Source organism: Natranaeroarchaeum sulfidigenes (genome assembly GCF_017094485.1).
Lineage (GTDB): Archaea > Halobacteriota > Halobacteria > Halobacteriales > Natronoarchaeaceae > Natranaeroarchaeum > Natranaeroarchaeum sulfidigenes.
In genome coordinates this window covers 897225-952945 of record NZ_CP064786.1, presented here as the reverse complement: position 1 = coordinate 952945, position 55721 = coordinate 897225, and the positions used below count along the sequence as shown (strand labels likewise).

The 55721-nt window shown below is 63.0% G+C and carries 56 protein-coding genes (2 of these 56 cut by a window edge); 33 read left to right on the top strand and 23 right to left on the bottom strand.

Annotated elements, in window-relative coordinates; all coding sequences use genetic code 11:
* The 6 genes from nrfD to AArcS_RS04920 all read right to left on the bottom strand — a co-directional run.
* A protein-coding gene (gene nrfD, locus AArcS_RS04945) for an NrfD/PsrC family molybdoenzyme membrane anchor subunit (RefSeq protein WP_238479372.1) crosses the window boundary here: on the bottom strand, window positions 1–804 show its 5' portion. 222 nt of this gene lie to the left of the window's left edge; only the first 804 of its 1026 coding nucleotides appear in the window; its start codon is at window positions 802–804; its stop codon lies off the left edge, out of view.
* Between the two features lie 4 nt (window positions 805–808).
* The gene (locus AArcS_RS04940; RefSeq protein WP_238479370.1) at window positions 809–1417 is read right to left on the bottom strand and encodes a 4Fe-4S dicluster domain-containing protein; all 609 of its coding nucleotides are present in this window, start codon (window positions 1415–1417) and stop codon (window positions 809–811) included.
* 2 nt (window positions 1418–1419) lie between these two features.
* On the bottom strand, window positions 1420–3750 hold the full coding sequence (locus AArcS_RS04935) for a molybdopterin-containing oxidoreductase family protein (RefSeq protein ID WP_238479368.1): 2331 nt from the start codon (window positions 3748–3750) through the stop codon (window positions 1420–1422).
* Window positions 3743–3970 (bottom strand): 4Fe-4S ferredoxin N-terminal domain-containing protein, encoded by a 228-nt coding sequence (locus AArcS_RS04930; RefSeq protein WP_238479366.1) that lies wholly within the window; start codon window positions 3968–3970, stop codon window positions 3743–3745. Before AArcS_RS04930 ends, AArcS_RS04935 begins: the two co-directional genes overlap by 8 nt.
* Window positions 3971–4150: 180 nt before the next feature.
* Window positions 4151–5440, bottom strand: coding sequence for a selenite/tellurite reduction operon rhodanese-like protein ExtH (gene extH / locus AArcS_RS04925; RefSeq protein WP_238479364.1), 1290 nt, complete (start codon window positions 5438–5440; stop codon window positions 4151–4153).
* A 97-nt stretch (window positions 5441–5537) separates the two neighbouring features.
* Window positions 5538–6188 (bottom strand): helix-turn-helix domain-containing protein, encoded by a 651-nt coding sequence (locus AArcS_RS04920; RefSeq protein WP_238479363.1) that lies wholly within the window; start codon window positions 6186–6188, stop codon window positions 5538–5540.
* A gap of 124 nt (window positions 6189–6312) precedes the next feature.
* Here AArcS_RS04920 and AArcS_RS04915 point away from each other — a divergent pair, with 124 nt between their 5' ends.
* Window positions 6313–6624 (top strand): DUF5822 domain-containing protein, encoded by a 312-nt coding sequence (locus AArcS_RS04915; protein ID WP_238479362.1) that lies wholly within the window; start codon window positions 6313–6315, stop codon window positions 6622–6624.
* Here AArcS_RS04915 and AArcS_RS04910 read toward each other — a convergent pair.
* Both AArcS_RS04910 and AArcS_RS04905 read right to left on the bottom strand, forming a co-directional pair.
* Window positions 6556–7965: a J domain-containing protein gene (locus AArcS_RS04910; protein WP_238479361.1), complete on the bottom strand. Its 1410-nt coding sequence runs from the start codon at window positions 7963–7965 to the stop codon at window positions 6556–6558. The genes AArcS_RS04915 and AArcS_RS04910 overlap by 69 nt on opposite strands.
* A gap of 61 nt (window positions 7966–8026) precedes the next feature.
* Window positions 8027–9289, bottom strand: a complete 1263-nt coding sequence (locus AArcS_RS04905) for a DNA polymerase Y family protein (RefSeq protein WP_238479360.1) — start codon at window positions 9287–9289, stop codon at window positions 8027–8029.
* Window positions 9290–9432: 143 nt separating this feature from the next.
* Here AArcS_RS04905 and ggt point away from each other — a divergent pair, with 143 nt between their 5' ends.
* The 4 genes from ggt to AArcS_RS04885 all read left to right on the top strand — a co-directional run bounded on the left by ggt (window position 9433) and on the right by AArcS_RS04885 (window position 12599).
* A complete protein-coding gene (gene ggt / locus AArcS_RS04900) occupies window positions 9433–11058 on the top strand; it encodes a gamma-glutamyltransferase (protein ID WP_238479359.1) in 1626 nt (541 codons plus the stop codon).
* Between the two features lie 172 nt (window positions 11059–11230).
* Window positions 11231–11758, top strand: coding sequence for a DUF7342 family protein (locus AArcS_RS04895; protein WP_238479357.1), 528 nt, complete (start codon window positions 11231–11233; stop codon window positions 11756–11758).
* A complete protein-coding gene (locus AArcS_RS04890) occupies window positions 11759–12208 on the top strand; it encodes a toxin-antitoxin system TumE family protein (protein ID WP_238479355.1) in 450 nt (149 codons plus the stop codon). It begins immediately after the preceding gene.
* Between the two features lie 73 nt (window positions 12209–12281).
* Window positions 12282–12599: an RPA12/RPB9/RPC11 RNA polymerase family protein gene (locus tag AArcS_RS04885; protein ID WP_238479353.1), complete on the top strand. Its 318-nt coding sequence runs from the start codon at window positions 12282–12284 to the stop codon at window positions 12597–12599.
* 81 nt (window positions 12600–12680) lie between these two features.
* On the opposite strand, the gene AArcS_RS04880 is transcribed toward AArcS_RS04885, so the two are convergent.
* Complete coding sequence (locus AArcS_RS04880; protein ID WP_238479351.1) at window positions 12681–13757, bottom strand: PAS domain-containing sensor histidine kinase; 1077 nt, start codon at window positions 13755–13757, stop codon at window positions 12681–12683.
* An 89-nt stretch (window positions 13758–13846) separates the two neighbouring features.
* Here AArcS_RS04880 and pyrB point away from each other — a divergent pair, with 89 nt between their 5' ends.
* The 7 genes from pyrB to AArcS_RS04845 all read left to right on the top strand — a co-directional run bounded on the left by pyrB (window position 13847) and on the right by AArcS_RS04845 (window position 23729).
* Entirely contained in the window at window positions 13847–14773 is a 927-nt protein-coding gene (gene pyrB / locus AArcS_RS04875) for an aspartate carbamoyltransferase (protein WP_238479349.1), read from the top strand.
* Window positions 14770–15228: an aspartate carbamoyltransferase regulatory subunit gene (pyrI, locus tag AArcS_RS04870; protein WP_238479347.1), complete on the top strand. Its 459-nt coding sequence runs from the start codon at window positions 14770–14772 to the stop codon at window positions 15226–15228. The genes pyrB and pyrI overlap by 4 nt, the downstream gene beginning before the upstream one ends.
* A 78-nt stretch (window positions 15229–15306) precedes the next feature.
* The gene (gene mce, locus AArcS_RS04865; RefSeq protein ID WP_238479345.1) at window positions 15307–15690 is read left to right on the top strand and encodes a methylmalonyl-CoA epimerase; all 384 of its coding nucleotides are present in this window, start codon (window positions 15307–15309) and stop codon (window positions 15688–15690) included.
* 368 nt (window positions 15691–16058) lie between these two features.
* Window positions 16059–18131: a PrkA family serine protein kinase gene (locus tag AArcS_RS04860; RefSeq protein ID WP_238479344.1), complete on the top strand. Its 2073-nt coding sequence runs from the start codon at window positions 16059–16061 to the stop codon at window positions 18129–18131.
* Complete coding sequence (locus AArcS_RS04855; RefSeq protein ID WP_238479342.1) at window positions 18131–20413, top strand: PrkA family serine protein kinase; 2283 nt, start codon at window positions 18131–18133, stop codon at window positions 20411–20413. Before AArcS_RS04860 ends, AArcS_RS04855 begins: the two co-directional genes overlap by 1 nt.
* Window positions 20413–21720 (top strand): YeaH/YhbH family protein, encoded by a 1308-nt coding sequence (locus tag AArcS_RS04850; RefSeq protein ID WP_238479340.1) that lies wholly within the window; start codon window positions 20413–20415, stop codon window positions 21718–21720. Before AArcS_RS04855 ends, AArcS_RS04850 begins: the two co-directional genes overlap by 1 nt.
* Window positions 21717–23729 (top strand): SpoVR family protein, encoded by a 2013-nt coding sequence (locus AArcS_RS04845; protein WP_238479338.1) that lies wholly within the window; start codon window positions 21717–21719, stop codon window positions 23727–23729. The genes AArcS_RS04850 and AArcS_RS04845 overlap by 4 nt, the downstream gene beginning before the upstream one ends.
* 42 nt (window positions 23730–23771) lie before the next feature.
* Here the strand turns inward: AArcS_RS04845 and AArcS_RS04840 are convergent, their stop codons facing one another.
* Window positions 23772–24029, bottom strand: a complete 258-nt coding sequence (locus tag AArcS_RS04840; protein WP_238479336.1) for a hypothetical protein — start codon at window positions 24027–24029, stop codon at window positions 23772–23774.
* Window positions 24030–24034: 5 nt separating this feature from the next.
* Window positions 24035–25315 carry a CobW family GTP-binding protein gene (locus AArcS_RS04835; RefSeq protein ID WP_238479334.1) on the bottom strand — a complete coding sequence of 427 codons (1281 nt, stop codon included), beginning with the start codon at window positions 25313–25315 and terminating at the stop codon, window positions 24035–24037.
* A 95-nt stretch (window positions 25316–25410) separates the two neighbouring features.
* Between AArcS_RS04835 and AArcS_RS04830 the strand changes: the two genes are divergently transcribed.
* Window positions 25411–26652 (top strand): FAD/NAD(P)-binding protein, encoded by a 1242-nt coding sequence (locus AArcS_RS04830; RefSeq protein ID WP_238479333.1) that lies wholly within the window; start codon window positions 25411–25413, stop codon window positions 26650–26652.
* A gap of 19 nt (window positions 26653–26671) precedes the next feature.
* On the opposite strand, the gene AArcS_RS04825 is transcribed toward AArcS_RS04830, so the two are convergent.
* Complete coding sequence (locus AArcS_RS04825) at window positions 26672–27919, bottom strand: FAD/NAD(P)-binding protein (RefSeq protein WP_238479331.1); 1248 nt, start codon at window positions 27917–27919, stop codon at window positions 26672–26674.
* Between the two features lie 148 nt (window positions 27920–28067).
* On the opposite strand from AArcS_RS04825, the gene AArcS_RS04820 reads away from it, so the two are divergent.
* Window positions 28068–29219 carry an MBL fold metallo-hydrolase gene (locus AArcS_RS04820; RefSeq protein WP_238479329.1) on the top strand — a complete coding sequence of 384 codons (1152 nt, stop codon included), beginning with the start codon at window positions 28068–28070 and terminating at the stop codon, window positions 29217–29219.
* Between the two features lie 7 nt (window positions 29220–29226).
* Complete coding sequence (locus AArcS_RS04815; protein WP_238479328.1) at window positions 29227–29628, top strand: secondary thiamine-phosphate synthase enzyme YjbQ; 402 nt, start codon at window positions 29227–29229, stop codon at window positions 29626–29628.
* A 1-nt stretch (window position 29629) separates the two neighbouring features.
* On the opposite strand, the gene AArcS_RS04810 is transcribed toward AArcS_RS04815, so the two are convergent.
* The 3 genes from AArcS_RS04810 to AArcS_RS04800 form a co-directional block, all read right to left on the bottom strand.
* Complete coding sequence (locus AArcS_RS04810) at window positions 29630–29812, bottom strand: hypothetical protein (protein ID WP_238479327.1); 183 nt, start codon at window positions 29810–29812, stop codon at window positions 29630–29632.
* Window positions 29809–30183, bottom strand: a complete 375-nt coding sequence (locus tag AArcS_RS04805; protein WP_238479326.1) for a DUF5658 family protein — start codon at window positions 30181–30183, stop codon at window positions 29809–29811. Before AArcS_RS04805 ends, AArcS_RS04810 begins: the two co-directional genes overlap by 4 nt.
* 229 nt (window positions 30184–30412) lie before the next feature.
* Window positions 30413–31084 (bottom strand): glycerophosphodiester phosphodiesterase, encoded by a 672-nt coding sequence (locus AArcS_RS04800; protein WP_238479325.1) that lies wholly within the window; start codon window positions 31082–31084, stop codon window positions 30413–30415.
* A 73-nt stretch (window positions 31085–31157) separates the two neighbouring features.
* Here AArcS_RS04800 and AArcS_RS04795 point away from each other — a divergent pair, with 73 nt between their 5' ends.
* The 10 genes from AArcS_RS04795 to AArcS_RS04750 all read left to right on the top strand — a co-directional run bounded on the left by AArcS_RS04795 (window position 31158) and on the right by AArcS_RS04750 (window position 41131).
* Window positions 31158–31868 (top strand): SDR family oxidoreductase, encoded by a 711-nt coding sequence (locus AArcS_RS04795; protein WP_238479324.1) that lies wholly within the window; start codon window positions 31158–31160, stop codon window positions 31866–31868.
* A gap of 120 nt (window positions 31869–31988) precedes the next feature.
* The gene (locus AArcS_RS04790) at window positions 31989–33329 is read left to right on the top strand and encodes a sodium-dependent transporter (protein WP_238479323.1); all 1341 of its coding nucleotides are present in this window, start codon (window positions 31989–31991) and stop codon (window positions 33327–33329) included.
* Between the two features lie 88 nt (window positions 33330–33417).
* Window positions 33418–34962, top strand: coding sequence for an acyl-CoA carboxylase subunit beta (locus AArcS_RS04785; protein ID WP_375139647.1), 1545 nt, complete (start codon window positions 33418–33420; stop codon window positions 34960–34962).
* Window positions 34963–34965: 3 nt separating this feature from the next.
* Window positions 34966–35277 (top strand): DUF8022 family protein, encoded by a 312-nt coding sequence (locus tag AArcS_RS04780; RefSeq protein ID WP_238479321.1) that lies wholly within the window; start codon window positions 34966–34968, stop codon window positions 35275–35277.
* 69 nt (window positions 35278–35346) lie between these two features.
* On the top strand, window positions 35347–36267 hold the full coding sequence (gene cysK, locus AArcS_RS04775; RefSeq protein ID WP_310736984.1) for a cysteine synthase A: 921 nt from the start codon (window positions 35347–35349) through the stop codon (window positions 36265–36267).
* A gap of 51 nt (window positions 36268–36318) precedes the next feature.
* On the top strand, window positions 36319–38142 hold the full coding sequence (locus tag AArcS_RS04770) for an acetyl-CoA carboxylase biotin carboxylase subunit (protein WP_238479320.1): 1824 nt from the start codon (window positions 36319–36321) through the stop codon (window positions 38140–38142).
* Between the two features lie 54 nt (window positions 38143–38196).
* Window positions 38197–38883 (top strand): SCO family protein, encoded by a 687-nt coding sequence (locus tag AArcS_RS04765; protein WP_238479318.1) that lies wholly within the window; start codon window positions 38197–38199, stop codon window positions 38881–38883.
* Window positions 38880–39419: a TlpA family protein disulfide reductase gene (locus AArcS_RS04760; RefSeq protein WP_238479316.1), complete on the top strand. Its 540-nt coding sequence runs from the start codon at window positions 38880–38882 to the stop codon at window positions 39417–39419. The genes AArcS_RS04765 and AArcS_RS04760 overlap by 4 nt, the downstream gene beginning before the upstream one ends.
* On the top strand, window positions 39416–40072 hold the full coding sequence (locus tag AArcS_RS04755; protein WP_238479314.1) for a cytochrome c biogenesis protein CcdA: 657 nt from the start codon (window positions 39416–39418) through the stop codon (window positions 40070–40072). The genes AArcS_RS04760 and AArcS_RS04755 overlap by 4 nt, the downstream gene beginning before the upstream one ends.
* A gap of 45 nt (window positions 40073–40117) precedes the next feature.
* Window positions 40118–41131 (top strand): sodium:calcium antiporter, encoded by a 1014-nt coding sequence (locus tag AArcS_RS04750; protein WP_238479312.1) that lies wholly within the window; start codon window positions 40118–40120, stop codon window positions 41129–41131.
* On the opposite strand, the gene AArcS_RS04745 is transcribed toward AArcS_RS04750, so the two are convergent.
* Complete coding sequence (locus tag AArcS_RS04745; RefSeq protein WP_238479310.1) at window positions 41126–44155, bottom strand: FAD-binding and (Fe-S)-binding domain-containing protein; 3030 nt, start codon at window positions 44153–44155, stop codon at window positions 41126–41128. The two genes, AArcS_RS04750 and AArcS_RS04745, sit on opposite strands and share 6 nt — an antisense overlap.
* A gap of 226 nt (window positions 44156–44381) precedes the next feature.
* Here AArcS_RS04745 and AArcS_RS04740 point away from each other — a divergent pair, with 226 nt between their 5' ends.
* The 8 genes from AArcS_RS04740 to AArcS_RS04705 all read left to right on the top strand — a co-directional run bounded on the left by AArcS_RS04740 (window position 44382) and on the right by AArcS_RS04705 (window position 49435).
* Window positions 44382–44573: an HEWD family protein gene (locus tag AArcS_RS04740; protein WP_238479307.1), complete on the top strand. Its 192-nt coding sequence runs from the start codon at window positions 44382–44384 to the stop codon at window positions 44571–44573.
* A gap of 40 nt (window positions 44574–44613) precedes the next feature.
* Window positions 44614–44928, top strand: a complete 315-nt coding sequence (gene cutA, locus AArcS_RS04735; protein ID WP_238479305.1) for a divalent-cation tolerance protein CutA — start codon at window positions 44614–44616, stop codon at window positions 44926–44928.
* Window positions 44929–45038: 110 nt separating this feature from the next.
* Window positions 45039–45515 carry a 50S ribosomal protein L11 gene (locus tag AArcS_RS04730; RefSeq protein ID WP_238479304.1) on the top strand — a complete coding sequence of 159 codons (477 nt, stop codon included), beginning with the start codon at window positions 45039–45041 and terminating at the stop codon, window positions 45513–45515.
* Between the two features lie 54 nt (window positions 45516–45569).
* Window positions 45570–46025, top strand: a complete 456-nt coding sequence (locus tag AArcS_RS04725) for a thiol-disulfide oxidoreductase DCC family protein (RefSeq protein ID WP_238479302.1) — start codon at window positions 45570–45572, stop codon at window positions 46023–46025.
* A 298-nt stretch (window positions 46026–46323) separates the two neighbouring features.
* Entirely contained in the window at window positions 46324–46962 is a 639-nt protein-coding gene (locus AArcS_RS04720; RefSeq protein ID WP_238479301.1) for a 50S ribosomal protein L1, read from the top strand.
* Between the two features lies 1 nt (window position 46963).
* Window positions 46964–48016 carry a 50S ribosomal protein L10 gene (locus tag AArcS_RS04715; protein WP_238479300.1) on the top strand — a complete coding sequence of 351 codons (1053 nt, stop codon included), beginning with the start codon at window positions 46964–46966 and terminating at the stop codon, window positions 48014–48016.
* A gap of 6 nt (window positions 48017–48022) precedes the next feature.
* A complete protein-coding gene (gene rpl12p, locus AArcS_RS04710; protein WP_238479299.1) occupies window positions 48023–48373 on the top strand; it encodes a 50S ribosomal protein P1 in 351 nt (116 codons plus the stop codon).
* A 168-nt stretch (window positions 48374–48541) separates the two neighbouring features.
* Window positions 48542–49435 carry a bifunctional methylenetetrahydrofolate dehydrogenase/methenyltetrahydrofolate cyclohydrolase gene (locus AArcS_RS04705; RefSeq protein ID WP_238479298.1) on the top strand — a complete coding sequence of 298 codons (894 nt, stop codon included), beginning with the start codon at window positions 48542–48544 and terminating at the stop codon, window positions 49433–49435.
* Window positions 49436–49453: 18 nt separating this feature from the next.
* Here the strand turns inward: AArcS_RS04705 and AArcS_RS04700 are convergent, their stop codons facing one another.
* The 7 genes from AArcS_RS04700 to AArcS_RS04670 all read right to left on the bottom strand — a co-directional run.
* Entirely contained in the window at window positions 49454–49681 is a 228-nt protein-coding gene (locus tag AArcS_RS04700) for a hypothetical protein (protein ID WP_238479297.1), read from the bottom strand.
* Window positions 49682–49712: 31 nt separating this feature from the next.
* A complete protein-coding gene (locus AArcS_RS04695) occupies window positions 49713–49913 on the bottom strand; it encodes a hypothetical protein (RefSeq protein WP_238479296.1) in 201 nt (66 codons plus the stop codon).
* 49 nt (window positions 49914–49962) lie between these two features.
* Window positions 49963–51879: a pentapeptide repeat-containing protein gene (locus AArcS_RS04690; protein ID WP_238479295.1), complete on the bottom strand. Its 1917-nt coding sequence runs from the start codon at window positions 51877–51879 to the stop codon at window positions 49963–49965.
* Between the two features lie 2 nt (window positions 51880–51881).
* Window positions 51882–53054, bottom strand: coding sequence for an NAD(P)/FAD-dependent oxidoreductase (locus tag AArcS_RS04685; protein WP_238479294.1), 1173 nt, complete (start codon window positions 53052–53054; stop codon window positions 51882–51884).
* A gap of 90 nt (window positions 53055–53144) precedes the next feature.
* Window positions 53145–53867 (bottom strand): DUF7117 family protein, encoded by a 723-nt coding sequence (locus tag AArcS_RS04680; protein WP_238479293.1) that lies wholly within the window; start codon window positions 53865–53867, stop codon window positions 53145–53147.
* Window positions 53868–54031: 164 nt separating this feature from the next.
* Window positions 54032–54199 carry a hypothetical protein gene (locus AArcS_RS04675; RefSeq protein WP_238479292.1) on the bottom strand — a complete coding sequence of 56 codons (168 nt, stop codon included), beginning with the start codon at window positions 54197–54199 and terminating at the stop codon, window positions 54032–54034.
* A 196-nt stretch (window positions 54200–54395) separates the two neighbouring features.
* Window positions 54396–55721 carry the 3' portion of an N-6 DNA methylase gene (locus AArcS_RS04670; RefSeq protein WP_238479291.1) on the bottom strand. Its footprint extends 876 nt past the window's final position, so only the last 1326 of its 2202 coding nucleotides appear in the window; its start codon lies beyond the right edge, outside the window; it ends in the stop codon at window positions 54396–54398.

Sequence of the window (55721 nt, the reverse complement as noted above, 5' to 3'; positions counted from 1 at the left end):
CCCCGTGAGTGCGGCGTACGTTTCAGTTGCTGCGACGCCCCCGGTAGCGAGCGTGTACAGTAGGATCCCCAGGATCATGATCTCAACGACAATGACCGCATCGTCGAAGAGGCTGAACCGATGAACGAGGTGACTGTCGATGTCGCTGGTCAACTGGGCGAGCATCACCACTGCAGCCGTCCCGGCCGAGACACCACTGGCCAGGAACAACAGCGGGAGCAGCCGTGGATCCCACAGCGGGACGTTCCACCCGACGTCGCTCAACAGGAGTCCGGTGTAGACGACGACAAGCACCGCCAGCCCGACGCCGACCAGTCGCACACCCACGTCGAGGATACCCGAGGGGCGAGTCGCGTCGGCTAGCCGGTCCAGCAGCCCGTCGATACCGAGTTTCGCAACCAGGTGCCGGGGGAGCCCACTGGGATCGGCGGTCGCTTCGGCCCCGAACGTCGCCCACACCAGCCGCATCGTCACGAGGAGGCTAAACAGGACGATCACCCAAGTCCCGATCGCCATCCAGGACGACCAGTTCGTGAAGCTCACCGGGAAGGTAAACGCCCGGAGGAACGGCCCGGAGAGGTGCAACAGCAGCGTGATCGAGCCGACGGCGATCGTGACAAACGCCGTCAGCAGCCCCCACCGGGTGACGTGCTCGTAGCCGTCGTACTCGCTTCGACCGGCGACTGTCTCGGCGATCGATGCGACCACGTATGCCCCCCCGGAGACGCCCCCGAGGAAGAGGTAGATCGCGACGAAGATGTCCCAGTGGCCCGCTTCGAACCAGAACAGTTCCGGTGTCGTCATGGGCTCACACCTCGTAAGTGACCGCACCCGCCTCGTCGTCGTCACGATCTGCCTCGACGATCACGTTCGCCGGCTCCGAGGCGAACCGTTCGAGCGCTTCCTTGGATGCCTCGGCTTTCAGTTCGCTGACCGGCCCGGCTTTGATCGCGTCGCCGACACAGTTATCGACACAGGCTGGCGTCGATCCACCGTCTTCCTGTTCCTCGCGTGGTGGCATGTCGTGGCCGCCGCCCGGTCCTTCGCCGAGGCACATGTTGCATTTCGACATAATACCGCCGTCGTCGTAGGTCGGCGCACCGTACGGACAGGCCCACGCACAGTAGTGACAGCCGATACAGCTGTCCCGGTCGACGGTGACGATGCCGTCTTCCTCGCGCTTTTCGATCGAGTTACACGGACAGACCTTCTCGCAGGGTGCGTCCGAGCAGTGCATACACGACATCGAGATCGGCATCGAGCTCACGTCGGGGAACTCCCCGGACTCGACGTTGCGGACCGTCCGCCACTCGTCCTGGTCCGAATCGCGGTCGTGGCGTTGCTTACACGAGACCGAGCAGGCGTGACAGCCGATACACTTGTTCGCGTCGAAGTAGAACGCCCACTGTTCACCCATGGTCAGGCACCCCCGTTGTGGACGTCGACAGCGATGTGTCTGTCCGGCTGTCCCGTGATCGGATCCATCTGTTTGGCGTGCAGTTTCATCGTGTTCATTCCCTCGTAGTCTTCCTGTGCCGATCCCTCTCCGAAACCGTACTCGGCGGTGACAAAGCCGGGTTTGATCGTCTCGGTGACGTGGGCCATCAGTTCGCCCTCCCCGGTCTCGGATTCGACGGTGACCATATCGCCAGTCTCGATCCCTCGCGGCTCGGCGTCGGCCGGGTTGAGATGCAGGTAGTTGCCCCGGTAGTCCTCGTCTTCGAGTTCGTTCTTCCGCGCGAACTGATCGAGACAGCGGTCGATCCCCTGATCGCTGCCATGGGAGAAAAACACCGAACGGATGTCGAAGAAGTTCAGCGGATACTCCTCGCCGAGCTCGTCGCCGTACGTTCCTGGCGGCTGCCACTCGGGGGCAGTATCCATCCCGGCCTCTTCGGCAGCCTGGACGAACGTCGGGACCTGATCGAGGTCAAAGCTAAACGCCGGGCCGTCCTCGTCGCGCCACTGCTCGTAACCGTACTCGCCGACGAGCTCGTAGTTCTTCTCGCCGCTGTCGAGCTCCTCCAGCGTGAGGTCGACCGCCTGTAGCTGGTCGTTGATGAACTCCTCGTGGTCGTCCCACGGGAAGTACTCGCCCCAGCCCATCGCCTCGGCGATTCCGGTCAGGATCTCCCAGTCGGGTTTCGTGTTGAACTGTGGCTCGACGGCGGCCTTCCCGCCGACGACCCACTGGTGTTCGGGGTACGCGCTCCAGGAACCGGTTCCCATCGTGTCCTTTTCCAGCTGCGTGGCGTCGGCGAAGACGACGTCGGCGTTGCGCGTGACGCCGTTCCAGTAGGCGTCGACGGCGATCACGAGGTCCATCTCGTCGAGCGCGTCGAGCCAGGCCTCGGCGTTGCCGTCTTTCAGCGGCATGTCGTGGTGACAGTAGATACCGTTGATATGTCCGTTCTCGACCATCTCCGGGACGAGGTTGTGTGCGATTCCCTCGATGTGGCGGAACGGGTACTCCTCGTACTCCTCGTACTTGTTGAGCGCAGGCTCCTTGCCCTCGGCGTTGTTTGGCAAGTCGACGCCGATGGTCACGTCGGTGCCCTTGTCGTCGGGCGTCCACTCACAGACCTCGAACGGATCGGCGGTCGGCGTCCCCTTCCAGAGTCGGAGCCCGCCGGGACGATCGATATTACCGACCAGGCCGTTCAGGGCGGTGATGTTTTGGCTCGCCTTCCAGCCGTTGCTCACCTGAGCCGTCCCGGTCCAGATCGAGATTCCGGCAGCCGGCGCGGCCTCGGCGAACCCACGGGCAATCTCGCGGATCTTGTCGGCATCGATACCGGTGATCTCTTCGGCCCACTCGGGAGTCTTGTCCTCGACTGCTTCTTGGTACGCCTCAAAGCCGTAGGTATGCTCCTGGACGAACTCCAGATCGAGCAGCCCCTCCTGGATGATGACGTGGCCCATCGCCAGTGCGAGTGCGCCGTCAGTCCGGGGCTCGATCGGCAACCACTCGTCGGACTTCTCGGCCGTCTCGGTGTACTGCGGGTCGATCGTCACCAGCGTGGCATCGTTTTGCTCGATCGCTTTGAGGATCCCCTTTGCCTCGAACTGCCCGGCGAACGCCTCCAGCGGGTTCCGGCCCCACATGATGAGGTACTCCGAGTTCTGGTAGTCCGGGATCCGGTTGTTCGAGCCGACTCCCATCATGCCGCCGGCGACGAACGTCGGGCCAGCACAGACGTGGACGCCCCGGCCGATCCGTTCGGGCGTGCCGTAGAGATCGCGCCAGATCGTCCGGAAGATCGGCGTCTCCGCCCAGCTGCCGGCATCGAGAAACGTCTCCGCGCCGTGTTCGTCGTCGAACTCGCGGAGGCGTTCTGCGGTGTACTCGAACGCTTCGTCCCACGTCGCCTCGCGTAGCTCGCCGTCCTCGCGGATGTAGGGCTGTTTGATCCGGTCGGGGTCGTGCGTTTTGTCGAGCTGTGCGAGCCCCTTCGGACAGAGCGTCCCGTTAGTGCCGGGCCCGGCGCTCCCGCGGGGATTCCCGTCGACACCAGTGATCCCGACGACGGTGTCGTCGTTGACTTTCACTTCCTGTGCGCAGTTGTGACAACACATCCAGCAGTTGCCGAAGGCGGTCTCGGCGTTGGCGATCGGCATCGCCGATCGATCCGTGCTCCCGAGCCCGGGAACATCGTCGAGACAGCCACCGAGCGCGGCAGCGCCGGCAGCGGCAACGCCGGTTTTCAGCAGGTTTCGGCGCGTCAGTCCGCTACCGTCCTCGCTACTCATCGGCGATCACCTCCGCCGGGGTGTAATCGTCGCCGAACTCCTCGCGGAGTCGTTTGTCGTACTTCTCGTGGAACTCGCGTTCGGATAGCTCGCCGTTTGCGACACGCATCGCGTCGATCCCGACCTGTTTCCCGAGTTCCTGATCGTACTCGCTTCTGTCCGGATCCGTATCGAGTGCAGCCAGTGCCTCGAGCGGATCCTGGTTGTTTCCTGGGCTCATGGAATGCTCACAGTAGAAACAACGGTTCTGGATCGCATAGGTCGCACTCGGGATCAATTCAGGCTTTATATACGGGGTGGTATGCGTGTCGACAGACGGTCGGGTCGAACGATCAACAATGTGGTATACCCGAACGGCTACAGCCGTTCAGTTGGGAACGCAAAACGCGGGTAGGGGAACCTAGTCACAGCCCCAGTCACCGCCCTCGTCGTCGCCGTCGCCATCGTCGCTTTCCGTGTCTTCGCCGGCCATGTACGCCGCGTCGGTGGATTCGATCTGGTTCGCGTCGGCCGAATCGAGGTCGGGAATCTCGTCGACGACGATCTCCAGTTCGCTCTCGCCGGTATCACCCTCCGTCCGGTCGTTCAGATCGACACGCCACTCCTCCGGCGGAACGTTGCCTTCGGTGTTATTCCCGTCGTACTGGGCCCACTGTCTGGAAAAGGAGCCGTCGTAGACGGTGACGTCGTCGTAGCCAAGTAGCCCGTCAAGGACGAAGTAGCCCATCGTTGCACGATAGCCGCTCCCACAGAAGGTAACAATCGTATCTCCTTCCGCGACGCCGTCGAGGTCGAAGATGTGGGATTCGAGTTCGTCGGCATCCTTCCAGTGACCTCCCTCGGCGAACTTCGTCGAGTAGCTATCACCTTCGTGGTAGTTCGCCGGATCGTCGATGATCGCGGTCGATATCGTCGCGTCGGGATCGGCCCGGTTGTCGAGCAAGACGTCCTCTCGTTCGCCCTTCTGTTTGAGGTCGACGCGCTGGATCATCTGTGCGATTCCGAGGCGGTCCTCGTTGTTCAACTCGTCGTTGGCCTCCACGCTGAACGTCGCTGCCGGCGCGTCGGGTTCACCGCCGGTCTCCAGTTCGTACTTCTCACCGTAGGCGTTGTACCCGCCGTTGAGGACCTTGATTCGCTCACGTGGGAAGCCCCAGTACCGGAGCGTCCAGTACGCTCTCGCCGTTCGGAGCGCACTCGGTCCCGAAAGTACGATCGTGGTCCGTGGACAGACACCGCTTCGCTGTAATACTTCGTCCATCTGTGCTCCGTCGGGCACCATCGGCGCGGCTTCGCCCAGCCCTTCCACCCGTGCGGCGTGGAACTCGTCCGGCGCCCACTTGAGCGCGCCGGGCACATGACCGTCCTCGTACGTTTCGGTGTCCCAGACGCGGAGTACGGTGACACGGTCACGCACGTCCAGTTCTTGCAGATTCACAAGTCCGACATCGTGCCACTCTTTCAGCGTCGCCGGTTCGATCAGGGCGTTCTCGGTCGCCGTCGGATCCGGAACATCCTCCTGGGTCTCCTCTTCTTCCTCGCCGTTCGCCGATTCGTCGCCATTTTCCGTCCCATTCTCCTCTTCGTTTTCGGACGCCGGCTCGTCGTCACCGAGACAGCCAGCGAGGGCACCGAGTCCGGCCGCGCCAGTGATCTGTACGAATCGCCGTCGATCCAGCTTACGATCCATATGCAGGACTACGCAAAGGGGGTCGTTGAGAATAACCCGGGATCAATTCGGATTTTATATGAGGTCGGCTATAACTGATGATCTGCGCGGAAGTTCGTCACGTCTCCCAGCACGAACAGTCACAGGAGAGCTGCCGGATGACGTTCGATTCCGCCCGTCGCAGTCGCTGGGACGTCGCCGACAGGGAAATCCCCAGTTCGTCGGCGATCTTCTCCATCGGAACGGATGCGTCGGGATCGTAGTACCCGAGCTCCTGGGCCACGTTTACCGCCTCACGCTGTTTGGCGGTCAGTTCCGACACGTCGACCGAACAGAGCTCACGGAACTCCGATCCGTCGGTCGAGACGATGCTCTGCACGGAGACGCGGGCACAGATCTCCCGGACCTCCGCGACGATCTCGGCGACCGTCTCGGTATCCGAGACGTACGTTTCCATGACGAACTCCCCGTCCCCAACCTCCAAATATCGTGGCAGACAGCCGTACTCCGAGAACACTACCCCGGGGCAATGATCACAGATTTCGTTCGAGGTATGCTTCGTGGAGACGCTCTCCTCCTCGTCGCGGACCGCGATATCGAGGTTGCAGTGATCCTGGTCGAGTCGGACGTCGAGATCGACGATGTCTCCCTCGATCGCGTCCATCACACAGGGGCCGCCACGTTCGATCTCGAGGACGACCCGCAGGTTACGGTCCTCTACTGGCGGAATTGCGGCCGGTTCGTCGTCGGTACGGGACCCAACAGCCATATTGCCCTCTAGAGGGCCACCTCGTATAAACAGGCGAGCGTTTTCCCACCTCCTGAGAATACTTTCGTTTCCGTGACCGGCCGAATCCAGATACTACTTTGTACTCGGCTCGTAACCCCCAGTCGTGCCAGAGCCAGTCGAGACCAGCGATCCCGAAGGCGTCGACTACGGATGGGTGATGCAGACCACATTCGTACTCACCATCGTTATCGGCGCGCCGCTGGTCGCCGCCCTGTCGATCCCGTTTACCCTTCCGACCTGGGGCTCCCGACTGGAGTTTGCGATCCGCGTCGGCGCTGTCGTCTGGATCCTGATTGCGGTCCCAGTTCTCTTTTACGCGAAATGGTGGCTCGACGATTCGGGGACGTCATCCGAGGATCCGTCGGAGCCGCGTCCAGACGAATCCTCGGCCGATGAGAACCAGTCCGGCCAGTAACGGAACAACGCCGTAGCCGAGCAGGACAGCCACCAGTGGTAGCGTCTCAAATACACCGTAGGTCGCGTCCACGGCGGTCGTGGCGAGCACGACCAGCGGTACGGACACTGCGAGCGCGAACAGGTACGACAGGTCACGACCACGATAGTGACGGGTTCTGCGGATCACGATGAAAAACAGCACCGGCATGAGTATCGTACCCAGCGCAAAGAGCAGACTCGGCCCGATAGCCGCCGGATCCGTCACGTAGACGTACTCCCAGGCCGAGCCGATGTACTCGGTCGCGGGGCCGAAAAGCAGCGCGCTCAGGGCATCGGTGTCGGTCCCCGCCGCCTGCAGCGCGGCGACGAGCGCTTCGAGACCGGCTGCGTTCTCGTAGCCGTAATGCGCCAACCCCACAAGATACAGCCCGAACGAGAGGTTGATCGCAGGCCATCCCAGCGGAACCGAGCCGAACCACTGGACGAGCGCGTTCTCGAACAACAGGCCGGAGAGGCCACCTGCCGAATCCGTCTCGTCGGCATCATCCGTCCCCGTTTTCCGTGCCGACCCGGTGGACGTCGTGGCTCCGCCAGTGGAAGCGCTGGCTGTCGTCGAGCCTGCTGCACTCGTTGTGGTTGCGCTCCCCGTTCCGGTCGTGCTCGCCCGTCCTGTGCTCGCACTACTGGACCGGCTCCGTCCTGTCGATGCTGTCGACGACTGGCCAGTTTGACTACTGCTCGACGGATTGCTGGTTTCCCTACTGCTCGACGACTGGCTGGTGGCAGTGGAAGAGCTTGATGCACTACTGGACCTCCCCGAGGAACTGCTCGTGGTACTGGATGTCGAGGACCCGTTCGTAGTCGATGCTCCACCCGTCGTTGATGAGGACCCACTCGTTCGGTTCGTCGAGGTCGCAGTTCCCGACGAATAGCCGGTGCTGGACGTAGAGCCAGCACTGGACGTTGTACCGCTCGTCGAACCGCCGGTCGATCCCGTGGTTCGTCCCGTCCCCGAACTGCTCCCCGTCGCTCCCGAAGACCTCCCGCTGCTCGTCGTCTCCGTGGACGTGTCCGATTCGTCGTCTTCTTCGTCCTCGGATGGCCAACTGCTCAGGTCCGGGATGCCGTCGAGCCGCTTTGCGACGTAGTTCGTGTGACCGAGCCGGTCGTACGACTGGCGCTCGGACGGGTCTTTGAGCGTATCGTAGGCCTTCTTGATAATAGTGAACTGCGCCGTCGCACGAGGATCGTCGTTCCGGTCCGGGTGGTACTCCTGGACCATCTCCCGGAACGCATCCCGGATCTCGTCTTTCGAGGCGTCCTCGTCGACGCCGAGCAGTTCGTAAAAGTCTCTCGTCATATACCGGCAGTTACTTGCGGCAAATGTGGTGCATGCTTATAATTCCAGTGCATGAGACGTGTCAGAAATCGGTGAGGCTCGACTGTCCCGACCTGCTCGGTGTCGTACGTTCCTGCTGGCGAGGCTCGCCGGTCTCCTGACCATCTGTCTCCCCGTCCCAGCCGCTCAGTCGCGCCTGTTCCCCGGTTGGAAACTCCAGATTCGAGACGCGGACGCCGACCTTCCGAACGGGGTCATCGTCGAACTCGGAGATTAGCTCCAGTGCGATCGTCTCGACGAGATCGGGATCGTCGATCGGCCCCGGCAGGGAACGCTCGCGTGTGTTGACGTCGTACGGCGGTGTGACTGCCTTCACGCCGATCGTCCGGTACAGGGCCCCTTTGCTCTGTGCCCGGGTCGCGACCGCTTCAGCCAGTGCCCTGACCTGTTCGCGTTTTCGTTCGGGATCCTCGACGGCGTCGGCAAAGGCTGACTCCCGGGAGAGACTCTTGGGATCGCCGGTCGGCGTTACCTCCCGGGTGTCCGCTCCCCGCGCGCGGTCGTATAGCTCCCGCCCCCGCTCGCCGAACCGATCGACCAGTTCGTGGGGATCTGCTGTTGCCAGATCGCCCGCTGTCTCGATACCCAGTTCGCGGAGTTTGCGGGCCGTAACCGGCCCGACACCGTGGACTTCCTCGACCGACAGCGGGGCGAAGAAATCCGCGACTTCACCGGGCTCGACGACGACGAGCCCGTCCGGTTTGTCGTGATCCGAGGCGACTTTCGCCGCGCTCAGCGTGGGTGCGACGCCGACGCTTGCGACGACGCCGACCTCCCGCTCGATCCGCTGTTTGACGTGGCGTGCGAAGCCGTCCGCGACCTCCCAGCCGGTCCGGTCGGTGACGTCGAGATACGCCTCGTCGATGCTGACCTCCCGGACCGTATCGGCACAGTCGTGGAGAATCGCCCTGACGTCCTCGGCGACCGACTGGTAAAAGTCCAGATCGACGGGGCGGTAGTAGCCCGCTGGCTCGTCGGTGGTGTCCCGGCTCCCGGTCGGCCCGTCGGCGTCCTCGTCCAGTCGCGGCAGCCGGTCGAGCGCCTCGGAGATAGCCATCGCACTCTCGACGCCGTACTCCCGGGCCTCGTAACTCGCCGTGGCGACCGCACCGATGTCGTCGCCGGGCTCGTAGCCCATCCCGACGACGAGCGGCTCGCCGCGCAGTTCCGGCTCCCGCAGACGCTCGCAGGCGGCGTAAAAACAGTCCATGTCGACGTGCAGGACGATCTGGTCCGGCGGCTCGTCGTCGACGCCGGGCAGCGTGGCGTCTCCCGGACTCGGCATACCCACCGATTGGGACGGCAACGTCCTAAACGCTCTGGCATGGCCCACTCCCACGATAGTCCACTCCCCCTGCAGTCCCACCGAGAGAGCGTGCCACTTTCCGCAACCCGTGGTTTTTCACCGGCTCACGTCCCGAAATCGGTATGGACACCCCCGACCTCGATCGGTTCGAGTCCCGCCGATCAACCGTCTACGCCACCGAAGGAATCGTTGCGACCAGCCAACCGCTCGCCGCCGAGGCTGGCGTCTCGATCCTGCGAGAGGGCGGCAACGCCTTCGACGCCGCGGTCGCCACCGCGGCCGCGCTGAACGTCGTCGAGCCCACGAGCACCGGGCTCGGCGGGGACGTCTTCGCGCTCTATCGCACCGCCGACGGCGAGGTCGGCGCAATGCGGAGCTGTGGCGGCGCACCCGCCGACGCCACGCTCGACCGCGTCCGGGAGGCCGTGGCCGCCGAGCAGGACGTCGCGCCGAGCGAAGCCGAGATGCCACAGCACGGCCCGCATCCGGTCACTGTTCCCGGGACTGCACGCGGATGGGAGGCCACTGTCGAGCGCCTCGGGACCCGCTCGCTGGCCGACGTGCTCGAACCGGCGATCCGGTACGCGACGGAGGGCTACCCCGTCAGCGAGGTGATCGCCAGCGCGTGGAGCCACGGCGAGGAGCTGTTCGACGACGAACACGCGCGAGACGCATACCTCGTCGACGGCGAGCGCGCGCCCGAGGTCGGCGAGCACGTCACGCTGCCCGAACTCGGCGCGAGCATGGAGCGAATCGCCAAAGAGGGTGCCGATGTGGTCTACGAGGGCGATATCGCCGAGGCCATCGTCGAGGAGGTCCAGTCGAAGGGCGGCTTTCTCGACCACGACGATCTCGCGGACTTCGAACCGGAGTTCGTCGAGCCGGTGAGCGCGACCTACCGCGGGACCGAGGTGTACGAACTGCCCCCGAACAATCAGGGGTTGATCGCGCTCGAAGCGCTCGGGATCGCCGAAGAGATCGGCGCGGGCGAGGTCCCCTACGACTCGCCGGAACGGATCCACAGGTTCGCCGAGGCGACGAAGCTCGCCTTCCACGATGGCCACCACTACATCACCGATCCCGAGTACGAGGAGATTCCACCGCTTGCCGATCCGGAATACGTGGCCGGGCGTGCCGACGAGATCGGTCCGGAGCCGATCCAGGACGTCGACATCGGCTTCGGTGAGGGCGCTGGCGAGGACGCCGACACCGTCCTTCTCACCGTCGCAGACGCCGAAGGGAACCTCGTCTCCTACATCAACTCCCGTTTTGCAGGCTTTGGCAGCGGGCTGGTGGCGGGCAATACCGGGATTGCACTGCAGAACCGCGGCTGGTCGTTCTCGCTCGATCCCGACCATCCCAACCGACTCGAACCGGGCAAGCGACCGTTCCACACGCTGATTCCCGCGCTCGCGAAGTTCGACGAGGACGACTGGGCGGCCTTCGGCGTCATGGGCGGGTACATGCAGCCACAGGGCCACGTGCAGGTGCTCTCGAACATCGTCGACTACGACATGCCGCTCCAGCGCGCGCTCGACGAACCGCGCTGGCGCTACCGGGAAGACGGCGGCCTCGCGCTCGAAGGACAGTTCGAGGGCGCGATCGCGTCGAAGCTCGCCCGGCGCGGTCACGACGTGAGCGTTCTGCCGCCGATCCGCTTTGGGGGCGCACAGATCGTTCGGGATCGGGAGGGGACGCTTTCGGGCGCGACGGAGCCCCGAAAGGACGGCACGGTCGTCGGCTACTGAGCGCCCGATCGGCTGTGATTTTGTGATTTTGTATACAATATAACATTATAACACGCAAGAGGGCGTTCGGATCAACGGATTTGCCGATCAGTTCTATGGCCTACCTCCCCACAGACTCACATATATTTGAAAAAGCCAAAGATATATTGAAGACAACCGTCTACAGCTATGTATGACTGAGTTCGATCCGGCTCCAACGTCCGACGAGACCCAGCGACGGTGGCAGGCGGGAACGGACACGTTTGGTCGTGTCTACGACGTCGTCCTCGGGATAACGTCCCCAACCCCGTACACCGACATCGCCGAACTCGCGGACTGTTCTCCAAACGCCGCCAAAAAGCATCTCGACCGGCTGGCGGAGATGGGCATCGCCCACGCCAACAGCGACAGCCGCCCGGCGACATACGAACGAAACGAGGGGTATCTCGAATGGCAGGACGCCAGTCGGATCGCAGCCGAACTCTCGGTCGACGAGATCCTCGACCGTGTCGAAACGCTGGAATCCCAGCGAGCGGACTACGAAGTCCGGTTCGGGACGACGGACCCGACGGACGTCTCCGTGTTCGATCACGGTGACCACGACACGATTCACGAGCGAATGACCGCAGTCAGCGAGTGGCAAGGTGTGATTCGAGATATCAGGCTGTACGAACTGGCCCGCCAGCTCTCCCAGAACGACGGCCATCTCATCCCGGCGTAGATGAGCGATCCTCCCGAGGATTCAACGCCGCACTCGACAGGCCCACCGGACCGACAGACGTTGCGCCTGCTGGAGCGACATCTGGCCTCGGATTCACTCGTCGCCGAGACGGCGTTCGAGCCGAATGCCTACGAACCGCGGCTGCTTCACGGAGTTCTCGCCGCCGAACGATATCCGGACTCGGTGACAGCGGTCCGCCTCGATATTCGGTGGTTCACGACTGGCGATTTCTCGATCCACTACGTCGAAGACCACGAGGATGGAACGCGCTGGGAGTGTCGCTGGGATCGGCACCCGAACACGCACAACACGCGGTTGCACTTCCACGAACCACCATCGGCAACCGGGGTAACTGATCTCGACCTCCCGTCACTCCATCCACTCGACGTGTACTCGACCGTGCTTGCGGCGATAGAGAACCGTCTAGAGACACTGTGGTCGGCAATGTAGTGCAGTACCCTGAAACCCCACGACGGATCGGGAGTTAACACATTTATCCGACAACCCTGTATTCCTACGCCATATGAACTTCTGTGACGAGTGTGGTTCGATGATGCACACGGAGGGCGACACGTGGGCGTGTCGCTCCTGTGAGCACGAGGAGCCACGGGATTCCCAGGCAGAAGCGGCGATGGAGACCCAGGATGGGCAGCGGGACGACGGAGCACCCGCCGTGGCCGACGCGACCCAGGACTCCACGGAGACGATGCAGGAGCATTGTCCGACGGACGACTGCGACAGCGACCGGGCCTACTACGAGATGCTGCCGAAGCCGGGCGGCTCCTACGAAGTTCGGCTGTTCACCTGCGTCGAGTGCGGCCACAAATGGCGCGAGTCCTGACCCGCACAGGGCCCACCGTGGGCAGTAATTCGTAACTGTGTACACGCTGTGTACCATCGCGGGCGGCGTCCGGAGCCGTTTTCAAGCCGTCGGAAGCCGAACTTCGAACACTGCACCAGTTGGCTCGTTGTCCCTGACCTCGACCTCGCCGTCGTAATGATCGACCAGCATCTCGACGAGATACAGCCCCAGTCCGGTGCCGTCGCTGTCGAGTCCCTTCTCGCCTTTGCCGAAGATCTCCGACTTGTGGCGGTCGGGGATCCCTGGACCATTGTCGGCGACGGAGACGGTTGCGGCGTCGTCGACCACGTCGGCGGAGACCGTCACCGTCGGCTCGTCGGCGTCGTTGTGAACGGCAGCGTTGTGCAGGAGGTTGTGAAAGACTGCCCCGAGCATATCGTCGGCGAGGACGTCGATCGCGGGGATCTCGCCGTCCACGGCGACGTCTACTCCCTCGTGCTGGGATCGGAGATCGTCGATCTCTTCGTGGAGCCGAGCGCGCAACGGGACGGGTCTGATCGGCTCCTCGTCACGCAGCAGCGTCTCGGTCAGGTCACGGGCGGTCTCTGTCAGGTCGATCGCCTTCCGGGTCGAGCGCTGTACTTCGTGCAGGTGTTCGAGTCCCGCTTCGTCGAGATGGTCTTCGAGCATCGCCGCACGCCCGGCCACGAGTTGCATATCGTTGCGGATATCGTGGCGGACGACCTCGTTGAGCAGCTCAAGTCGGTCGCGGTCCCGTCTCGTCCGTCGCTGTCGTTCGCGTAGCTCCTGTTCTCGGGATTTCAGATCCGTGACGTCCCGACAGATGGCGATCGTCCCCGCAAGGTCTCCCTCGTCGTCGTAGTACGGATATCGGAAGGTGGAGAAATCCGCCTTCGCCTGCTTCCCACCCTCGAACTCGGGTGATACCTCGTACCGGATCGGCTCCTCACGTTCGAGCACCTCAGATTTGATCTCCGCGATCGTGGTCGCCGTCTCCTCGTCCATGAATGCGAACTCGTCCGCCCCGATGAGCTCCTCGGCCGACAACCCAGCATAGTCGCTTAGAGCACCGTTGACGAACTCAAACTGTCCGTCCAGCCCCTGCAACATGACCGGATCATCCAGCTGTCGTACGATCCTCTCGAAGAGCACGGGGTCGGAAGACTGGACAGCCATGCCTGCACGTACGCACCATACGATCTTAGTTCGATTGGCCGCGTTACAGATGGGGAGATTCAATAGGCATGGGCTACCGTTGCTACACAATGCGGGACGAGCACCTCATAACGGCCAAACAGCTAACACGGGAGGACATCGAGACGGTCCTCGACCGGGCGGCCGAGATCGCGGCCGATCCGTCCGCCGTCAGCGACCGTCACGCCGACACGTTGCTCGGGTTGCTCTTTTTCGAGCCCAGCACCCGGACCAAGATGAGCTTCGAGACGGCGATCAAACGACTGGGCGGGGACGTCGTCGACATGGGCTCGGTCGACTCCTCCAGCGTCTCAAAGGGCGAGAGCCTCGCCGACACCGTCCGTGTCATTCAGGGCTACGCCGACGCGCTCGTACTGCGTCATCCGCGACAGGGATCGGCCAAGATGGCCAGCGAGTTCATCGACGTGCCGCTGGTCAACGCGGGCGACGGCGCGGGCCATCACCCGACCCAGACGCTGCTCGATCTCTACACGATGCGCGAACAGAACGGGCTGGACGACCTGACCATCGGGATCATGGGCGATCTGAAGTACGGTCGGACGGTCCACTCGCTGGCCAACGCGCTGACGAACTTCGACGTCCGCCAGCACTTCATCAGCCCCGAGAGCCTCCAGCTCCCCCGGAGCGTGCGGTACGACCTCCATCAGGAAGGGGCGTCGGTCCGGGAACACACCGACCTCGACGAGATCCTCCCCGAACTCGACGTACTCTACGTCACGCGCATTCAGCGCGAACGGTTCCCCGACGAGAACGAGTATCACGCCGTCGCGGGCGAGTATCAGATCGACGCCGATACCCTCGAAGCGGCGAGCGACGAACTGACGATCATGCACCCGCTCCCGCGCGTCGACGAGATCGCGCCGGAGATCGACGACACCGACCACGCCAACTACTTCCAGCAGGCGCACAACGGCGTCCCCGTCCGGATGGCCCTGCTGGATCTCCTGCTCTCGAATACGGGAGGTGACGACGAATGAGCGACCACGAACTCCGCGTCAGCAAGATCCGCAACGGCACCGTGATCGACCACGTCCCCGGCGGCCAGGCGCTGAACGTTCTCGCCATTCTGGGGATCGACGGCACCGGCGGCGAGCAGGTCAGCATCGGCATGAACGTCCCCAGTGATCGGCTCCCCGCCAAGGACATCGTCAAAGTCGAAGGACGCGAACTCAGCCAGAACGAGGTCGACGTCCTCTCGCTGATCGCGCCCGACGCAACGATCAATATTGTCAGTGAGTACGACGTCGTCGATAAACGACGGCTCGACCGTCCCGAGTATGTGAAGGGTGTGCTCGCGTGTCCGAACCGCAACTGTATCACGACCGACGACGAGCCCGTCGACTCGAAGTTCGAGGTGCTCGACGACGAGGTGCGATGTGTCTACTGTGATACGATCATCCGGGACAACCTCACCGAGCACATCGGGAACTAGAGCAGCCCTGACTCCGCCTTCGCTCTCGGCGTGGTGTCCACCCAAGAGGCTAACCCGTTTGCCCGTGGACAGTTCAGTATGCAGTTTCATCACACGGGGATCGCGACGCGTGATGCTGATCGGTTGATCGACCTCTACGGCGACCTGTTCGACGCACCGGTCGTCCACGAGGAGGAGTTCGACGGCCTTCGAGTCGTCTTCCTCGATCTCGGCAACGGCTATTTCGAGCTACTGGAACCCGTCAAACACGCGACCGTTGCTCGATTTCTCGACAAGCACGGCCCCGGCGTCCACCACGTCGCCGTGGCAACCGAGGATATCGAGGCGGCTCTACAGATGGCCCGGGAGCGGGGGATCGAGTGTATCGACGAGGAGCCACGAGAGGGTGCGTGGGGTCACGATGTCGCTTTCCTGCACCCGAACGATACGGGCGGCGTCCTATTCGAGTTCGTCGAACATTGATTGAGCCGTCATCCTCTGGACCCCCCGCATACATTACCTAGGTTGCAGATACGAATCCATGTATGTCAGAGAGGACCGTGGGCCAGCAGAATATCGGCAAGTATTATAAGGAGAAGATTAACCATAAATATGAGTTGGGGGAACGCTTATATAGTTCGGATTCTGTGATTAGTATACGACACGGTGACCGCCCACCGGACCCCGACCCGGACTTCGACGCGTCTTGCACTGTTGAGTCGTTTACTGCTGAGCCCCTCGTTGCGCGGAACGGTCTGGGGAGTGATAGTATATGACAGAAGCGATCCGAACCGACGACAACCAACTCGCAGCAGAACCAGCGACTACGACCGGCGAAGCCAGGGGGAGCCATGACCGGAGACACTGAAACGCTCGACGAGCTAAGCAAGGAGTACAGAGAATCGATACCGGGAGACCTTCGCGAGACCAGATCCTTCGACTGGTATCTCGACGAGGTGTACGAGGATCCGCAGATCGCCCGCAACGCCCACCAGCGCGTCGCGGACATGTTCGACCACTACGGCACCGACTACGACGAAGAAGCCGGGGTCGTCGAGTACCACCTCGCGTCGAAGGATCCGCTCCACGACGGCGAGAACCGGTTTTTCGGCCGCGTGATCCACGAGTCGATGCACGAGTTCGTCAACAAGGTCAAAAGCGGTGCCAGACGGCTCGGTCCCGAACGACGCATCAAGCTGCTGCTCGGCCCAGTGGGATCGGGCAAATCCGCCTTCGACCAGCAGGTCCGGCGCTACTTCGAGGACTACACGATGCAGGAGGAGGGCCGGATGTACACGTTCCGGTGGACCGACCTCTGCTCGGTGATCGACGATCAGGATCCCGCAGATGACACGGTCCGTTCGCCGATGAACCAGGACCCGCTCGTCCTCCTGCCCCTCGAACAGCGCCAGCAGGTCATCGACGGGCTCAACGACCGGTTGGACGCACCGTACACGATCCGTAACGAGCAGAGCCTGGACCCGGAAAGCGAGTTCTACATGGACCGATTGTTGGCCCACTACGACGACGACCTGCAGAAGGTACTCGAAAAGCACGTCGAGATCATCCGACTCACGGCGGATGAGAACAAACGGCAGGCCCTGGAGACGTTCGAGCCAAAGGACAAGAAAAATCAGGACGAGACCGAACTCACCGGCGACGTCAACTACTCGAAGATCGCCGTCTACGGCGAATCCGATCCGCGCGCATTCGATTACTCCGGCGCGTTCTGTAACGCGAACCGCGGCGTCTTCTCCGGCGAGGAGTTGCTGAAACTCCAGCGGGAGTTCCTCTATGACTTCTTACACGCCAGTCAGGAACAGACGATCAAGCCCAAGAACAACCCGCGGATCGACATCGACCAGGTGATCGTTGGGCGGACGAACATGCCCGAGTACAAGGACAAAAAGGGCGACGAGAAGATGGAGGCCTTTAACGACCGCACCAAGCGGATCGACTTCCCGTACGTCCTCTCCTACGAGGACGAGGCCGAAATCTACTGGAAACTGCTGGGGAACGCGGACGTACCCGACATCCACGTCGAACCCCACACGCTGGAGATGGCGGGGCTCTTTTCGGTCCTTACGCGGATCGAAGAGCCCGACACGGAGACGGTCGATCTCCTCCAGAAGGCGAAAGCCTACAACGGCGAGGACGACGAGACCGACGACGTCGACCTGAAGAAGCTTCGCGAGGAAGCCGCTGCGAAAGCCGAGATCGGGGAAGGGATGGAGGGAATCTCGCCCCGATTCATCGGCGACGAGATCGCCGAGGCGATCATGGACAGCAAACACCGCGGCCGGGACTTCCTCTCGCCGCTGATCGTCTTCAACTTCTTCGAGGAGAATTTAGAACACCACGGTTCGATCGCAGAGGACCGATTCGACACCTACTACCGCTACCTCGAACGCGTCCGCGAGGAGTACCGCGAGCGCGCCATCGAGGACGTTCGACATGCGCTCGCATACGACGTCGACGAGATCCGTCGTCAGGGCGAGAAGTACATGGACCATGTGATGGCCTACATCGACGACGACACCGTCGAGGACGAGATTACGGGCCGCGAACAGGAGCCCGACGAAACCTTCCTCCGAAGTGTCGAGGAGAAACTCGACATTCCAGAGGACCGAAAAGACGACTTCCGGCAGGAGGTCTCGAACTGGGTCTCCCGCAGGGCGCGTGAGGGCGAGGCGTTCAACCCGCAGGACAACGAGCGTCTGCGCCGTGCGCTCGAACGCAAGCTCTGGGAGGACAAGAAACACAATATCAACTTCTCGGCACTGGTCAGCGCAAACGAGTTCGACGACGACGAGCGCTCGGCGTGGATCGACGCGCTGCTCAAGCAGGGATACAGCGAGGATGGCGCGCGCGAAGTGCTGGAGTTCGCCGGTGCCGAGGTCGCCAAATCCGAACTCGAAGAGTAATGTCCCGAGGAGAGAAGTTCGTCAGCGAGGCAGACGCCGCCCTCGAAGGGGCCTACGAGGAGCCCAAACCACTGGCCGAGTACGTCGATCGCGTCTTCGAGCGCCCGCGGATCGCCTCCCATGCGACCAAGTATCTGGTCGAGGCGATCGAATCACAGGGCACCAGAACGGTGATCGAGGAGGGCGAGGAAAAAGAGCGCTATCGGTTCTTTGATGACCCGCACAACGACGGCGAGCACGCGATTCTCGGCAACACCGAGGTACTCAACGCCTTCGTGGACGATCTGCGGACGATAGCGGCTGAACGCGGGAAAGGCGAGAAGATTATCTGGTTCGACGGACCGACGGCGACCGGGAAATCCGAACTCAAACGCTGTCTGATCAACGGATTGCGCGAGTACTCGAAGACCGAAGAAGGGCGTCGATACACCATCGAATGGAACGTCGAGGGCGCGGTCGATACGCGCGGTCTGAGCTACGGGAGCGAGCGACGCTCCGACGAGGATGACTGGTACGAGAGCCCCGTGCAGGCGCATCCACTGTCAGTGTTCCCGGAGGACGTGCGGTCAGAGCTGCTGGCCGAGATCAACGAGGCGTCGGACGATCACGTCGACTTGCACGTCGACACGCGCCTCGACCCGTTCTCGCGGGAAGCCTACGAGTACTTAGAAGAACAGTACCGCCGATCGGGACAGTCCGGCGAACTGTTCTCGGCGATCACCGATCCCGATCACCTCAGGGTGAAAAACTACGTCGTCGACGTCGGGCAGGGGATCGGCGTCCTCCACTCCGAGGACGAGGGCCATCCCAAACAGCGACTGGTCGGCTCGTGGATGCAGGGAATGCTGCAGGAACTGGACTCCCGCGGGCGAAAGAACCCGCAGGCGTTCAGTTACGATGGCGTACTCTCACAGGGCAACGGGCTTCTCACGATCGTCGAGGACGCCGCCCAGCACGCCGACTTGCTCCAGAAGCTACTGAACGTCCCCGACGAGCGAACCGTCAAACTCGACAAGGGAATCGGGATGGATATCGACTCACAGCTGCTGATTATCTCGAACCCGGATCTGGAGGACCAGCTGAACCAGCACGCTGACCGTAACGGGACGGACCCGCTGAAGGCGCTCAAGCGACGGCTCGACAAACACGAGTTCAGGTACCTGACCAACGTCTCCCTGGAGACCGAACTGATCCGCCGGGAGCTAACTGGCGAGACGTCGGTCTGGGAGACCGACGAGTACGACGAACTGGAAGCGAAGATCCGCAAGCCGGTCACGATGGATCTGCGAGGGGCCGACGGCGAGATCCGCGAACGGGAACTCGCCCCCCATGCCATCCAGGCCGCGGCGATGTATGCGGTCGTGACGCGGCTTGACGATGGGGATCTGCCAGCAGGGATCGATCTCGTCGACAAGGCGGTCCTCTACGATCGGGGGTATCTGGAGGACGGCGACGAACGCCGTGAGAAAGACGAGTTCGCGTTCGATGACGTGCAAAGTGGCAAGCAGGGAATTCCGGTGACGTTCACGCGGGACGTGCTGGCCGAACTCCTGCAGGCGGAGACTGACCGCCATCATCCGGAGCTCCCCGTCGAGTCGGTCGTCATGCCCCGCGACGTGTTGAACGCGATGGCCGAAGGGCTCTCGGAGGCGCCGATGTTCTCGGCTGGCGAGAGCGCGGAGTTCGAGAACCGGGTCGTCCCCGTCAAAAACTACCTGTTTAGCCAGCAGGAAGGGGACGTCCTCGAGGCCATGCTCCACGACAACCGGGTCGACGAGGGGACGGTCGGTGAGTACGTCGAGCACGTCTACGCATGGGCGACCGACGAGCGGATCACCAACGACCGGGGCGAGCGGATCGATCCGGACCCGCTGAAGATGAAGCTGTTCGAGATCGAGCAGATGGGCCGGTTCGCCGAACGCGACTACGAAGGCAACGAACCCTCTACAGCCGTCGCCGAGTTCCGGCGGAGCAAAATCATCACGTCGCTGAACCGGCACGCGTGGGAGCAACGGGACGAGGACTTCTCGGTGTCGGATGTCGACCTGACGTCGATCCCAGTTATTCGTAGTCTCCTGGAGAGCTACGACTGGGACGACGTCGAGCGAATCTACGAGGACTTCGATCCGAGCCAGTGGTCGGATCCGCCGGCGAACACCGAGACCGAGAGCGTGAAACGAGGGACGATCGAGAACATGATCGACCTGTTCGACTACACGGCGGCGTCGGCCGAGCTGACGAGCCGCCACGTCGTCGGACAGGTCGCGTACAAGTGGAAATAATGGGACTACAGGACGATCTCGACCGGTTCAGGGAAGTGGGCGAACAGCGCCGCAAAGACCTCGCTGACTTCATCCAGTACGGCGATCTGAGCGGCAGCGACCGTGACGAGGTACGGATCCCGATCAAGATCGTCGACCTGCCCTCTTTCGAGTACGATCAGCGCGACCAGGGCGGTGTCGGGAAGGGGGAGGGGGAGGTTGGCGACCCTGTTGGCCCGCCACAGCCACAGCCGGGAGACGGTGACGAGGACGGCGACCCGGGCGAGGAAAGCGGTACGCACGAGTACTACGAGATGGATCCCGAGGAGTTCGCCGAGGAGCTCGACGAACGGCTCGGGCTGGATCTCGAACCGAAGGGAAAGAAGGTGATAGAGGAAAAGGAAGGGCCGTTTACCGACCTCACACGGAGCGGCCCCGACTCGACGCTCGATTTCGAGCGGATGTTCAAGGAAGGCCTCAAGCGAAAGCTCGCGATGGACTTCGACGAGGAGTTCGTCCGCGAGGTGCTGAAGATCGACGGCTGGGGGCCCCAGCAGGTCTTCGAGTGGGCGCGCGGCGAGAACATCCCCGTCTCGAAGCCGTGGATCGAGGAGGCCTACAGCGAGATTCCGGGCGACGAACGCGGCGCGTGGGAGAGCTTCGAGGAACTCGATGCGACCGTCGAGCGCGAACCGGTCCAGCGGAAGATCCGCCGCGAAGGGCTCAAACACGTCCCGCTGCGCCGCGAGGACGAGCGGTACAGGCATCCCGAGATCATCGAGGAGAAAGAAAAGAACGTCGTCGTGGTGAACATCCGCGACGTCTCGGGCTCGATGCGCCAGAACAAGCGTGAACTGGTCGAGCGGACGTTCACGCCGCTTGACTGGTATCTCCAGGGCAAGTACGACAACGCCGAGTTCGTCTACATCGCCCACGACGCCGAGGCGTGGGAGGTCGACCGCGAGGAGTTCTTCGGCATCCGCTCAGGTGGTGGAACGAAGATTTCCTCCGCCTACGAACTCGCCGAGGCACTGCTGGAGGAGTACCCCTGGCACGAGTGGAACCGGTACGTCTTCGCCGCCGGTGACAGCGAGAACTCCTCGAACGACACCGAATCGGGCGTCATCCCGCTCATGGAATCGATTCCGGCCAATCTCCACGCCTACGTCGAAACCCAGCCCAGCGGCAACGCGGTCAACGCGACCCACGCCAAGGAGCTGGAAAGTCATTTCGACGAGGACGACAACGTCGCGGTGGCCTACGTCTCCGGACAGGATGACGTCGTCGACGCCATCGAGGAGATCCTCAGCACGGAGAGTGACTCATGAACTTCGATCGATACAGCGCACAGCGGGAGGCAGAGAAACTGCAAGCACCAGTCGAGGAGGCCCGCAAACTGGCCGAGCGCCTCGGACTCGAACCCTACCCGGTCAACTACTGGATCGTCGACTACGACGAGATGAACGAGCTGATCGCGTACGGCGGGTTCCAGCAACGCTACCCACACTGGCGCTGGGGCATGCAGTACGACCGCCAGCAAAAACAGGGCCAGTACATGGGCGGGAAGGCCTTCGAGATCGTCAACAATGACAACCCTTCCCATGCCTTCCTGCAGGAGTCGAACGAACTCGCCGACCAGAAAGCGGTGATCACGCACGTCGAGGCCCACGCCGACTTCTTCGCCAACAACCAGTGGTTCGGCCTCTTCACCGACGGACGGAGCAACGATACTGTCGAGGCGGCGGCCATGCTGGAACGCCACGCCCGCCAGATCCGCGAGTACATGGAGGATCCCGAGATCGACCGGGGCGACGTCGAGCGATGGATCGACCACGTGCTGACGCTCGAAGACACCATCGACCAGCATCAGGCCTTCTCGGCGACGCGACCGGGCGACCCGGAGAGCGAGCTCGAGCAGCGGGAGGCCGACCTTGCCGAACAGCTCGCCGAACTGGAGCTGAGCGACGAAGTCCGCGAGGAGGTGTTCTCCGAGGAATGGCTCGAAGGACAGGCCGACGACGAGGACACGACTGACCCCACGACGCCCGAGAAAGACGTCATCGCGTTCCTCGGCGAGCATGGAAAGCAGTTCGATGCCGACGCCGGGAAGGCCCGCGAGTACGAGCCTTGGCAGCGTGACGTCCTGGAGATGCTGCGCACCGAGTCGTACTACTTCGCGGGGCAGAAAATGACAAAAATAATGAACGAAGGGTGGGCAAGTTACTGGGAATCCGTCATGATGGCTGGCGAGAACTTCGCCGAGGCTGACGAGTTCCTCACCTACGCCGATCACATGGCCCGTGTGCTCGGCTCGCCCGGTCTGAATCCCTACAAGCTCGGCCTCGAACTCTGGCAGTACGCTGAGAACACGGTTAACCGTCGGGAGGTGCTGGACAAACTGCTGCGCGTCGAGGGAATCTCGTGGCGGAACCTGTCGGAATCCGTCGACTTCGATGCCGTACTGGAGACACTCGAACCCCCCTCGGCGCTGAAACTGATCACGGGCGACCGGCTCGACGAGGTTGCCGACCTGCCCGACAGATATGTCGATCGTGAGAACCTCCAGCGCGCCCGTGACGGCGATATTGACGTCGATCGCTACCCCTGGAAAGTGCTCACCTACGAGGGGCTGGCGCGTCGACACTTCTCACTGATCAAGCCACAGAACCGTAGTTTCCTGCCGAGCGTGAGCCAGTCCGAACTCGAACGGCTTGGTCGCTATCTCTTCGATGACGCGATCTACGACAGCGTGGAGGAGGCTCTGGAGGATGTCGACTACACGACCGGCTGGGACCGGATGCGCGAGATCCGCGAGAGCCACAACGACGTGACGTTCCTCGACGAGTTCCTCACCGACGAGTTCGTCGAGGAGGGTGAGTATTTCACCTACGAACACTCCCACGCGACGGGGCAGCCACGCGTCGCCAGCCGGGACGCTGCGGACGTAAAGAAGAAACTCCTGCTCCGTTTTACGAACTTCGGGAAGCCGACGATCGTCGTCAGTGACGGCAACTACAACAACCGTAACGAGCTACTGCTTTCCCACCGGTACAACGGCGTCATGCTCGACATAGAACAGGCAAAGCGAACGCTCGAACGCGTCTTCGAGCTGTGGGGTCGACCCGTCAATCTCGTGACGATCGTCAAACGGATCGACGATCACGATCGTGAGGTGGCGCGTCGTCGCAACGAGGAGCCAGAACCCACCGAGCAGGGAGCACTGATCCGGTACGACGGCGAGACGTTCGACGAACGCTCGCTACCGTGGGAGGACGTCGAGGATATCGCCGCCAGTGACATCGACTACGATACGAAACCCGACGACTGGCTGGCATAATTGGTCGGTGTCCCGTCTCGGCGTCTGGCGGGAGCGCCGCCCTCAGGCCAGTTCGGCGGCCCGATCCCGGAGCGACGATTCTACGGTTCTATCCTCGGTGATCGATTCGAGCTCGGCCGTCGCCGAACAGCGGCCAAGCCCTTCGAGAGCGTGGCGACGGAGGTCGCCGACGAGGCCGCCGGTCCGGACCAGTACGCCGAGGTTCGTCGCGTCCCGTTTTTCGACGAGTCTGTCGATCGCTTTGCGTCGGCTATCCTTCGATACGTTCCGTTTGACTGCGGTCTGAAAGTCTGAAGACATGTGTATCAATCAGCAATACCGATCTCTTCGCCACCGTCGGTCGTTTCGTCCGATTCGTCCGCGTCGGTCGCTTCCCCGGTTTCGGGGGCCTCGAACGTCGGGAAGCGATCCTCGAAGGCGTCCCAGTCGGCCGCCATCTCCTCGTCGGTGAGCAGGCTGTGCTCCAGATACGTCCGGAGTGCCTCGTGATCCATCTCGACGCCGATCAGTACCAGACGGGTGCCACGATCACCCCACTGGTCATCCCACTCGTCTTCGAGGCCGGGATGGGCCTCGAACTGCGCTTCCTGTTCTTCGGCCGGGAGACTCGCTACCCACCGACCGGCCGGTGCGACCCGGACCGACTGGCCCGCGACGTGGAGCATGATCGCGTTGTCCTCCCGACCGGCGAGCCAGAAGTGACCCTTCGAGCGGACGACTTCGTCGGGGAACGAGTCAAGCAGCTCGGCAAACCGTTCGGGGTGGAACGGTCGGTCGGCCTCGAACACGAAGGAAGTAACGCCGTGTTCTTCCTCCGCGGACTCGTGTGGCTGTTGTAGCTCCTGCATCCAGCCAGCCGAGGCGCGTGCTTCCTCGAAGTCGAAGCGCTCGGTCTCGACGATGTCGTCGACGTCGACCCGGCCGTGAGTCGTCCGCAGGATCTCGGCGCGGGGCTGGAGGACTTCGAGCGTCGCTTCGATCTCCTCGAGCGTCGCTTCGTCGACGAGATCGCACTTGTTCAACAGGAGGACGTCACAGAACTCCACCTGTTCGACGAGCAGATCGCCGAGATGTTTCTCGGTGCCGTCGTCGTCGAGGACCTCGTCGGATTGCATCGCCTCGTGGAACTGGTGGGCGTCGACGACGGTGACCGTCGTATCGAGGTGACAGCCCGACAGCGGCTCGATACCGGTTTCTTCGTAGAACTCGGTCGGATCGAGATCGGACTGGTCAAAGCCCATCGTCAACGTCTGTGCGACAGGGAGTGGCTCGGCGACGCCGGTCGACTCGACGACTATGGCGTCGAACTCGCCCGCCTCGGTGAGCCTGTCGACCGCTTCGAGCAGATCGCCGCGAAGCTCACAGCAGATGCAGCCGTCGTCCAGTTCGACTAGCTCTTCCTCCTCGTCGGAGATGTCCGAGGATTCAGCGACCAGATCCGCATCGACGTTGACCTTGCCCATGTCGTTGACGAGGACCGCTAGCTCGCGGTCGCCACTCTGTGCAAGGATGTGGTTGAGTGTGGTGGTCTTTCCGGCACCTAGCATACCGGACAGTACCGTCACGGGAGTCGTCTCTTCGCTCATTCATTAACAACCTATGGCTTGGTCATAATATAAGTTATTATCTAAGTCACAGTTCTTATTAATCTCTGGGGCATCGATCTCGGTACCGATCACTCGTGAGCAACGACACACACAGTCCAGAGCGGTTCGGGTGTGCTATCATCGGTGGCGGGATCCACGGGACGTATCTCGCGAACCGGCTAGTAGAGGACACCCAGTTTGGCCCAGCGGATATCGCCATCTTCGACCCACACGAGCAACTGCTGGAATCGTTCCGTCGGAAGGCCCAGCGGTGCGGGATGGAGACACTCAGATCTACGTTCGTCCACCACGTCGGGGCGGAGGCGTTCGGCCTCGAACGGTTCGCAGACGAATACGATCGCAGGGACGAACTCGTCTCGACGATCGATTACCCGGCCCGGCCCTCGCTGTCCCTGTTTCTGGACTACGCCGACGAGATTATCGCGACCAGCGGTCTCGATAGCTGCCATCGCCGGACACACGTCGAGGCGATCCGCCCGACAGACAGGGATCGTCTCGCACTGGAGACGGTGGAGGGACGCGCGATCGCCGACACCTGCGTCCTCGCGATGGGACACGGAGGTCGCCACACCCGGCCGGACTGGGCACAGGGAATCGACGACGTGGTCCACGTCTGGGGCGAGTTTGATCCCGCGAGAACCGTCGACCGGACGCTGATCGTCGGTGGCGGGATCACTGCCGGCCAGCTCGCCTGCACGCTGAGCGAGTCGGAAACGGTCGGGCTGGTCAGCCGACACCCGCTCGACTGGGAGGTCTCGGAAGCCGCGCCGCCGTGGATCAACTGGTCACGAATCGAATCGGAGCTGCACACGCATCCGCCGGGATCGAAAGCGCGACTGGAGGTAGCGAGGGACGCGCGCAACGACGCGTCGATGCCGCCGTACCTGTACGCGGAACTGGACGAGCGGATCGACGAGGGTGCGCTGGTCATCGAGAGCGGCGACATCGAGACGGTTGAACGTCAAGACGACGGGATTGCGCTGTCGATCCGCCACGTCAGGGACCTAGTCGGCGACCGGGTAGTCCTCGCGACAGGCTTCGAGCCGGTGTTCGAGCATCCGTTCGTCGACCGGGTCGCCCAGGAGTGCTCGCTCGCACGCGGATACGACGGAATGCCACTCCTCGATGACGAGACGCTCGCGTGGCGACACGATCAGGGGCAGCTATCGAACCTGTTCGTCACCGGCGCGCTGGCCCTCGGTACTGTCGGTCCCTATGCACCAAACATCCCGGGCGCACGGCGGGCGGCAGACCGGATCGTTCCGTCGATAGCGACCCAGCTAGAGCGTGCTGACCTCGCAGCGATGGGGCCCTGAACGTCTGGGAGAGGGTACTCTACGCTGGCACCATTGCTTCCTTCTGGGCGGTCAGGTGGTCGACGATCAGGTCACCCGCCCGTCGCGCGCCGATCACGTTGCGAGCGAATGGGCCAAGCACCTGCTCCGTGGCGGCTCCGGAGACGAGTACCCGCGAGGGGCTCCCGTCCTCGCATCGCCAGCACAGCGTCTCGTCGTCGAGAACCGGTGCGCCGCGATAACCAGACGCCAGTGACGTCTCACGGAACGAGCGGAACAGGCTGGCACTGTAGGGATTCCCAAAGCCAGTTGAACAGATCATCCGGTCGAGACACACCGCAGTCCCGTCCTCGCAGGTGACGACGACGGTCCCGCCCGCCTCGTTGGCGACCGTAATCTCCGATCGTTCGAGGGATATGCCGTCCCCCTGCAATGTCTCGCGCAATCGGTCGAAGGCGTATGGCGGGATCGCGCCGTCGTTTCGCGCCTGCTCGACGCGCTGCTGGCGTTCCTGCGAGGCGGGAGGCAGATCGTGGAGTTCCTCCACGACGCTGGAAAAATGCATCCACTCGGTGCCCGCCTCTAGCGACTCGACGCGGAACGGACTGCGCGCGAACAGCGTCACGGTTCTGGACGGACGCGCAATTGTCACTGCTAACTGTGCAGCCGTGATGCCACCGCCAACGATGCCGACGTGTTCGGTCTCGCCGATCACTTCCCGGTCGAACGACGGATCCCAGACGTGTGTGACCGGGGCGTCCTCCGGAAGCGTGCCAGCCCACTCGGGGAGCGACGTCGCGCCGCCGTAGCCGGTCGCCAGGAGACACCAGTCGGATTCGATCCGCCCCGTGGTCGTCTCCACGGCAACCCCCGTGCGCTGCTCTCTGATCCCGGTTGCCCTGCCCTCGACGATGGACGAATCCAGATCGTACCGGTCGACGACCCACGCCGCGTGATCGAAAAAGAGGTCGGTCGTCGGCCGGTCACCGCCAACCCTGCTCGGATGCAGTTCGTCGTCACGCCCCCGCCCGCGTGCGAAATCACGCAGCGAAAACGGATCGCGAGCCACGTGGTGGACAAAGGGTGACCTGAGCGTCTCGACGCCACACTGCCGACACTTCCGACGAAACCCGCCGAGCAATCCGTCGGGTTCGACGATTCGCAGGTCCTCGTGCTCGACGACATTCGCGTCGAGCAGCCGGATCGCGAGGTGGACGCCGTGGACGCCGCCGCCGATGATCGTCACGCGTGGACTGCTCCGTACGTCCGATCGATTGCTCCCTTGCATCGGTCGCTCGGTCATCTCCTGTTAATAAAATGTTCGAGTATATTAATAACTTCTGGACCGGGGGCGTCTGCAGTCGATAGTTCCCCGCCAGCGTACAGGACGATTCGGCCCCGACTAGCCTTTTACAGACTGAACCCAAAGAGCGGGTATGGCTGCATCACTCACCGCGGAGGAATTTCGCGATCTACAGGACCGGGGAGAGTCGTACGCGCTCGTCGATACCCGTCCAGCAGAGAGCTTCGAGTCGTGGCATATCGAGGGGGCGATCAACTACACGTACAAGCCCCACCACGAGTTCGACGTCGAGGACTTTCGGGCGGAGACGGGACTGGAACCGGCCGATCGAATCCTCACGATCTGTGCGAAAGGCAAATCATCGTTCGACATCGTTGACGAACTGGCCGCGGCGGGCTACGACGACGTCACGGTGATCGAGGACGGCATGCGTGCCTGGAGCCGGGTGTACGACGTGACGACTGTCCCAACCGAGAGCGACGGAATCGAACTCCTGCAGGTCCAGCGCCGCGCGAAGGGCTGTCTCGGCTACGTCGTCTGCGGTACCGAGACGCGACGGGCAGCCGTGATCGACGCGACCCGACACGTCGATGAGTTCGTCGACGCCGCCGAGTCGGCGGGCTACGAGATCGCCGCCGTCTTCGACACGCACGTTCACGCCGATCACATCTCCGGCGGTAGGATGCTTGCGGACCAGCTCAACGTTCCCTACTATCTCGGCGAGGACGCCACCGACCGCGGGGTCGCACACGAGTACACGCCCATGGCACGAAACGAGGTCGTCACCGTCGGCGAGGTCGACGTCAAGGCGCTCGCCACGCCCGGCCACACCTCCGAGATGGTCAGCTACCTGCTCGACGGCGAGGCGGTCGCAACCGGTGACACACTCTTTGTCGACTCGGTGGGACGCACCGAACTCCAGTTCGGCGACGCGGAGGCCGCGGAGGGTGCCGACCAGCTCTACGACTCCCTGCACGGGACGCTGCTTGCGTTGCCCGAGGACGTAACCGTTCTGCCGGGACATTTCGCCGTCAGCGATGCGGGCGAGACCGGCGAGCTGACGCGTGGTGAGCCGATCGTCGGCTCGGTCGGGACGATTCGGACGACTGTCGATCTGCTCGGCCGCCCGCGGGACGCCTTTGTTGAGCACGTCACCGAGCGCCGCCCCGAGAAGCCGCCGAACTACGAGCGGATCATCGGCCTGAACACGGGTCGCGAGGACGTCGAGGACGAGACCGAGGCGATCGAGCTCGAACTCGGACCGAACCGCTGTGCAGCGGAGTGATCATGTGATGACGACCAGTCAGCAGTTCACCGTCTCGACCGACGCCCGACTCGATATCGTAGACCTGACCGACCGGATCGAACGCGCGATTCCGGACGATGTCGAGCAGGGACACTGTACGATCTTCGTTCAGCACACGACCGCTGCGGTCGTGATCAACGAGGCCGAACCACGGTTGCTCGACGATATCGAAGGGTTCCTCGCCGACCTCGTCCCCGACGAGGGACATCGCCACGACGAACTCGACGGGAACGCCGACTCGCATCTCCGGACCACGCTGCTGGGGCCGAGCGAAACGATCCCGATTCGGGACGGCGATCTCGACACCGGCACCTGGCAGTCCGTCCTGCTGGTCGAGTGTGACGGCCCGCGGAGCAGAGACGTGTCGGTGACAGTGATTGGAGAGTAGCTCAGGATCCCGTACCGCCGTTGCCGACGAGCAGCCGCTCCAGCGCGTCCGAGCCGATCGGCGTGACCACGAGCGGCGTCACTATGGACGCACCATCGACGGACGCCACGGCCCCAAGGCTAATCGCGAGGAGACAGACGCTCCCGGTACGGCCACGGACTGCTGGGCCGAGCCGGACGCTCACGCGAATCCCACGACCAGCACGGTCGTGTTCCACGCGACGACGACCACCCCGAGGACTGCGAGAGTCCCCGGCACGACGAGACGATGGATACTCCGGAGTCTGCGCGCAAGCAGGACGAACCCGGCCAGTACCAGTACCTTCCAGACGGTGAGGACGACCGCCGCACCGACCAGTCCGGGGGCGGCGTCGACGAGCGCAGCGGGAAGCGGGTTCCCCTCCGTTGCGCCGAGCCACAGCCCGACAATAGTCGAAACGAGGTCGCCGACGCCGTAGAAGGCGATCGCGAGTACCCACAGGGCGGACTCCGCCTCATCGGTGTCGAGGCTGAGCCATGCTGTATCGTTTCTGTGGATCGCGCTATCGGCAGCCATACATCAACCCCCAGTTCGGGCGTTTTGAGGCTCGGTACCGGTTGCGGAGCGAAGATATCCTGCTGAGCATCGGTAGATCCCCCGTCTCGTCGACGGCTCGTCTCGAACCTCGACGAGGCTACCCTTTGCTATGGATCGGATACTCGCCCACAGGTCCGGCTTACTCCAGACCGGCGAACGCTAGATGGTCTATATCATCCGAGAACAGGGCGCACGATATCGAGGAGCGTTACAGGTATGGCCGAGCGACCTCCACAGCGTCCGTCGCGATACCGTCGACACCGCGCCACGCCATTGCACGGGCGAGCAGCGGCTCGTTGACCGTCCAGACGTTGACCTCCAGGTCCACGGATCTCGGACGGGAAAGTACTCGCGAGTACAGCAGGAGTGTGAACCGGGGATGAACGTACTCACAGTCGAGTTCGATCGCTCGACGAACTGGCTGGTCACGGAGCCACCGTGAGATATACGCCGTCTCGACGGGTCGGTCGTGGGATCGAACCGCTTGCAATGCGTCCGCGGAAAAGGAAGAGACCATGCAGTCGTTTTCGACCCGACCAAGTGCGTCGAGGACATCGCTCGCAATGGCAGTCTCTTTGAGCTCAACGTTGATGTCGACGTCCGTCGCAATCGCTGCCAGAACGTCGTCGAGCGTCGGGATCGACTCGCCGCTCCCGAGTACGTCGAAGGACTGAAGTTCGGAAAGTGACAGATCGGCGACGCGCCCCGTTCCATCAGTAACGCGGTCGATCCGTTCGTCGTGGACGACGACGAGTTCGCCTGACCCGCACCGTCGGACGTCGAACTCGATGCTATCGGCTACTCGGCTCGCCCGTTCGATAGCTGATACGGTGTTCTCGGGCGCGTCGGCGGCGAACCCACGGTGAGCGATCACTCGCATGGTCGAGGCTCGGCTGCCAGCGTCTTAATATTCTGCCCCCTGAATTCATTTCGCTCCCGCCCCTACGGGACGTATGTCCGTTAGCTTCGATTTCAGTGATCGGGTCGTCGTCGTAACTGGTGCTTGCGGGGCGCTCGGTAGCGCCGTCGCCGAGCGGTTCAGCGATGCGGGCGCAAGGGTCGCCGCCGTCGACGTGCTCGACTCCGATGACGAGGATGCACTGCTCGATCTCGACGAGCGTACCGCCTACTACCGGATCGATCTCACCGACGAGGAGGATGTCGAACGGGGCATCGATGAGATCGCCGATGCTCACGGTGGGATCGATCATCTCGTGAACGTCGCCGGAACCTGGCGCGGCGGTCAGCCAATCGAGGAGACGCCGGTCGACGAGTTCGACATGCTGTTCGACGTCAACCTCAAAACCGCGTTCCTCGCCTCAAAACACACCCTGCCCCACCTGCAGGACGCCGAGGGATCGATCGTGAGCATCAGCTCTCGCTCCTCCCTCGAAGGTGGTGAAGGCGACGGTCCCTACAGAGCATCGAAGGCGAGCATTCGCCGACTGACCGAAACCATTGCGGCCGAAAACGAGGGGGTGGTCCGGGCAAACGCGGTGATGCCGAGCGTGATCGACACGCCGATGAACCGTGAGATGATGTCGGGATCGAACCAGGACAAGTGGGTTGACCCTGTGGACATCGCAGGCGTGATCGCCTTCCTCTGTAGCGACGCCGCGAGTCCGACGAGCGGCGCGGCGGTGCCGGTCTACGGGGAGGCGTGATTCGGTTTTGAGTTGACGATCGTGTTTTCAAATCGTTTGGAGACCGGTGATCTGTACATTTGCTGAAACCCCTTATACGAAAGATTAGATTTATTAAATGCCATCGTACAGGTGGTACGTATGGTAGAGTCATCCGGCAGTCGAGAACAGTGGGCGACCCGTCTTGGGTTTATCCTCGCTGCAGTAGGGAGCGCAGTTGGTCTTGGAAACATCTGGCGGTTCCCGTTCCAGATCGGACAGGAGGGTGGCGGAGCCTTTCTGCTCATCTATCTCCTCTTCGTCGTGCTCATCGGGATTCCCGTGATCCTCGTCGAGTTCGTCATCGGACGTCGAGCCAAGCAAAGCCCCGTCAAGGCGTTCACCGAGTTAGGGTACGGTAGCTGGCGGTACATCGGCGGACTGTTCGTTCTCACCGGATTGATGATCATGTCCTTCTACTCCGTCGCTGCGGGGTGGGTACTACGATACACGGGTGGCAGCGTGACCGGCGCGTACTTCGAGAACCCGGAGGCATACTTCGCGGCGGTTTCCGAGGGGACGATGACGATCGCGCTACACGGGCTCTTTATCGCCCTGACAGCCGTCATCGTCGCAGCCGGAGTCAAACGCGGCATCGAACTCGCAGTCAAGGCAATGATTCCGGCACTGGTCGTCGTCATGCTCGTGCTGATCGGATATGCTGCGACGCTCGATGGCGCAATGGCCGGCTACTCGTGGTTCCTTTCACCCGACCTTGACGTCCTCGCGGAGAACTGGACGACCATCCTGCCAGCGGCTGCTGGCCAGGCGTTTTTCACCCTGTCGCTCGGGATGGGCGTGATGATCACGTATGCCTCGTACATTGGAGAGGATCGGAACCTCGCCGAGGACAGTGGGTGGATCGCTGGTCTCGACACGCTGGTCGCGGTCATGGCCGGGCTCATCATCTTCCCGGTGCTGTTCGCCATCGGCGCGACGCCGGGTGACGGCGGCCCTGGTGAGCTGTTCATCGGTGTCGGCGGTGCCATCGCCGAAATCCCGGGAAGCCACATCGTCGGCGTCCTCTTCTTCGGCGTGGTCGCCATCGGCGCACTGTCGAGCGCGATCAGCATTCTCGAAGTGCTGGTCTCGTACCTGATCGACTCGTACGGCGTGGAACGGAAGAAAGCCACCTACGGGATGGCTGGGCTGATCTTCCTGCTCGGCGTCCCGTCGGCGATGGATCTCGAAACGCTCGATCTCATCGACGGGATTACCGGCGGCTTCATGCTCCCGCTTGGCGTCTTCTTGCTGGTCATCTTCGTCGGCTGGGTGTTCCCCCATTCCGACGACGAGCTATCGAAGGGACTCAAAAGCGGTGCTGAAGGACGGCTCCCCCAGCTCTGGCTGTGGTACGTCCGAACAGTCGTGCTCTTTGTTGTCGCCATTGTGCTGGTCTTTTACGCGTATAACCAGCTCGTCGAGTTCGGCGTTATCGCCTGAGATACGCAGTCGCTGGTTGCGGAAATCTTTTCCATTCGGTCGCCGATACTCGCGGTATGAAGACGATCGAGAGGGTGATGTCATGACGATGGAAGATCGGATCGCGGAGCTCCGAGAGCTCCGCGAGGAGGCCGAACTCGGCGGCGGTGAGTCCCGAATCGAACGCCAACACGACAAGGGGAAGATGACCGCCCGAGAGCGTATCGAGTACTTCCTCGACGACGGCACCTTCCACGAGTTCGACAAGCTCCGGACCCACGGGAGCCACAACTTCGGGATGGAAGAGCGAAAGATACTGACCGATGGAGTCGTGACGGGCTATGGCGAGGTCGATGGTCGAAAGGTGTTCGTCTTCGCGCACGACTTCACAGTATTTGGCGGCTCGCTCGGTGAGGTGTTCGCCGAGAAGATCTGCAAGGCAATGGACACCGCGATGGAGGTCGGCTGTCCGATCGTCGGCCTGAACGACTCGGCGGGAGCACGCATCCAGGAAGGCGTCAACAGCCTCGCGGGCTTTACCGAAATCTTCCACCGAAACCAGCAGGCAAGCGGTGTCATCCCACAGATATCCGGAATCATGGGCCCGTGTGCAGGTGGGGCCGTCTACTCTCCCTCGATTACCGACTTCATCTTCATGGTCGAGGATACGAGCCACATGTACATCACGGGACCGGGCGTCACGAAGACGGTGACGGGCGAGGAGGTCTCTCACGAAGAACTGGGCGGCGCGTCGACACACAGTTCGACGACGGGCGTAGCGCAGTTCTCCGTGCCCGACGACGAGACGGCACTAGACCGGATTCGTCATTTGCTCTCGTATCTTCCGCAGAACAACGTCGAGGATCCGCCACGGGTCGAACCGTGGGACGACCCCGACCGGCAGGACGACCGGCTCAACGAGATAGTCCCGCCGAGCCCACAGAAGCCGTACGATATGGTCGATGTCATCGATTCAGTGATGGACGAGGGGTCCTTTTTCGAGGTCAACGAGAACTTCGCAAAGAACATCGTCGTCGGCTTCTCGCGACTCGACGGGTACTCGGTCGGCGTTGTCGCGAACCAGCCCCGGGTCAACGCCGGGACGCTAACGGTCGATTCGAGCATGAAGGCAGCCCGGTTCGTCCGGTTCTGTGACGCCTTCAATATCCCGATCGTCTCTTTCGTCGACGTACCGGGCTACATGCCGGGGACCGATCAGGAACACCGCGGAATCATCCGTCACGGTGCGAAGTTGCTCTATGCGTACTCCGAGGCGACAGTCCCGCTGCTCACAGTCATCACCCGCAAGGCCTACGGCGGAGCCTACTGCGTGATGGCGTCGAAACACCTCGGCGCGGACGTCAACTACGCCTGGCCGACGGCCGAAATCGCGGTGATGGGGCCACAGGGTGCGGTAAACCTGCTTTACAGCGACGAGCTCGAAGCGGCCGAGGACACCGAGGCACTCCGGCAGGAGCTGATCCAGGAGTACCGCGATGAGTTCGCCAACCCCTACACCGCTGCCGACCGGGGCTATCTCGACGACGTCATCGAGCCGACCGAGACGCGCCCGCGGCTCGTGCAGGATCTGGAGATGCTCCGCTCGAAGCGCGAGGACCAGCCGGACAAGAAACACGGTAACATTCCGCTTTGAGTGATGTCGAACACAACTACCGATCCAGAGACGGTCAACCACTCCCTCGGGGACGTACTGCCCCAGGACGTCTCGTTGTCGCTTCCCCAAACTGTGAGCGACGCCGAGGCGGCCGCTATCGCCGCGGCGATCGGCGCACACCTCCGAGACCGGGAACTGGCCGCGGCACGTGGAGAAAGCGAGGAGGAGACGTGGCAGGGCAAGCGTTGGGCCTTCGCCGGAAAGCTCGATGGCTGTAGCGGCTCAACAGGACGTGTTCCGCTCGACGCGCCGACCGATCAGTGGACTGCTGCCGGACGCAGCGATCGGTTCTAGTGGTTTGGGATTCTCAACCGGCTGGAATCGGAGCGGAGCTTATGTCTATCAGCTCTGTTTCTTCCATCGATGGCTACGACCGAATCCGAGATGAACGTCAGCGACTCGGTCGCCGAGTTGATCGGTGAAACTCCACTGTTGCGCATCGGTGAGAACCTGTACGCAAAGATCGAGGCGCAAAATCCCTACTCAGTAAAAGACCGGATCGGCCGTGAGATTATCGACGCGGCGGAGCGTTCCGGTGCGCTCGAACCGGGTGGGACCGTCGTCGAGGCGACCAGCGGCAACACAGGGATCGGGCTCGCCGCGATTTCTGCCGCCCGTGGATACGATTGCGTGCTGACGATGCCCGAGTCGATGTCCGAAGAACGCCGTGCCATGCTCGCCGCGCTGGGCGCGGAACTGGAGCTGACGCCGGCCGACGACGGCATGACGGGTGCGAACGAACGGGCTGCGGAAATCGTCGACGAGCACGACAACGCCATCCTCGCCCGACAGTTCGAAAACGATGCAAACCCGACCGCTCATCGCAAGACGACTGGCCCGGAGATTTGGCGAGATACGGGCGGGCGCGTCGACGCGGTCGTCGCGGGGGTCGGGACGGGAGGAACGATCACCGGGCTTGCCGAGTACTTCGACGAGGAACGCGGCGCGAATGTCACGACCGTCGCCGTGGAACCGGCCGAATCGCCAACGCTGACCGAGCAAAGCGACGATAGCCACGGCATACAGGGGATCGGTCCGGGCTTCGTGCCGGAGATCCTGCGGATGGAACTGATCGATGAGGTCCGGGATGTAGACACCGATCGTGCCAAAGAGACCGCGAGATGGTTCGGACGTAACGAAGGACTCATGATCGGAATTTCCTCGGGTGCCGCGCTGGCCGCGGGACGGGAATACGCGGCGGAGAACCCCGATGATTGCACCGTCGTCATCCTCCCCGACACTGGTGAGCGGTATCTATCCACGGATCTGTACGCGCCCGAGTGACTCCCCGAACCGGAAAAGTAAGGTACGTGGTCGCTGATATTTCGATCAAGAATGTTCAGGAAGGTCCTGGTTGCGAACCGTGGAGAGATCGCGGTTCGGGTGATGCGAGCCTGTGAGGAGTTGAACGTCGGGACCGTCGCTGTCTACAGCGAGGCCGACAAGAACGCGGGCCACGTTCGATACGCCGACGAGGCGTACAACATCGGCCCCGCACGGGCGGCCGACTCCTATCTCGACCACGAGGCGGTCATCGAGGCAGCACGGAAGGCAAACGCCGACGCGATCCATCCCGGCTACGGCTTCCTCGCGGAGAACGCCGAGTTCGCGGGTAAGGTCGAGGAGACCGAGATCACGTGGATCGGCCCCTCGGCCGACGCCATGGAGCAACTCGGTGAGAAGACGAAAGCGCGCAAAGTGATGGATTCGGCCGGCGTCCCGATCGTTCCGGGGACGACGGACCCGGTGACCGAACCGGAGGAAGTCGAGGCGTTCGGTGAGGAACACGGCTATCCGATCGCGATCAAGGCCGAGGGCGGTGGCGGCGGACGCGGCATGAAGATCGTTGAGGGACCCGAGGAGATCGAGGACCAACTGACGAGTGCGAAACGCGAGGGTGAGGCCTATTTCGACAACGATTCGGTGTATCTCGAACGGTTTCTGGAGAACCCACGTCACGTCGAGGTACAGATCATCGCCGACGGAGAGGGGAACGTCAGGCATCTCGGGGAACGGGACTGCTCGCTCCAGCGACGCCACCAGAAAGTCATCGAGGAAGGGCCGAGCCCGGCACTCACGGATGAGCTGCGCGAGCAGATCGGCGAAGCGGCCCGTCGCGGCGTTCAGGCTGCCGACTACACGAACGCCGGGACCGTCGAGTTCCTCGTCGAGGAGGACCCGGACCGGGAGGCGGGCGAACTGCTCGGACCCGATACGAACTTCTACTTCCTCGAAGTGAACACCCGTATTCAGGTCGAACACTGCGTCACCGAGGAGATCACGGGCATCGATATCGTCAAATGGCAGCTCCGCGTCGCCGCGGGCGAGGAACTCGCCTTCGAGCAGGACGACGTCGAGTTCGACGGTCACGCCATCGAGTTCCGGATCAACGCCGAGAATGCGGCCGAGGAGTTCGCCCCCCAGACGGGGACGCTCCGAACCTACGATCCGCCGGGGGGGATCGGTGTCCGTGTCGACGACGCCCTGCGTCAGGGCGACGAGATCGGCGGGGACTACGATTCGATGGTCGCAAAACTGATCGTCTACGGGAGCGACCGAGACGAGTGTATCAGTCGAAGCCTGCGCGCCCTCCGTGAGTTCGAGATCGAGGGGCTGACCACCGTAATTCCGTTCCACAGACTGATGTTGAGCGACAAGGCGTTCGTCGACGGGCGTCACACAACGAAATACCTCGACGAGGAACTGGATCCATCCCGGATCGAGGAGGCTCAGGTCCAGTGGGGTGCCGACACGATCGGCGACGACGGGGACGAGGAGTCAGTCGTCGAGCGGCAGTTCACCGTCGAAGTCAACGGGAAACGGTTCGACGTGGATCTCGAAGAGCGCGGCGCAACACCGATCACCGCCCAGCCGTCCTCGGGGGGCGACGACCGACCGGATACCGTGGGGCCTGACGGGACCGACGAAACGGAGATCATGGGTGACGGCGAGACAGTCACCGCGGAGATGCAGGGGACAATCCTGGAGATCAATGTCGAGGTGGGCGACGAAGTCGCCGCTGGTGACGTGATCTGCGTCCTCGAGGCGATGAAAATGGAAAACGACGTGGTCGCGGAACGCGGCGGCGAGGTCACACAGATCGCCGTCGCCGAAGAGGACAGCGTCGATATGGGTGACGTGCTGGTCGTGCTGGACTAGCCGTTCGACGATCGCACCAATTCGGCTTTACTCGGGGAGCCCCAACTGCTGATAATGCATCGCCGTAACCTTCTTCGAGCGGCCGCCGGCATCGGCGTCGTTGCGGCTGCGGGCTGTCTCGGCGAGGATGGACCGACTGCACTCGACACGCCCGACGACCAGCAGGCTGATCCGGCAGATCTCGCATATCCAGCGTACGGACAGGAGCTGCCCGAGGCCACGCTTCCCTCTCCGATTCACGACCGTGAAGTGAACACCCGCGAGTTCGTCGGTGAACGTCACACGCTGTTCACCTTCCTATTTACACGCTGTCACGAAGTCTGTCCGGCGCTGACAGCGAACCTGGCGCAGGTCCAGACCGACGCCACGGAGGACGGCTACAGCGACGAGGTTGCACTCATGCCGATCACGTTCGATCCGGTGTACGACACAGAGGAGGTTCTCCGGGAGTTCGCGGAAGCAAGAGGAGCCGACCCAGGTGCAGAGAACTGGCAGTTCCTGCGCCCAGAAAACGACGAGCGCGCCGAGGAAGTCGTCGGCGAGACGTTCGGTCTTCCGTTCCAGAAGACCGACGCGTACACACCCGACGAGGGCGACAGCCACGAGATGGAGTTCGACCACCAGTCGCTGACACTGCTCACCAACGTCGACGGATACGTCGAACGCGCCTACGCCGGCGGAGCACCCCAGCCCGATGTCGTGCTCGATGATCTTACCGCAGTTCGGAACCATTTCGAATGAATCGGAGGGAGTTCGTCGCCGCGGCGGCGAGCGTGGGGGTTCTCGGTGGGGGTGCAGCCATCGCAACCGACCGGGTGAATGTAGGTGAACAGCCAGGGGCGGCCGAGAGCACTCAGGTCGAGATAGAAACCCTCGACGCCCCCGGCAGCACGGCCGGGTCGATTACCATCCCCGACGGACGCGTCACGCTCCTGTCGGTCTTTGCGACGTGGTGTCGGATCTGTGCGGAGTCGATGCCAGCACTGGGACAGGTCTACGACGAGTACGGCGCCGATGTACGGTTTCTCTCGGTCTCGAACGAGGCCATCGGAGGGACGGTCACCAGAGAAGACGTCGCGGACTGGTGGTCCCGGAACGATGGGCGGTGGTCGGTCGGGGTCGACACCGAACTGGACCTGACCGCCGAGTTCGACGTTTCGACCGTCCCGACGACGCTCGTGCTGGACGCCGACAACGAGGTAGCGTGGCGTTCGACCGGCGAGAAGACGGTCGAGGAACTACAGTCAGGCATCGACGGAGCGCTGGGTGAACGATGAGTTGGATCGGCTTTCTCGCCGCGGCAGGGCTGGCCGCGGGCGCTGGCCTCGCGACGTTCTTTTCGCCGTGTGCGTACGCCCTGCTTCCTGGCTATGTGGGGTATTACGTCGCGTCGACGGGCGACGAGCAGCCGCCGCTGTCAGGAGCGTTGCTTCGGGGCGGCGCGGCGACGGCCGGCGTCGTCCTCGTGTTCGCCGTGCTGGCCGTGCTGGCGGTCGCCGTACAGCAGTCGATCGAGGCGTATCTTCCGACTGTAGAGCTACTGGTGGGTGGCGCGCTGGTCGTGCTTGGCGTCGCTCTGGTTGTCGATATCGGCCCTCGCCCCCACGTATCGCTTCCCGAACGTCGGACGACTGTCCTTGGCTTCGGCGGGTTCGGCGCACTGTACGCGCTTGCGGCCGCCGGCTGTGTCGCTCCCCTGTTCCTCTCGATCGTCTTCCAGTCGGTCGCGCTGCCGACGGCCCAGACGGTCGGCGTGCTCGCAGTCTACGCGGGAACGTTCGGCGCGCTAATGCTGGCGACCACCGTCCTGACCGCGGTAGGTCACGGGATCGGTGTCGACAGAGTGGCACTGCCGACCCGCCGGCTCGTCCGGATCGGCGGGGGCGTCCTCGTCGTTGCAGGCCTCGTCCAGCTCTGGCTGGCGCTCTAGATCACCTCCGGGGCTTTCTTTTACCCCCTCACCGTTCGTGCACGTATGCTGACGTTACTGTGGCTTCTCGGCCTCTCTGCGATCGCTACGGCACTGGTCTGGAAGGGCAGTCTCTATCTCGAAGGCGCGGCCGACAGGCTGGCGCTGTACTACGGCCTGCCGGCGATCGTACAGGGCTCGATTATCGCCGCAGTCGGCTCCAGCTTCCCCGAACTGGCGAGCGTCGTGATCGCGACCGTACTCTACGAGGAGTTCGTCCTCGGCGTCGGCGCGATCGTCGGCTCCGCAGTGTTCAACATTCTCGTGATCCCCGCTCTCTCGGTGCTGGCCCGACGGGGGACCCTGGAGTCCAGTCGCGCGCTGGTCTACCGCGAGGCACAGTTCTATATTATCTCCGTGGCTGCCCTTCTCCTCGTCTTTTCGTTTGCCGTCATCTACTACCCGGTCAACGGGGAGGGTGGGCTGGTGGGTGAGATCACCCGCCCACTCGCACTCTCCGCAATCGCGCTGTACGGGCTCTATCTGTTCATCCAGCAACAGGAGACGAGCGACTTCGACGCCCCTGCACCACCCTCCTCGCTCTCGGTCGGCAAGCAGTGGGGCTTGCTGGCGCTCGGTCTGCTGGTGATTCTGGTCGGCGTCGAATTGCTGGTTCGGGCGGCCGTCGGGCTCGGCGAGTTCTTCGGGACGCCCTCCTTTCTCTGGGGGCTAACGATCATCGCCGCTGGAACGAGCTTACCGGATGCGATCATCAGCGTTCGCGCTGCACAGCACGGTGATTCGACGATCAGCCTCGCGAACGTCTTCGGAAGCAACATCTTCGATCTGCTGGTGGCGATCCCGGTCGGCGTGTTGATAATCGGTGCGGCCGAAATCGACTTCGCGGTCGCCGCGCCGATGATGGGCTTTCTGATCGTCGCCACAATCGCCCTCTTCGGGGCCGCGCGGACCGACTTCGAGATCACGGATCCCGAGGCGTGGCTGTTGCTCTGTCTGTACGGCCTGTTCGTCTGCTGGATGGTTCTGGAAAGCGTCGGCGTGACGAGCGTCGTGTTATAGCAGGCGCTCAAGCAACTCGACGGGATGAGGTGGCTTCTCGGCCGCACCGTCCCGCTCTCCCAGCTGGCTCCGACAGGACGTTCCCGGCGTGGTGACGACCTCGCCGTCGCTACGCTCGACCTGTTCGAAGAGGATCGAACCGATCGCCCGGCTCATCGAGTAGTGTTCGGCCTCGTAGCCGAAGCTTCCGGCCATACCACAGCAGCCGCTGTCGAGTTCGTCCACGTCGTAGCCCGCCCGTTCGAGGACGTTTGCGACGTGGTGGTCGCGTTTCGTCGCCTTCTGGTGGCAGTGACCGTGGTAGGTCACCGACGCGTCGCCGCCGGTCGGGACGTCGAGCGCGAAGCCGTTCAGGTACTCCATGATTCCGTAGCTGTTCGCGGCCACTCGATCGACATCCTCGCCGTCGAGTAAGTCCAGGTAGTCGGACTGGACCATCACCGCGTCCGAGGGCTCGATGAACACTACGTCCCAGCCCTCTTTCACCTCCGGGGCGAGTTCGGCGACGTTCTTTTCCGCGCGCTGGCGTGCCAGTCCGAGAAAGCCCTTCGAGAACGGCGGTCGGCCGCTTCCGGTCACGTCTTCGGGGACTTTGACGTGGACCCCGGCAGCTTCGAGGACGCGGATCGTCGCCAGCCCGATCTCGGGATCGCTGTAGTTGGTGTACGTGTCGGGAAACAACAGGACCTTTCGATCGGCCTCTCCCTCGCTCACTTCGACATCACGGTCGGCCGCCTGATCGACGAGCGACCGGCGCTCGAAGGTCGGTAAGTCACGCTCGCGGGCGATCCCGACGATTTTCTCGGCCAATATTCCCGATCCGGGGAATTTCCCGAGCCAGTTCGGCAGTGGAGCGATTGCGCTCCCGACCGTGGCGACGAGTTCGGCGTTGGCGAACAGGCGATCGCGCAGGCTCGCCCCCTCGCGCTGGTGATACTCGTGAGTCAGTTCGGCTTTGAGCTTCGCCATGTCGACCTCGCTGGGACAGTCCCGTGCACAGCCCTTGCAGCCGATGCACAGGTCGAGCACTTCGGTCACGAACTCATCGGAGAACGCCTCGTCTTCGGGCAACTCTCCCCTCATTGCTCGCCGGAGCGCGTTTGCACGCCCGCGTGTGCTCGTGATCTCCTCGTCTGCGGCACGGTAGGTCGGACACATTACGCCGCCGGTCGTTTCCTGACTCCCACGACAGTCCCCACAGCCGTGGCAGAGTTCGGCCATCCCCTGGAAGCCGTTCTCGTTCTCCCAGGACAGGACGGGATCGAATCCGGTCTCGAAGCCGTAGTCGGGATCGAACCGGAGATTCTCGGTCATGTCGGGGGCGGTCCGGTCGTGTCCCGGGCGGTAGCCACAGACCTGTCCCGGATTGAGCAGCCAGTCCGGATCGAACGCCGCCTTCAGCTCCCGGAAGACGTCCCAGACGTTCTCGCCGTAGAGCTTGCGGTTCCATCCCGTTCGGGCCCTGCCGTCGCCGTGTTCGCCCGAAATCGAGCCGTCGTGCTCGACGACGAGGTCGGTGACGGCATCGGCGACCGCCTCCATTTGCTCGATTCCCCCTGCGGTCTTCGTATCGATCAGCGGCCGGATGTGTAGACAGCCCGGTCCGGCGTGTCCGTAAAAGCTGGCGAACGTGTCGTGCTCGGCCAGCACGTCCTCGACGTCGCTCACGAACTCGGGGAGGTTCTCCGGGGGGACGGCCGTATCCTCTATAAAGGAGATGTGTTTCGCGTCCGACGTCCGGGAGAGCAGGATGGGCAGGCCGGACTTGCGGAGTTGCCAGAAGGTTGTGCGGCGCTCGGGCTCGTGGGCCTCCAGGGCGTCAAAGGCCGTGGTCGGCGCATCGGTGCGGGCCGCCGCAGTCGGGGCTGGATCGCCCTCGGGCGTCACGCCGGGAACGCGGTCAGCACAGAGGTCCGCAACGCGCTGGACCCCCTTGGCGTCGCTCTCGGCGTAGAACTCCACGAGCAACGCGGTGTCAGTCCCGTCGGGTAGCAGCTCGACGAGGTCGGCGAACTCAGCGGTCCCCCGCGCCAGATCGAGCAGGACGTCGTCGAGCACCTCCACGGCGGCGGGATCGTGGTCGAGGACCGGTGCGACGTCTTCCATGGCGTGGCGTAACTCCCCGTAACACAGCAACGCGACCGCCTTCGTCTCGGGGATCGGTTCCAGAGAGACCGTCGCCTCCGTGATGATTGCGAGGGTCCCCTCGCTCCCGGCCAGCAATCGCGCGAGATTGACCGAGCCCTCCTCGGCCTCGTCGAGCAGGCGGTCGAGGTTGTAGCCCGAGACGTTCCGTTTCAGTTGTGGGTAGACGTCACGGATCGCGCCCTCACAGTTGTCGAGGATCTCGACGACGCCCGCATAGATCCGCGACTCCGTCCCCCCCTCGGGGTCAGCACGCTCACGAAGCGTCGACAGGGAGATCTCGCCGAAGGTCGTGACGGTGCCATCCGCGAGGACGGCTTCGACCTCCTCGATGTAGCTATCGGTCAGGCCGTATTGCAGTGAATGTGCGCCGGTCGAGTTGTTACCGATTGCGCCGCCGATTGTGCTCCGGTTGCCCGCTGCCGGGTCGGGCGCGAACTTCAGGTCGTGTGTTGCGAGTGCGCGATTGAGTTCGTCGACGATCGAACCGGCCTGAACGCGGGCGGTTCCCGCGTCAGCATCGATCGCTAGCACGCCGTCCATGTGGCGTGTGAAGTCCAGCACGACTGCCTCGTTGACGGCCTGCCCGGCGAGGCTCGTTCCGCCCCCCCGAGGCAGGACCGGGATCTCCCGTCGCGCGCAGTAGGCCATCACCGTGGAGACATCGTCAGTTGAATCCGGGTAGACGACGCCGATCGGCGTCACCTCGTAGGCGCTCGCGTCGGTCGCGTATAGCGACTTCGAGTACTCGTCGAATCGGACATCGCCGTCGATACGCCGTTCGAGATCGTCGACCAGCCCGCTTCGTCGAACCTCGTCGCTCCGGTAGTCGTACGTTGCTCGTCGGTCGGCTGCGGGTGGAGTGACGGAATCGCTCATGAGTGAAATATCTGTGAGAGACTGCCAGTGGTTGTATGTCCGACTTCGCGGTAATGAATGGTTCGGGATGGGAGTACTGGCTGACGAGGAGGATCGATAGATATTCACTTTTCTTTACTTACGAGTTACAAACAGCGACTCGATCGAGATACTGTGTGACATACTATCACGATATCCGGGTTTCACTGGCACATAAATTATTACCTATGAGGCACATAGTGAACGTATGGACACGAGGATCCGGAAGCCACGGTCCCGCACATGTGAGCTCTGCGGTCGCCAGGAAGTCTGGAGCGACGAGAAGGGAACATGGACGATCGTCACCGAGGACGACGAGCGGCAGGTCGGGGATCCACACTGTCTCCACGAGTGGGACATCACGGGTGCGTTCACGCCCATCGAGACGACCGACGCCTAGGGCCAGCGACTTTTTGTGCACTCACAAACACCGTCCAGCCATGCCGACAGTCTACATCACCGCACCATCCGACGTGGCCGACGAGATCGCCCGAACACTTGTCGAGGAGCGACTGGCCGCCTGTGTGAACCGGGTCGACTGCGAATCGACGTATCGCTGGGACGGCGCGATACACGAGGACGAAGAGGAGATACTGCTGGCGAAGACGACCGAAGAGTGCTATTCGGCACTGGTCGAGCACGTCGAGGCTCTCCACCCCTACGATGTCCCCTGTATCGAGCGCTTCGACGAAACCGGGGTACTTGACGCGTTTGCGGCCTGGCGCGAGGAATCGGTCGAACCGTCGGATAGCTGAAACGGCGCGTGGACTCACGGAGCCGACCGACCTCGTGTGGGGGTGTCACACTGTGGCTCTCCCGCGACAGAAAGATAATCCTTAAAAATCACGCGGCGGTTCTACCCTATATGGCTGGAACTATCGAAGTACTCGTCCCCGGTGGCCAGGCCAACCCCGGCCCACCTCTCGGCCCGGAGCTCGGCCCGACACCCGTGGACGTGCAGGCAGTCGTACAGCAGATCAACGACGAGACCGAAGCGTTCGACGGCACCGAGGTCCCCGTCACCGTCGAATACGAAGACGACGGCTCCTTTACGATCGAGGTCGGTGTCCCGCCGACCGCCGAACTGATCAAGGACGAAGCTGGTTTCGAGACCGGCAGCGGTGAGCCCCAGGAGGACTTCGTTGCCGATCTCTCGGTCGATCAGGTCAAACAGATCGCGGATCAGAAACACTCCGATCTGCTCTCATACGACCTGAAAAACGCCGCCAAGGAAGTCGTCGGCACCTGCACCTCGCTCGGTGTCACGATCGAGGGCGAGAACCCCCGAGAGTTCAAAGAGCGTATCGACGCCGGCGAGTACGACGACCAGTTCACAGCGTAATCGTCGCCGGTTCTCATCGACCGCTTTTAGGTTCCCCGGCCGCTAGTTACTGGTATGGCCGAACCAGCCGCGCGCGACGATTCCGACCGCGCAGTCGACCCCGACCATCTGGAGGGGCCGACACTGCTGTTCGACGGCGTCTGTAACCTCTGTAATGCGTCGGTCCAGTTCGTCATCGAGCGCGACGATGAGGGGGTCTTTTCGTTTGCGTCCCTGCAGTGGGAGAGTGCCGATGCCCTCCTGGATGCCGTCGGCGCACCACACGGCGACCTCGACTCGGTCGTCCTGATCGAGAACGGCGAGTACTACCGCAAGTCCTCGGCGGCGATCCGGGTGGGGCGTCATCTCGGACTGCCGTGGTCGTTGCTCTCGGTCGGGCGGATTCTGCCGAAAGCCGTCCGGGATCGCATCTACGATTTCGTCGCCGACAACCGGTATCGCTGGTTCGGCAAGAAAGAGCAGTGCATGATCCCCGACGAGGACGTCTCGGATCGATTTCTGGACGGGTGACTGGGTATCTTGGCAGGTATAACTGTGCCGATCGCTGTTAACTCTGCCCGGGTACAATTTGTAGACTGTGTACACAGTTTGCGTGGGACGGTCGGATCACCACCAGGGACTGTGAACAGGCAACGACAGACACCCGGCTAGAAATCGGGTCACTGTCCCGAGCGGGGTCCACAGCGCCCAGCATGCCGCTTCCGTAACGACGAGTTTAAGTGTCACATGGGACTCGTTACGAGTGAGACAGGCTACGCCTGTTTCACTGACCCGTAGGAGCATACCCTGCGTACTACGGAGGTGAACGATGGCAGATCAGGAACTAGAGCAAGCAGTATCTCGCGCACTCGAGGACGCCCCGGAGCGGAACTTCCGTGAAACGGTCGACCTCGCAGTTAATCTGCGCGACCTTGACCTTAACGAACCGTCGAATCGTGTCGACGAGTCCGTGGTCCTGCCCAGCGGAACTGGCCAGGAGACACGGATCGTTGTAATCGCCGAGGGCGAAACGGGCCTTCGAGCAGAGGACGTCGCCGACGACGTACTGGATGGTGACGACCTCGCCGATCTCGGAGACGACGACGACGCGGCGAAGGATCTCGCCGAGGAAACCGACTTCTTCATCGCGGAGGAATCCAAGATGCAGGACGTCGGTCGCTATCTCGGTACGATCCTCGGGCCTCGCGGTAAGATGCCCGAGCCGCTGTCGCCGGACGACGACGTCGTCGAAGTCGTCAACCGGATGAAAAATACGGTGCAGATCCGTAGCGGCGACCGTCGCACGTTCCACACGCGCGTCGGAGCCGAGGACATGAGCGCCGAGGAGATCGCCGACAACATCGACGTGATCCTCCGCCGACTCCACGCGGATCTCGAGAAAGGCCCGCTCAACCTGGACTCCGTCTACGTGAAGACGACGATGGGTCCGTCCGTCGAGGTGGCCTGATATGAGCGCCGAAGCAGAACGCAAAACCGAGAACCTACCCGAGTGGAAACAGGTAGAAGTCGACGCGCTCGTCGAGGTCATCGAGAGCTACGACAGCGTCGGCGTCGTCAACATCGCGGGGATCCCCTCGCGACAGCTCCAGGATATGCGCCGCGACCTGCACGGGAGCGCCGAACTGCGCGTCAGCCGGAACACGCTGCTCGCGCGAGCGCTCGACCAGGTCGGTGGCGGTATCGAGGAGCTCACCGAACACATCGAGGGCCAGGTCGGCCTCATCGGGACCAACGACAACCCCTTTGGCCTGTACCAGCAACTCGAAGACTCGAAGACGCCAGCACCGATCGGTGCAGGCGAGATCGCGCCGAACGATATCGTCATCCCCGAGGGTGACACCGGCGTCGATCCGGGGCCGTTCGTCGGCGACCTGCAGACGGTCGGCGCATCTGCGCGGATCCAGGACGGTTCGATCAAGGTCACCGAGGACTCCACGGTGCTCGAAGCCGGAGAGGAGGTCTCGGCGGACCTTTCGAACGTTCTTAGCGAGCTGGGTATCGAACCCAAGGAAGTCGGACTCGACCTGCGCTCGGTGTTCTCCGAGGGCGTCATGTTCGCGCCGGAAGACCTCGACATCGACGTCGAGGAGTACCGCGCGGACGTCGAGACGGCTGCCGCTCGCGCACGGAACCTCGCGCTCAACGCCGAGTACCCGACCGCGACCACCGCGCCGTCGCTCATCGCGAAGGCAACGGGCGAGGCCAAAAGTCTGGGTATCCAGGCGTCGATCGAGAGCCCCGATCTCGCGGGCGACCTCGTGAGCAAGGCCGACGGCCAGGTCCGTGCGCTCGCCGCACAGATCGACGACGAGGAAGCGCTCCCCGAGGAACTGCAGGACGTCGACGCGCCTGCCCCAGCCGAGGAGGAGCCTGAGGAATCGGACGACGAACAAACCGCGGACGAGACCGAGGACGCAGACGACGACGCCGCCGACGAAGACGACGATGACGACGGCGACGACGACGACGCTGCGGCCGGTCTCGGCGATATGTTTGGGTAACCAACAATGGAATACGTTTACGCAGCACTCATCCTGAACGAGACGGGCGAAGAGATCAACGAAGACAACCTTACCGGCGTCCTCGAGGCCGCTGGCGTCGATGTGGAAGAATCCCGCGTCAAGGCGCTTGTCGCCGCGCTCGAAGACGTCGACATCGACGAGGCAGTCGCCGACGCCGCAGCCGTCCCCGCAGCGGGCGCAGCGGCAGGCGGTGCCGCAGCCGGTGCTGCCGACGAGGCAGCCGACGACGGTGACGAGGGCGAAGAAGGCGAAGAGGACCTCCCGGACACGACCGACGAGGACGACGACGAGGACGACGACGCCGGCGGCGAGGGCCTCGGCGAGCTGTTCGGCTAAACAGTCGACGACCAGTTTCGATTTTTTTGCCAGCAACCGAGTACCAGCGATAGCCACTGCGTCGTCGATGCTGCAATATACATGTACTTGAACAACAACTCGTCTCAGAAGCGCCAAATAAACACAAACCCGGTGGTTTGAAGGCTCTGGCGAGCGGCCACGTACGTAATGACGGAGATCATCGACGGGAACGCGGTGGCCGACGAGATACGTGCGGAGCTATCGGAAAGCATTGACGCGCTGGCCGACGCGGGCGTTACGCCGGGGCTGGCGACGGTGCTCATGAGCGACGACGGTGCGAGCGACACCTACGTCTCGATGAAACAGCGCGCCTGCGAGGAGGTCGGTATCAACGGGATCCACGTCGAAATCGACGCCGACGCGCCGGCCCAGGAGCTGTACGATACCATTGACGAACTGAACGAGGACCCCGAGGTCCACGGCATCCTCGTCCAGATGCCGGTGCCCGATCACGTCGACGAGCGCGAGGTCATCAACCGGATCGACCCCGCCAAGGACGTCGATGGCTTCCACCCGGAGAACGTCGGCAAACTCGTTGCGGGCTACCCACGATTCAAGCCCTGCACGCCCCACGGCGTCCAGAAGCTGCTCGAATCCGCGGACGTGGATCCGGAGGGCAAAGACGTCGTGATCGTCGGTCGCTCGAACATCGTCGGGAAGCCGCTGGCGAACCTGCTGATCCAGAAGGCAGAGGGTGGTAACGCGACAGTGACGGTCTGTCACTCCCGAACCGACGATCTGACCGTAAAAACACGCGAGGCCGACATCGTCGTCGCCGCCTGTGGCGTCCCGGAACTGGTCGACGGCGAGATGCTTTCGGAGGGAACGGTCGTCATCGACGTGGGCGTCAACCGCGTCGACGCCGACACCGAGAAGGGCTACGAGCTCGTGGGTGACGTCGAGTTCGAGAGCGCGAAGGCGAACGCAAGCGCTATCACCCCCGTTCCGGGCGGCGTCGGACCGATGACTATCGCGATGTTGCTCTACAACACGACGAAGGCGGCAGGTCTCTTGGAGGGCGTCGACGTCGAGTTGCCCTGAGATCTCGCTACCACTGTTTTACGCCACTCTGGCCGACCATCTATCCGCGAGGATGAGTATCAGGAGTACCACGGCAACGATCATTGCAGTCGAAACGACTGCTGCAATCCCGATCCCGAGTCCCGTAACTGCGGCGTCGATGGTTAGTCCCCCCTGAAACAGGCCTATTGCAACTCCACCAAGGAGTAGAGCGACAAAGCCGATCCGAAAGGATCGGAGTAGACGCTGTCTTTCATCACCGAGCATATTCGTCATTCAGCGTCGGTCAATAAATATGTTATCGGAGCACATATATATCGTCGATTACCTCAGTGATCGGCCGCTTTCGCGTCAGGACGGTCCAGACGTTTGCGATCATAAAGAGCCCGAGCGGGTACCAGATCACGAGCAAGGCTAACAGAACGGCTGTTGCGAGCCACAGAACGACGAACCACCAGCCCACGAGGACCGTCCACAGCAGGCGGACGATACTGTCCATCAATTAGACAGAGTACGTGCGTGTAAATGGGTGTTGTCCCAAGGAGGTCTCACCGCCTGATCGACCGCGTCAGCGTGAAGACAAAGAGGCCGATGAAGAACGCGCCGAGGAACGCCTCGACCGACGTGAGCAGGTTCACGAGCGGGTCGTCGATGGTCGGCGTCCCGAGCACGAGCGCCACGAACGTCTCCAGACTCAGCGTCAGATAGCCCAGCGAGGAGGCTTCGTCCATCGCGTCGACCCCGATCCCGGCGAAGACGAGGGCAAAGAGCAGGACGGTTGCAGCCGAAGCGGCGAACACTCGCCACGGTTTCTCCCCGTAGCCACAGGTGAGATCGAGGGTCGCGTTCGAGACCAGGCGTCCGGCTGCTCGGAGTCTGGCGACGACGCCCGCATCGGCTGCGAGCGCGTTCTCGGCGTGGCGACGCTTCTTGTACTTCATTTCTCTGAGGAAGAACTCCGCGGCGGCCTCGTCCTCGTCGGTCTCGTTCGCGCCGTTTCTGGCCTTGTTGTACGTCACTTCGAGCCCCTCGACGTCGAGGTCAGCCGTCGTGTCGAGGCCATCGGCGTCGAGCTCGTGGACGTGCCAGTCGTTCCGGTCGAGTTCGCTCCTGTGTGCCGAGAAATCGAAGCCGTCGAAGTCGGTTCGGTAGAACCGATAGCGGTCGAGCGGGTCGCGCTCGTCGCCCGTATCGAGGTCGACACAGCCGAGCGATCCGTCGGTGAAGTCATAGCGCAGGTCGTCGTCCGCCTCGGTCTCGATAAGGCCGCCGGTCATCGTCGCTCCTGTACAGTCGACGAGTCCCGGTTGTTCTGCCTCCAGACTGAGTCGGGGTGAACCGGTGAACGTGGCGTTTCTGAACGTCGGCGGCGTCCGGCAGTGGACGTCGGTTAACTCGACGCGTTTCTCGAACCGGCACTCGTCGAACGTGACGGGGCCGTCGAAGGTACAGCCCGAAAAATCAACGCTACCGTGGAACTCGACGGTCGAGAAGTCCGCCCGTCCCTCGACGGTGACACCGCCGAAGTCCGTGTACTCGTAAAAGCGGGCCGCGCCGACGTCTGATCCCGGCTTCTCGAACCCGACACGGTCGTGAAAGGTCGACCCGTTGAAGAAGGCGTCCGACCGGTACCGGGCGTAGAGTGTAGCAGGACCGAAGAACTCGGCGTTCCGTATTCGGAGGGTACCGTTGACCGCGGCGTACAGGTCGAACCGTCCCTCGAAGGTGGCGTCGTCGAAGTACGAGTCGGCGTTGATGTCGACGAAAAAGTCGACATCGTCGTGAAACTCACAGCGGTTGAAATGTGGCTCGTCGTTGAAATCCGCGTAGAACGAGGCCCGCGCGTGAAACTCGCTGTCGGAGAACCGAGCCATGCGGTGGAAGACGACCGGTTTCACCGTGAACTCGTCGTGAAAGGTTACGTCACGGAAGTAGATCGACCGGTCGTACTGGTCGCGTAGCACGGTCTCGCCCGCAATCTCGCTATGGTCGAAGGTGAGCACGCCCCGAAGATCGCTGGCACCGATCCGAAGACTACCGATCTCGCAGTGATCGAAGTAGACGGGCTGGCGAATCGCGGCGTCGTCGATCGCGAGCTCACCGTCGATCGTGGCGTGAGAGAGTTCGACCGGATAGTTGTCGGGTGCGTCGAGCAGGACGTGTGAGAGGTCGAGTTCCGGCAAGTTCGCGCCGATCAGTTGTTTCGGTGCTGCTCCTGACTCGTCGAGCGCGGCAAGGAGAGACGTCTGGAGCGTATCGTCTGTGACCCCCGCTTCGTCGCGTTCGGGTGCCGTGAGATGGAACACACAGCGGTCGAACCCCTCGCACGCGTCCCGGGGACAGTCCCAGTCACCGTGTCGTGGTTCCCGATCGTACTGGTCGGCCCACACGTCCGCCTCGATCCGGTACGAACAGGATCCGTCGGCGTCGCCCGGCGGTATCGCGGTCGGATGGACACCGGTCATGATCAGGCGCTCACGTTGACGAACTCGAACTCCTCGTCCGGGTCGTCGAACCGGTCGAGTCGAAACCGATCGGTCGGCACTGGTGCGTCCTCGTCGGTTACCAGCGACGCGACCACCGGGCCGATCACCGGTGCGGTCATGATCCCGCGCCCGTGAAGCCCCGTCGCCAGTACGAGCCCCGCCGGGCCATCCGCGGGGGTATCGATAATCGGGAAGCCATCAGGCGTCGTCGCGTCGACACCAGCCCAGTCATCGATCAGCCGTGCTTGCCCGCCGTCGACGAACAGGTCCTCGACGAGTTCCGCAGCGGTGCGACGGAACGACGCGTCCGCAGTCCGACTGGCCGTCTCGGGCTCGTCCTCGTGCGCTGAGCCACCACCGACGAGTAGCTGTCCCGGCGTCTCGGTGGGTCGGAAATAGCTGTCCGCGGACGGGACCCATCCCATCGGGAACGAGCGTTCGTCGGGAAACTCGACCACGACGCACTGCGTGCGGTACGAACGGAGCGGGAGATCGACGTCCGCCGGAAGTAGCTCGGGCGTTCTCCATCCGGTTGCGAGAACGACCGTCTCGGCCTCGACGGTGTCGTCGGGGGTATCGACGCCGACAATCCTTTGTTCGCCCTCCTGTCGTTCGACGCGCAGGTCGGTGACTGGCGTGTTCGTCCGGAACTCGACGCCCGCCGCTTCGGCGTCCTGCCTGTATGCCATGGAGAGCGCGTGCGGGTCGATCCAGCCAGTTTCGCCGATCCTGAGTCCGTGTTCGATGTCGGATGCGTCGATTCCGGGTAGCTCCGTCCGGATGTCATCGTGGCGCAGCCGTTCGATCGGAATTCCGGCTTCGCGATAGTGCGCTGCGGCCCGATCAATGTCCAGTCCTTCGTCCCCGGACTCGCGCCGTAGCTCGTAACTCGGTGTGTCGTGGAACGATACGCCGTGGGTTCCGTCGTAGTCGCTGAACGCGTCGAACGCGTATCGGCCGACTGCCGGGCGGTCCGCGTACGCGGTGCGCACGGTGATCAGTCCCGCAGCGCGGCCAGTCGCGCCACCGGCGATCGACTCCGCTTCGAGAACGGTAACGTCGTGTGACTGGGCGAGGGTTCGTGCGGCAGCACAGCCGACGATGCCCGCGCCGACGATCACCGCACGTGGCGGTGATCCGGTGTCCGTCTCCATACGCATGGCTACCACTCGGGGGTCTTAACAGTATGATATCCAGCGATGTCGGCCGGTTTTCCGGTATAGTGTCTGTGGATGGTGGGCGTGTCAGGCCGACAGCCGATCCAGTCGCTCCTGACACCGGACGAGGGCATCCTCGTCGTCCCAACGCAGGTACTCGCCGAGTGCACGGGCCGCCTTCACAAGCCGTTCTGCGGTCTTCGGGTCGACGTCACCCTGCAGCGCGCGAACCCGCTTGACGTGCTCCGTAAGCGACTGCAGCGTGGCGAGGGCCTCGTGATCCGTTCGGGGCTGATCGTCGAGATATGTCTTCAGCTCTGCCCGATACTCGTCGACGGCGTTGGCGTAGGCCAGCCCGCGCGCCTCGCGGATCGAGGCGGGGACGCTCTCGGTATCGGGGCGTTCGCCGTGGTCGGCCCCCCGGAGCAAGGAGAGATAGTAGAGCTCTTCGTCCTCCGTGGGATCGAGTGACCGCCCGAAAACGTCAGCCACTCCTCGTAGTTCGTGGGCGGCGAGGTAGACGTCATCGAGGGGCTGAAGCTCTCCCGCATCGATAAAGCCGTGGCTGCGGATATAGTCGCGGCACTCCTCGACTGCCGCCGCGGCGATGTCCTCGCGGGACTCGTCGTCGATCATGTTTCGAACGCTGGTGAGGTTTAGCGTCGCGGGCGAGGCCGTGTGTCGTTTCCGTTCCTCGTCGATACCGACGCTCTTGACGCTGTCACACTCGGGACACGAGACGGTCCCGGTCTCGTAGTAGGACCACCGTGTCCCACACTCCTTGCACTCCCGCTGGCCGCGGATCTCCATAGGCGAGTGTAACGCCGGGTGAGTGAAATACCCACTCCCTCGGGGACGGCTTCGTTGGCTGCTCGCGAACCAGCGGTTCCAGCGGTGTCTGTGGGGTGTGACATTGTTCACAATATCACAAAAAGATCGAGCAGGAGGCTACGCCACGGACCCGGTCGACCGACTCAGGCAACAGTGACGTCCACGAAAGCCCCCGCCCGCTCGACCGTGACGGCCCCTTTCAGTCCACCCACAGCACCTCGTCCTCCCCAACCGGGCGTCTCCCGCCGGTCGACGCCCCCTCGCGCGGTGCCGGCACGGCCAAGCGCCGTGCCAGCACACGCCTTCAGCACTGTCTCAGCATACGCCTTTAGTACTGGTTCAGCATACGCCTTCAGCCCCGTGCCAGCACAGCACCGCAACCGCCGGGTGGCCTGGCGCGCCCCTGTGACGCGCCAACGGGGAAGGGCAGGTCTGGTGCTGTGCGGGGCTGTTCCCGGTGGTCCGATGGGCGAGGCGACGAGGGGCTTCCGGACTGACGGGCGCTCGTCACTCCCGTCGTGCGAGCAGCTCCTCGACGAGCGCGTCGATCTCGGCCCGGACCGGCTCCAGTTCCTCGATCGTCGTCCGATTGTACGCCCGCTTGCTCACGTCGGTATGTTCGGGCACGATCCCGTGGGCGGCCCGCGAGAGATCGGCCAGTCGTGTGGCAACCCCCTCGTCGACGTCCTCGATCGCTGGGAGTTCGAGCCGCGAGACGACTGATTTCGAAAGGCTCGCCTTGCCGCCCGAGGAGACGTCATCGAGCGTGCGCTGGTAGATCGAGGAGTTCAACAGGGCACAGAGAACGTGAGCCTCGCGTTCGTCGTCCGTACCGATGAACATGCAGTGATCGCCGGGAACGACCGGTTTCTTGCCAAGCCGCTCATCATCGACCGTCGAGACGACGACGAAGTGGGGTTTGTAGCCGAGCCGACACCAGACGACTTTGTATTCGGCCCAGGTGTACTCGCCGAGACCGAAGACGTTGTAGAAGGTGCCGTTGTCGAGCCACGACGACGAGCGGGCCTCAAGCGCCTCCCGGTTGTCGTCGAGATACGCGTAGGTTCGCGGACACGCCTCGCGAAGCCATGCCTCGTTGTCCTCGTTTGCGACGTCGACCGGGACGAGCCGATAATCGTGGCCGAACAGGCCGAACTTGACGACGTGGCGTGATTTGAGATACGGAAAGACCCTGTCGGGTTCGAGGTCGGTTACGCGCTCTGGCTCGATTTCGAAGACGTCCCGGGCGTCGTCCTTGACGCCGTGGCGGATCTCGTGGGAACACTCACCGAGTGCCCGTCGCTCGGCGTCGCGTCGAAGCCACGAGGAAGCAGGGTCCTCCTCGTCGACCGGCACGAAGCCTGTCTCCTCGCGTTCGAGCGTCTGGGTCAATCGTTCGGCGCTCGTGAACGCGGGCGACGCCGATCCCCGTGACCAGGCGGTAACCGGAACTGGCCTACATGGCTCCCGGTCGACGGAAAACGAGTAGATCGCCGCACCGGCGCGCGCGTCCCCGAACGGTCGCAGGTCCGTAAAATCGTGGACGTGTTCGACGGCAAGCGGAGAGTCGTTCAGGCGCTGTTCGCGCAGTCTGCGACCGGCTGGGCCCTTCGTAATTCCGCGTTTGAGCACGAACGCCGCGTCGTCTGGAGCGTACCTGTCGAGACAGGCGAGCACGAACGGGACTGATATGTCGTCGTTCGCGTGGCCGAGTTTTGCGTCCGCACCGTGGTGGGTGACGAGATCGAGTCGGTCCGCCGGGCCGTCACGCCATGCCGCTCTGACCCGATCGGGGAGCGCACTCCAGGTAAGCCACGGCGGGTTGCCGACGAG

Excerpts from the sequence above, each read along its gene's own strand:
- AArcS_RS04705 (WP_238479298.1), top strand. The coding sequence starts at position 48,542 with ATGACGGAGATCATCGACGGGAACGCGGTGGCCGACGAGATACGTGCG.
- AArcS_RS04895 (WP_238479357.1), top strand. The coding sequence starts at position 11,231 with ATGACTGAGTTCGATCCGGCTCCAACGTCCGACGAGACCCAGCGACGG.
- AArcS_RS04680 (WP_238479293.1), bottom strand. The coding sequence starts at position 53,867 with ATGGAGATCCGCGGCCAGCGGGAGTGCAAGGAGTGTGGGACACGGTGG.
- pyrI (WP_238479347.1), top strand. The coding sequence starts at position 14,770 with ATGAGCGACCACGAACTCCGCGTCAGCAAGATCCGCAACGGCACCGTG.
- AArcS_RS04855 (WP_238479342.1), top strand. The coding sequence starts at position 18,131 with ATGTCCCGAGGAGAGAAGTTCGTCAGCGAGGCAGACGCCGCCCTCGAA.
- AArcS_RS04880 (WP_238479351.1), bottom strand. The coding sequence starts at position 13,757 with ATGGCTGTCCAGTCTTCCGACCCCGTGCTCTTCGAGAGGATCGTACGA.
- AArcS_RS04715 (WP_238479300.1), top strand. The coding sequence starts at position 46,964 with ATGAGCGCCGAAGCAGAACGCAAAACCGAGAACCTACCCGAGTGGAAA.
- AArcS_RS04725 (WP_238479302.1), top strand. The coding sequence starts at position 45,570 with ATGGCCGAACCAGCCGCGCGCGACGATTCCGACCGCGCAGTCGACCCC.
- AArcS_RS04860 (WP_238479344.1), top strand. The coding sequence starts at position 16,059 with ATGACCGGAGACACTGAAACGCTCGACGAGCTAAGCAAGGAGTACAGA.
- AArcS_RS04850 (WP_238479340.1), top strand. The coding sequence starts at position 20,413 with ATGGGACTACAGGACGATCTCGACCGGTTCAGGGAAGTGGGCGAACAG.
- AArcS_RS04795 (WP_238479324.1), top strand. The coding sequence starts at position 31,158 with ATGTCCGTTAGCTTCGATTTCAGTGATCGGGTCGTCGTCGTAACTGGT.
- AArcS_RS04815 (WP_238479328.1), top strand. The coding sequence starts at position 29,227 with ATGACGACCAGTCAGCAGTTCACCGTCTCGACCGACGCCCGACTCGAT.
- AArcS_RS04920 (WP_238479363.1), bottom strand. The coding sequence starts at position 6,188 with ATGGCTGTTGGGTCCCGTACCGACGACGAACCGGCCGCAATTCCGCCA.
- cysK (WP_310736984.1), top strand. The coding sequence starts at position 35,347 with ATGGCTACGACCGAATCCGAGATGAACGTCAGCGACTCGGTCGCCGAG.
- extH (WP_238479364.1), bottom strand. The coding sequence starts at position 5,440 with ATGGATCGTAAGCTGGATCGACGGCGATTCGTACAGATCACTGGCGCG.
- AArcS_RS04690 (WP_238479295.1), bottom strand. The coding sequence starts at position 51,879 with ATGACCGGTGTCCATCCGACCGCGATACCGCCGGGCGACGCCGACGGA.
- AArcS_RS04835 (WP_238479334.1), bottom strand. The coding sequence starts at position 25,315 with ATGAGCGAAGAGACGACTCCCGTGACGGTACTGTCCGGTATGCTAGGT.
- AArcS_RS04760 (WP_238479316.1), top strand. The coding sequence starts at position 38,880 with ATGAATCGGAGGGAGTTCGTCGCCGCGGCGGCGAGCGTGGGGGTTCTC.
- AArcS_RS04745 (WP_238479310.1), bottom strand. The coding sequence starts at position 44,155 with ATGAGCGATTCCGTCACTCCACCCGCAGCCGACCGACGAGCAACGTAC.
- AArcS_RS04790 (WP_238479323.1), top strand. The coding sequence starts at position 31,989 with ATGGTAGAGTCATCCGGCAGTCGAGAACAGTGGGCGACCCGTCTTGGG.
- mce (WP_238479345.1), top strand. The coding sequence starts at position 15,307 with ATGCAGTTTCATCACACGGGGATCGCGACGCGTGATGCTGATCGGTTG.
- AArcS_RS04770 (WP_238479320.1), top strand. The coding sequence starts at position 36,319 with ATGTTCAGGAAGGTCCTGGTTGCGAACCGTGGAGAGATCGCGGTTCGG.
- ggt (WP_238479359.1), top strand. The coding sequence starts at position 9,433 with ATGGACACCCCCGACCTCGATCGGTTCGAGTCCCGCCGATCAACCGTC.
- AArcS_RS04740 (WP_238479307.1), top strand. The coding sequence starts at position 44,382 with ATGGACACGAGGATCCGGAAGCCACGGTCCCGCACATGTGAGCTCTGC.
- AArcS_RS04720 (WP_238479301.1), top strand. The coding sequence starts at position 46,324 with ATGGCAGATCAGGAACTAGAGCAAGCAGTATCTCGCGCACTCGAGGAC.
- AArcS_RS04805 (WP_238479326.1), bottom strand. The coding sequence starts at position 30,183 with ATGGCTGCCGATAGCGCGATCCACAGAAACGATACAGCATGGCTCAGC.
- AArcS_RS04930 (WP_238479366.1), bottom strand. The coding sequence starts at position 3,970 with ATGAGCCCAGGAAACAACCAGGATCCGCTCGAGGCACTGGCTGCACTC.
- cutA (WP_238479305.1), top strand. The coding sequence starts at position 44,614 with ATGCCGACAGTCTACATCACCGCACCATCCGACGTGGCCGACGAGATC.
- AArcS_RS04885 (WP_238479353.1), top strand. The coding sequence starts at position 12,282 with ATGAACTTCTGTGACGAGTGTGGTTCGATGATGCACACGGAGGGCGAC.
- AArcS_RS04825 (WP_238479331.1), bottom strand. The coding sequence starts at position 27,919 with ATGCAAGGGAGCAATCGATCGGACGTACGGAGCAGTCCACGCGTGACG.
- AArcS_RS04820 (WP_238479329.1), top strand. The coding sequence starts at position 28,068 with ATGGCTGCATCACTCACCGCGGAGGAATTTCGCGATCTACAGGACCGG.
- AArcS_RS04685 (WP_238479294.1), bottom strand. The coding sequence starts at position 53,054 with ATGGAGACGGACACCGGATCACCGCCACGTGCGGTGATCGTCGGCGCG.
- pyrB (WP_238479349.1), top strand. The coding sequence starts at position 13,847 with ATGCGGGACGAGCACCTCATAACGGCCAAACAGCTAACACGGGAGGAC.
- AArcS_RS04730 (WP_238479304.1), top strand. The coding sequence starts at position 45,039 with ATGGCTGGAACTATCGAAGTACTCGTCCCCGGTGGCCAGGCCAACCCC.
- AArcS_RS04905 (WP_238479360.1), bottom strand. The coding sequence starts at position 9,289 with ATGCCGAGTCCGGGAGACGCCACGCTGCCCGGCGTCGACGACGAGCCG.
- AArcS_RS04755 (WP_238479314.1), top strand. The coding sequence starts at position 39,416 with ATGAGTTGGATCGGCTTTCTCGCCGCGGCAGGGCTGGCCGCGGGCGCT.
- AArcS_RS04785 (WP_375139647.1), top strand. The coding sequence starts at position 33,418 with ATGGAAGATCGGATCGCGGAGCTCCGAGAGCTCCGCGAGGAGGCCGAA.
- AArcS_RS04700 (WP_238479297.1), bottom strand. The coding sequence starts at position 49,681 with ATGCTCGGTGATGAAAGACAGCGTCTACTCCGATCCTTTCGGATCGGC.
- AArcS_RS04890 (WP_238479355.1), top strand. The coding sequence starts at position 11,759 with ATGAGCGATCCTCCCGAGGATTCAACGCCGCACTCGACAGGCCCACCG.
- AArcS_RS04845 (WP_238479338.1), top strand. The coding sequence starts at position 21,717 with ATGAACTTCGATCGATACAGCGCACAGCGGGAGGCAGAGAAACTGCAA.
- AArcS_RS04695 (WP_238479296.1), bottom strand. The coding sequence starts at position 49,913 with ATGGACAGTATCGTCCGCCTGCTGTGGACGGTCCTCGTGGGCTGGTGG.
- AArcS_RS04940 (WP_238479370.1), bottom strand. The coding sequence starts at position 1,417 with ATGGGTGAACAGTGGGCGTTCTACTTCGACGCGAACAAGTGTATCGGC.
- rpl12p (WP_238479299.1), top strand. The coding sequence starts at position 48,023 with ATGGAATACGTTTACGCAGCACTCATCCTGAACGAGACGGGCGAAGAG.
- AArcS_RS04800 (WP_238479325.1), bottom strand. The coding sequence starts at position 31,084 with ATGCGAGTGATCGCTCACCGTGGGTTCGCCGCCGACGCGCCCGAGAAC.
- AArcS_RS04935 (WP_238479368.1), bottom strand. The coding sequence starts at position 3,750 with ATGAGTAGCGAGGACGGTAGCGGACTGACGCGCCGAAACCTGCTGAAA.
- AArcS_RS04910 (WP_238479361.1), bottom strand. The coding sequence starts at position 7,965 with ATGACGAGAGACTTTTACGAACTGCTCGGCGTCGACGAGGACGCCTCG.
- AArcS_RS04840 (WP_238479336.1), bottom strand. The coding sequence starts at position 24,029 with ATGTCTTCAGACTTTCAGACCGCAGTCAAACGGAACGTATCGAAGGAT.
- AArcS_RS04765 (WP_238479318.1), top strand. The coding sequence starts at position 38,197 with ATGCATCGCCGTAACCTTCTTCGAGCGGCCGCCGGCATCGGCGTCGTT.
- AArcS_RS04780 (WP_238479321.1), top strand. The coding sequence starts at position 34,966 with ATGTCGAACACAACTACCGATCCAGAGACGGTCAACCACTCCCTCGGG.
- AArcS_RS04750 (WP_238479312.1), top strand. The coding sequence starts at position 40,118 with ATGCTGACGTTACTGTGGCTTCTCGGCCTCTCTGCGATCGCTACGGCA.